Source organism: Methylothermaceae bacteria B42 (genome assembly GCA_001566965.1).
Lineage (GTDB): Bacteria > Pseudomonadota > Gammaproteobacteria > Methylococcales > Methylothermaceae > Methylohalobius.
In genome coordinates, this window is the sequence record LSNW01000006.1 from 57,672 (window position 1) to 115,342 (window position 57,671).

The following is a 57,671-nucleotide window of genomic DNA, read 5'->3' on the forward strand; positions in this document are numbered from 1 at the left end:
GACCCGTTCCGGCGCATGGCTCAAGACTGCCCGGGCAGAATGCAGGCCATATAAAACCTGCCGGCTCATGCCGCAGTCGCTTTTTTACGGCTGCTCCGCTTCCTGCGCCGGGATTTCGTCTGGGCCTTGCCGGGCTTGGGCGGGGCCAGCGGCGAAATCAATTCCAGATCAATTTTTCGTTCATCCAGATCCACCCGCGCCACTTTCACGGTAACCACGTCCCCTACCCGGTAGGTGATATGGGTCCGTTCACCCTTCAAACAATGCCTGACCGGATCGTAATGGTAGAAGTCCTGGCCCAGTGTAGCAATGTGAACCAGACCCTCCACATAGATTTCCTTGAGCTCCACAAAAAATCCGAAGGAAGTCACCGCAGAAATGACTCCTTCGAACTCCTCCCCCACCTTGTCTTGCATGTATTCACACTTGAGCCAGGCGATGACATCCCAGGTGGCTTCGTCAGCGCGCCGTTCGGTCATGGAGCAGTGTTCACCGATGGCCTTCAACTCGATTTCCGAGTAATCGAAATCCTCAGGCTTACCGCCGCGCAGCACATGACGTATCGCCCGATGCACCAACAGATCGGGGTATCGGCGGATCGGGGAGGTGAAATGGGTGTAGGCATCCAAGGCCAAGCCGAAATGGCCTTTTTTCTCCGGACTGTAGATGGCCTGAGGCAAAGTTCGAAGCATCAGGGTTTGGATCAAATGGGCATCGGGACGTCCCTGGGCTTTTTTCAAGACCGCCATAAAATCACCTGGAGCCGGCTTATCACCACCTGACAGCTTTAATCCCAGTTCAGACAAAAATTGCCGCACATCCGCCACTTTTTCCGGGTCCGGACCTTCATGCACCCGGCGCAAATAGGGAATTTTCTTGCGATCCAAAAACCGGGCGGCGGCGGCATTGGCGGAAATCATGCACTCTTCAATCAACTTGTGGGCATCATTGCGTTCCACCCGCACAATTTTCTCAATCTTGCGGCCTTCGCCAAAAATGATTTTATATTCATCGGTATCAAAATCCATGGCGCCGCGCTTTTCTCTCTGCGCCCTAAGCGCCTGATAAGCCTTGTAGAGGTTTTCCAGGTGCGGCAACAGTGCCTGGTATTTTTTGCGCACCGACTTCTTTTTATCCACTAGCATGGCGGCCACTTCGGTATAGGTCAGCCGCGCATGGGAACGCATGACACCTTCAAAGAATTTGGACCGGATCACCCGCCCCTCCCGATTGATCATCATCTCACAGACCATGCACAACCGATCTTCGTGGGGGTTGAGAGAGCACAGGCCTGTGGAGAGCACTTCGGGCAACATGGGAATCACTTGCTGGGGAAAATAGACCGAGTTGCCCCGCTTCAAGGCTTCTTCGTCAATGGCCATTTCAGGCTGGACGTAGTGGGACACATCGGCAATGGCCACCAAAACCCGCCATCCCTTGGGTGTTGGCTGGCAAAATACCGCATCGTCAAAGTCTCGGGCATCTTCGCCGTCTATTGTGACCAAAGGCAGTTGACGCAGGTCTACCCGGCCTTGCTTGGCTTTTTCCGGTACTTTTTTACCAAACTGCCTGGCTTCTTCCAGGACTGCTTCAGGCCATTCACAGGGAATATCGAAGGCATGAATTGCCACTTCGATCTCCATGCCAGGGGCCATGTGTTCCCCCAGCACCTCGATGATCCGGCCGATGGGGCGCTGGCGTTTGGAAGGTTGTTCGAGGATTTCCGCGACGACTATTTGGCCGGGCTTGGCGCCATTAATGTGTTCTTGAGGAATCAGAATATCTTGGGTAATCCGTTTATTGTCGGGAATGACATAGGCCACCCCGCCTTCCACAAACAAACGGCCCACCACCCGCTGGGTATTGCGTTCCAGCACTTCTACAATGCTGGCTTCTTTGCGTCCCCGGCGATCAATGCCGCGGACGCAAACCACTACTTTGTCACCGTGGATTACCGAACGCATTTCCCGGGGTGATAAAAACAGGTCTTCTTCTCCTACTTCTGGCTTCAAAAAGCCAAAACCGTCAGGGTGTCCTATTACCCGGCCGGTAATTAAATCCCGCAGGTTAATCAGGCAATACCTGCCCTTCCGATTGCGTAGGAGTTGCCCGTCGCGTTCCATGGCTTTCAGACGCCGCTCCAGGGATTCACGATCAATTTCATCGTGGACTCCAAGGGTCTCCGCAATTTCTTCAAAAGATAGAGGGATGCCTTTTTCTTCGAGTACCGAAAGAATTAACTCCCGGCTGGGGATGGGACGCTCGTATTTGCGCGCCTCTCTTTTGGCTTGAGGATCTGGAATTTTGAACTGGCGTGGTTTGGCGGAATGAGAAGCCGAAGCTTGTTTGGTCTTTATATGCTTCTCACTTTTGTTTTTCTTGGATTTTTTCTTTTTTTCGTTTTTGCTATTTTTTGAGGGCCTGGCCATATCACTTATTGGGTAAATTATCTAGGTTGACATACTAACACGGAAAAGATATATTTTTTGGCTTGGCCGAGGTGGCGGAACTGGTAGACGCGCATGGTTCAGGTCCATGTGGGGGAAACCCCGTGGAGGTTCAAGTCCTCTCCTCGGCACCACTATAAAATTCTCTTTTTGAAAGTTAAATCCCTTTGGCTTTGCTTTGGCAAACCTGCCATAAAAACCCTCTGCCAACCGGAAAGAGAATTAATCAGCAGATAAATAATGTGCCTGTTTTCCCTTCACAAGACACTGTTAACCCGTCTCTAGGGCCGACCATCCGCCTACGGAAGGGATGCCGACCCACCTCAGTAGCATCCAGCAAAACCTCTTGTCTTTTTACCCGAAAGGATGTTCCAAAACAATGGTTTGGTTGCGATCCGGGCCGGTGGAAAGGATCACCACGGGAACTTGCAACAGCGATTCAATCCGCCGGATATACCGTAAGGCATTTTGGGGCAAATGATCCATCTGGGTAATCCCGACGGTGGATTCCTGCCACCCGGGAAGGGTTTCAATCACCGGCTGGCAACGGGCATAATCTCCCGCGCCCATGGGCGTTCCTTCTATCCGTTCACCATCCAGCTCATAAGCAACGCAGATGCCAATTTCCTTCAGCCCATCCAACACATCCAACTTGGTCAAACAAATTCCCGACAGGCTGTTCAGGCTGGCGGATTTGCACATCGCCACTGCGTCAAACCATCCGCAGCGACGGGGACGGCCGGTAGTCGCGCCAAATTCATGGCCCCTTTCCGCTAGATGGCGGCCCACCTCATCGTGCAATTCCGTGGGAAAAGGCCCGTTGCCAACCCGGGTGGAATAAGCCTTGGTGATTCCCAACACATAATCAAAATCCAGCGGCCCCAGGCCGGAACCGCAAGTCGCCCCACCCGCCGTGGTATTGGAGGAGGTGACATAAGGATAAGTGCCATGATCGATATCGAGCAAAGCACCCTGCGCGCCTTCGAACAAAAGATCCGCCCCTTCTTGCCGCAAGGTTTGCAGGCGCGCGGAAAGATCGCACACCAATGGAGTCAAAACTTCTCCCCAAGCCGTCAATTCATCCAGAGCCTTGTCATAGTCAATGGCAGGCGCCTGAAAATAATATTTGAGAATAAAATTGTGGTAATCCAACAATTGTTTCAATTTTTCCGCCAGAATTTTAGAATCGCGCCAATCTTCGGCCCGCAAACTTCTACGGGCGACTTTATCTTCATAGGCGGGACCAATGCCACGCCCAGTGGTGCCGATGGCTTGCTCGCCGCGGGCATTTTCCCGGGCTTGATCCAAAGCCACGTGAACTGGCAACAACAGAGGGCAAGCGGCGCTGATTTTCAGCCGGCTTCTGATATCCACACCCGCCTGTTCCAAGCATTCGATTTCTTCCAGGAGGGCGGAAGGGGACAGCACCACGCCGTTGCCAATCAAGCATTCGACGCCTGAATGCAAAGCGCCAGAAGGAATCAGGTGCAACACCGTTTTCCGCCCATCGATAACCAACGTATGGCCAGCGTTGTGCCCGCCCTGGAAACGGACCACGGCATTGGCGCGATCGGTCAACCAATCGACAATCTTTCCTTTGCCCTCATCTCCCCACTGCGTACCGATGACAATGACAGTTTTGCTCATTTACCAATATTCACATTAAAGTTCAGTAATTTCTTTCACGCCTATAAAAGCTTGGCACCTTGACTGCGCTAAGTTTATGGGCAAAATTATTTACTGATGTTACGCACTTGCCCGGAATGCCCTCTCCCACAGGGAGAGGGGAGGCAGCACTTGGTTTTACGCCGCTCCCATCGTTATAGATGAAGGCTAGAAAACAGTCCATTCCCTTCCTCGCCGGCACGGCAGGGTCAGGGAATCCACCCTTGCCCTCTCCCCCGCAAGCGGGGGAGGGCTGGGGAGGGGGAGGATAACACGGAATGAACGTGCGTAACATCAGTTATTTAGATACCACTTCCCAGCCATTTTCCCCCGGCACCAATTGATAATGACAGTCAATGTTGTCGGCTTCGCAATTAGGAAGTGCTTGAATCACTTGCCACCCCTGTTGTCGAAGCTGATGCACCTTATCCAGTAAATCAGGGTCGTCTATCGGCGGCGCAAGGACGCGTTTGGACTCTGGCATTTCAAGCGCCGAACTGTACCGTAACAAAAGTTTTAGGTCCGTACTGAAACCTACCGCAGGCCGGGCTCTGCCAAAGGCTTTTCCAATAGCGTCATAGCGTCCGCCACGGGCGATTTCCTTGCCAAATCCAGGCACTAACGCAGCGAAAACAAGGCCGGTGTGATAATGATATCCGCGCAGTTCAGCCAAATCGAAATGAACGGGAAGGCTTGGAAGCCGATTTCTCAAATTCAGGGCTGTCGTTTCGAGCATAGCGATGGCATGACTCACAGTATCGCTGGCATGGGCAAGGGTTTTTCGCGCCTGGGTCAAAACCTCGAATGAACCATTCAGGTCTACCAAAGCAACCAACATTTCCTTGATTGCAGAGGGGCAATCGTAATCCTGCAAAAATTCCACCAAGTCCGGCTTGGATTTGCGCTGTAAAATTGCGAACAAGCTTTCTTCGTCTTGGCAATCCAAACCAGCTTGGCCGGCAAGGCTGCGATAGATTCCAACGTGTCCCAAATCCAAATGAACATTCAGCACGCCGGCTTGGGCCAAAGTTTCCAGCATTAAACGAATCACTTCCAAATCCGCCTCGATATCCGAGCAACCATAAAGCTCCGCCCCAATTTGCATAGGACTACGGGAGGTATCCAAAGCATCGCCATAGGCATGGAGCACCGGCCCTGCATAACAAAGCCGCGTCGGCCCTTCTCGCTTCAGATTATGGGCATCGATGCGGGCCACCTGAGGCGTCATATCGGCCCGAAGCCCAAGCAACCGGCCACTGGCAGGATCGCTCAGTTTAAAGGTTTGCATCTCCAGATCATGGCCCGCGCCAATCAAGAGCGAATCTAAGAATTCGATCAAGGGTGGGATGACCTGCTCATAACCCCATGACGCAAACGCGTCGAGCAACCGCCTGCGAAGTAGCTCTATCCGCTGGGCCTCACTGGGCAACAACTCTTCGATGCCATCTGGCAAGAGCCAACGTTCCACCGGCAAATGATGAATAGCCATAGGCTTTGATTATCTCAGACGCAGATCTAACTGCCTAACAAACAAACATAAAAGACACAGAGGAATGGGCCGGGGGATCCCGGCCCTGACCCGTTACTTCTGTACCGGTTTGGCGTGTTTGAAGTACTTGAAGAAGTCTGAGGTAGGCTCAAGAATAATCATGTCGCCTTCCTGGGAAAAAGTCTTCTGATAAGCACTCAGACTCCGGTAGAAGGAATAGAACTCACGGTTCTTATCGAAAGCCTTGGCATAAATATCCGCCGCCACGGCATCCCCTTCACCTCGAGTCTTTTCCGCATCGCGTAACGCTTCCGCCACAATGACTTCTCTCTGGCGATCTGCATCCGCGCGAATTCGTTCCGCCGCTTCCATACCTTGAGATCGGAATTCCCGCGCTACCCGGGCCCGTTCTGATTCCATCCGCCGGTACACCGAACTGGAAACCTGGGGCGGCAGATCAATCCGTTTGATGCGGATATCAATGATGTTAATCCCCAATCGGTCCGCAATGGGCTTGGTAGCCTTTAGCAGGATCTGACGGATAGCTTCGCGGTCAGTCGCCACTAATTGACGAATGGTGCGTTTCCCAAACTCGCTGCGTAGTTCATCCTTGATGATCTGGTCCAAGCGAATGTTCGCCTGCCTGGGATCGCCTCCCACTGTAATGTAAAAGGTCTTGACGTTATTCACCCGCCATTTGACGAAAGAATCCACAATTACGTTTTTCTTTTCCGAAGTCAAGAAACGTTCAGGCTTGGAATCCAGGGTCAATATCCGGGCGTCGAACTTTTTAATACTGTTCCACACCGGCACCGGCACCTTGAAATGCAGGCCAGGCTCGTAATCGTAGCGCACAATTTCTCCGAAACGGAACTTAATTGCTTTTTCCGTTTCATGGACGGTGAACACCGATCCGTAACCCAACAGCATTAGTAGGACCAGCAGTCCCAAGCTAAATTTACTCTGTGCCATTAACGTCCCCTCCCTTCACGGCCACGCACGCTGCGGCGCAGCGTCGGTTGTCGTTGTTGCAACAGCCTGCGCGCGGCTTCCTGACTGGTAACAGGCGCTGACTGGGCTTTCGGTCCCTGCGCTCTGGACTGAAATTTATCCAGTGGCAGATAAAGCAGATTGTTGCCACCTTTGACATCCACCATAACCGTGTCTGTTTTACCCAGCACCGATTCCAAGGCATCCAGGTACATCCGAATGCGGTTGACTTCTGGCGCCTGTTCGTACTCGGCCAGAATTTGCACGAAACGGCTGGCTTCCCCTTGCGCCTTGGCAACAATCTTCTGTTTGTAACCTTGGGCTTCCTCCAGGATTCTCGCCGCTTGCCCGCGGGCTTTTGGAATAACCTCGTTTGCATAAGCCTGGGCTTCGTTGATAAAGCGTTGCTTATCTTCCCGGGCTTTAATAGCGTCTTCAAAAGCACCCTGGACTTCCTCAGGCGGCTGCGCGTCCACGAGATTCACGGTAGCAATGGCAATACCTGATTGATAAGTGTTTATGATTTCCTGAATCAACTTTTTGACTTCGGCGGCAATCTCACTGCGCCCTTCGGTCAGGACAAAATCCATGGTGTGACGGCCAACGACCTCACGCAACGCACTTTCAGTGACCTCCCGCAAAGTCTTTTCAGGCCCCTTGATATTAAATAAAAAGTCCCTGGCATTGCTGATGGTGTATTGCACCGCCAGTCTGACATCAACAATGTTCTCGTCCCCGGTCAACATTAATGCCTCTTGCGGTACAGACCCCAAAGCTTGCTGCCGGCCACCGGAACGATAACCCAGCTCCAAAAATCTTTGGTGCTCCACATCGACAATTTCCACCGCTTCTATAGGAAACGGCAAGTGCCAGTGCAGGCCGGGCATAGTGGTTTCGGTATATTTCCCAAACCGGGTCACGACGCCTCGATTACCTTCCTGGACGATATACATCCCTGACGCCAGCCAGAGAAGTAAAACCACGCCAACCAACAACCATATCAACCACGCTGAATCAGAAGGCGCACCTTTGCCACCGCCAAAGATCCCCCCAATCTTTTCCTGAAGTGATCGAATCACCTCTTCAAGATCCGGTGGCCCACCTGATTGGTCTTGGCCACTCCAAGGATCTTTTTTTCCCCCACCCGGTTCGTTCCAGGACATGCCTACGCTCCTACAATAAATATGAATTGTTAATCCGGCAATGAAATGTTGATTACACTAGCCTTTAGTTTTATTTCACTGCACGCTAAAACTTAAGGAATCACTGAATTATTCAGCATTTCCTTAAAATATCATCTTAGCCTCTCAGCCAACTTCAAATACGCTATGCTCCTGTCTGCTTAACACTATAGAGCATCAAAAAATATTGCGGAACCCGCTGGCAATCCATTGTCATGATTTTTAGCCGCGTTATCCGTTGGGATCATGGGCATTTGCAATTGGAACCCGCCCCAACACTTTGTCAATTAGGGCGCTATTTTAGCGGGAACCACAAAAAAATGCTTGTTTGTAATTTCATCAGAAAAAACAAACATCCCTTTGATGGATACTAAATGCTGTATCCCATTAAATATTCTCAAATACGATCCACTAGCCAATTAGGGCTGACATTCAATCGAATCGAGCAATAATTGATGTTTGCGCGGCAATTCCACCTCCATATCCCAGCCACCATCATCGCCCACCTCATCACGCAAAACGTTGCCAAACCTGAAAAGCTGAGCCCGGAGACGGCCTTGGGCAGGCACCAGATGTAACTTGGCGCGGATCTTGTCTGCCGCGACGACTTCCGTCAGCGCTTGCAGTAACAACTCAATGCCCTCGCCGGTTTTAGCAGACAACCACACCCGACTTGGACGGCCCGTCTCATCATAGTCAATGCGGGAAGGCCGCTGCATTTGATCAATTTTATTGAATACTTCTATCACCCGGTTCTGGTCGATGCCCAACTCTTTAAGAACACCATTAACTGCGTCGATATTTTCCTGGCGCCGCTCTGCACTGGCATCAATCACGTGCAAAACCACTTCCGCTTCGCAAGTTTCTTGAAGTGTGGAACGGAAAGCCGCCACCAGCTCATGGGGCAAATGGCGAATAAAACCCACGGTGTCCGCCAAAATGGCGGCATTACCGCCGCCAAGTTCTATACGGCGCAAGGTGGAATCCAAGGTAGCGAACAGTTGATCTGCCGCATAGACTCGCGACTGCGTCATGCGGTTGAACAATGTGGATTTGCCGGCGTTGGTATATCCCACTAAGGCAACGGTTGGCAGTTCAGCCTTTTTCCGGGCGTTTCTGCCCTGTTCGCGCTGTTTGGCCACTTTACGCAGGCGCTGTTGAATTTGACGAATCCGTTGACCAATCAAACGGCGGTCCGTTTCCAACTGAGTTTCCCCGGGCCCCCGTAACCCGATACCCCCTTTTTGCCGCTCCAAGTGAGTCCACCCCCGCACCAACCGGGTGGCCAAGTGCCGTAATTGCGCCAGTTCTACTTGAAGCTTGCCTTCGTAGGATCTTGCTCTTTGAGCGAAGATATCAAGAATTAGCCCAGTCCGATCCACCACCCGAACAGCAAGCTCTTTCTCGAGGTTACGTTCCTGGCTAGGCGTCAATGCATGATTGAATAAAACCAGCTGGGCGTCATATTCGGAAACAGCCCGTTTTAATTCTTCCAGTTTCCCTTTGCCAATAAAATTACGGGGATCAGGCTGACGGCGGCTGCCTTGAATAACTGCTACTGGCTCGGCGCCGGCAGATTGCGCTAACGCTTCTAGCTCGTTTAGATCTTCGGCATCAAATGTGGTGGCAAGATGAACCAAAACAGCGCGCTCACCCGCGCCGGGCCGTTCAAAAAATTGCATGGATAAATGGGAAAAACAGGCTCATTCGTTCTTTTCGCCTTCTTCCCCGGCATGGGGAATACGTACAGGACGGGCCGGTACAATGGTAGAAATGGCGTGTTTATACACCATCTGATTGACGGAATTTTTGAGCATGATAACGTATTGATCAAAGGAATCAATTTTGCCCTGGAGCTTGATTCCATTCACCAAATATATGGATACAGGAATATGTTCTTTTCTAAGCGTATTTAAAAATGGATCTTGTAAGTTCTGGCCCTTAGACATCCTCTTTCTCCTTGTTCTTATCTATCGCTGCGGAAGCGGTACCACTGGAGCACGGGAATAGTTGGTATTAAAACAGATTCTGTCAAAATTCGCCAATCACCCGTATCATAAACACAACATATTTGAATAAATTTAGAGCCGTTTCAGTTAAGCAGGTTCATTTTTTATGAAACAAATCAAAACCGCGGATTTATGTGACCGCTTCGCCGATACTGAACACTTTCAAATTGCCGAGCCCATGCTTCAAATCTTTGGCGGCAACCGAGCATTCGGCGGCCGAATCGCCACCCTCAAAACCTTTGAAGACAACGTGTTAGTCCAGGAGGCCTTAAAAGAGCCTGGGAACAACAAGGTTTTAGTCATTGACGGCGGCGGCTCTCACCGTTGCGCCCTGCTCGGGGATAATCTCGCCCAATTGGCGATTGACAATGGTTGGGCAGGTATTGTGATTTATGGATGCATCCGCGATTCGGCGGCAATCAATCAGATGCCCATTGGCATCCGCGCTTTACATACCCATCCCTTGAAAAGCCATAAACGTGGACTCGGCGAGCGGGACGTGCTAATCACCTTTGCCGGGGTCAATTTTCGCAGCGGCCATTTTCTCTATGCCGATGAAGACGGTATTATTGTCTCTCAACACCCACTCCTTTGAAAATTATTGCGGAAATATATATGCAAATTTTACTTGCCAATCCTAGAGGTTTCTGTGCTGGTGTCGACAGGGCCATTGAAATCGTTGAACGGGCCATAGACGCCTTTGGAGCCCCTGTTTATGTCCGGCACGAGGTTGTCCACAATCGCTATGTAGTAGAAAACCTGCGCCGCCGGGGTGCGATCTTTATTGAAGATCTGGCCGATGTCCCTGAAGGCGCAACGTTGATTTTCAGTGCCCACGGTGTTTCCAAAAAAGTACAAGAAGAAGCCAAAGGTCGCAATCTTAAAGTATTCGATGCTACCTGTCCTTTGGTGACCAAAGTGCATATCGAAGTCCATCGCCACGCCAAGGCCGGCCATGAAATAATTTTCATCGGTCACGCCGGCCACCCTGAGGTGGAAGGCACCATGGGGCAATATCAAACCGATAATCCTAACGGCGGCATCTACTTGGTGGAAAAACCGGAAGATGTGGACAAGCTTCAAGTTCATGATGAAAACAACTTGGCTTATGTCACCCAAACCACGCTTTCTATGGATGATACCCAGGCTATTGTCGACGCTTTAAAACGGCGTTTTCCCAATATCATGGGGCCAAAGAAGGAAGACATTTGTTATGCCACCCAAAACAGGCAGGATGCGGTCAAAAAGCTGGCCCGAAACTGCGATGTCATGCTAGTGGTGGGTTCCCCCAATAGCTCCAATTCCAACCGCCTGCGGGAAATTGCCGAAAAACTGGGTAAATCAGCCTATCTTCTGGATGACGCCAGCCAGTTACAAAAGGATTGGCTGGAAAACGCCAAAACCGTCGGTGTGACAGCGGGCGCTTCAGCCCCGGAAATTTTGGTGCAACAGGTCATTGCCAAGCTTCGCGAGTGGGGCGGTCAGATGGTAGAAGAAACCCCAGGCGTGGAAGAAAAGGTGGTCTTCTCGGTGCCCAAAGGGCTGCAAAAAACTGCTTGAACGATTTGAATTTCACCGCAGAGTCACAGAGGGCGCAGAAATTTTTAAAAACAAAGTGATTTTTTGGGATGGTCCGTGATTTCGGTTCCCTACGGTATAGACTATGGGTTTAAACCACACTATTATAAAAATCTCTGCGACTCTACGGTGAATGACTCTTCCCTACGGACTTGCCAACTTTCCACTTCCGCGCCTTCCAACTTGCGGCGCAGCCAACGCATGAAATATCCGCGGGGCATTTCCCGGCCAGTGACTAAATAGAACAACATATAGATATTATTGAGACTGGCATCCAACAAGCGAAATGCCAACTCCGTCCCACACAACAGCAATTGATCCCTTTCCTCTAAAATAACGTTATCGTCAGGTAAAAAAATCAATTTCTGTCCTTTTCTCAGAACGAATGGGACGATGGGCAAACGACTTGTCCGGTCACGGGGATCGCGCAGAATATCGCCGAGTTTAATTTCCGCGCCCTGCCCCCAAGCAGTCGCCAGCGCCGAAACATTCTCAGGCACGAGATTGAGGGTAAATAAATGGGGTTTGGCTTTCCCAAAAACTGCCTTCAAGCGCTGGAACAATGTCTCCATGAATTGAGGATTGTCCTGATAGGTTTGAAGCAAAAACAGAAAGAATGGACGCAGCAAAGGCGCTTGCAGCATGAATAAAATTCTACGCGCGGTCACCAGGGAAGGCTGCATGATAATATCGGCATTGGCGGCGCTAAAGGCAATTTCGTTATGGTGACGGTTTTGCCGCACTATCATGAAAATATCAGGATGCAGGCCTCTGGCATTGATCAAAATGCTCAAATTGTGGCCATCATCATCATTGGCCGCCACAATCCCTACCGCCCGGTCTATCCCCGCTGCTTTTAAGGTTTTGGCAGTCGCGCGGCCGCGGATATATATTTCTATGTCCTCTTCCGGCGGATGAGGGTCAATAATGGCAGTAGAAATTCCAATGCTGCTTAATATCTTGTATAACTCTTTGCCCATCCGCCCATATCCGCAGATGATCCAGTGTCCTTCTGATTTAGGGGGCAAATGCAATCTCTTTTCCAAAGAAACCCCCTTGGCCCGGGACAGCCACTCATTGAGCACATAGAGCCAGGGATTGCCAATCGCCGCCCCCAATCCCTTGGCAAACACCTTGAAGGGATCGACGAAATGGGTGTCTTTTCCCAAGGTTGCCAAGGTTTCTTCATGGAATGCGGAAGCGGACATGGCGATAATACGAACATCTGGATTCAACAACCGAGAAACCGCCGCAATTTTTAAATTGACTTCCTCGTCATGGGTCAAGGCTATCACCCCCATGCACAAGGGAGATTCCACCCCCGCTTCAATCAAAAACCTCGGTACACTGGCGTCGCAGCAAAGCCCAGGCATGGGGACGGTATAATCGCGAAGTTGCAACGCCTTGATCCGGTTTTCATCTTTATCAAGAACCACCGCGGGAATCCCAGCATCGCTCAAACCGCGGGCCAACAGGCTACCAGTATCCCCAAAGCCACAGAGGATATAATATTTACCAGGCAAACGATTCACTGCCCGGGTAAATCGCATTTCATCTACCGCCAATTGGAAAAAACGATTCTGTAGCAACCGTATAATGGCGCCAATGGCGTACAACCAGACAATGACCGTGACAAACAGACAAATAATGGCCCAGATCCTTTGGGCATCGCTGAATTCTTCCGGTATTTCCCCAAAGCCTGTGGTGGTGGCGGTGTACATGACAAAATAAAAAGCATGGAAAAGGCTCATGGGCTGGCCGGTCTTTCCTGGCACCAGCGCCATGCCAATAATTGCCAGGGCGTAGACGCAAATCAACACCAACAAAGGCGTGCGCATTTCACGCAGGATGATATAGGTGACCGGATTGCTTTGGGGGACAGTTGGCACAGTCTAACGCCTCAGCATCAAGGTCTCGGCAACTACCATAATGACGGAAACGATATTGGCCACCAGAGCGCCGCCACTCAAGGAAACGATGCTCGCGGTCACATCCGGCGTCAGCCCGGTTTTCGTCACATGAACCACTACGGTCCAATAAATGGAAGCGGCAATCAGTTCCATGTCAGCCACCAAGCTGGTGGAAAGCAAAATGGCGCCGATCTGGGTGCGATCCCCCAATTTGAGACCTGTGGCAATCAGGTTCACAACCACTAAAATGAACAATTCAAAAACATTGTGGTATTGCGGGTTGTCTAATTCCCCCAGGAAAAAACCAAAATTCAGCGTCAGCGCCAATACGATAAAAAAGCCGAAAATGACCTTCTCAAGATTCATGCACCACCTCGACAAACAAAAATCCACTCACAACCGGCCCCGATATTCTGGCATTATTACTTCAACTTTGTCACATTCATCACCATGAACGAACCGTTAGCAAAAATGCGTCTCGACAAATGGCTTTGGGCCGCCCGCTTTTTCAAGACCCGGGCCATGGCGACAGAAGCCATCAAAGGCGGCAAGGTCCACGTGGATGGGCAGCGCGTCAAACCCAGCAAGGAAATCGCGCCCGGCAGCCGAATTGAAATCACCAAGGAACCTTACAGTTGGGAAATCACCGTCGTCGCCCTCAACACCCAACGCCGCCCCGCCAAGGAAGCCGCGTTATTATATGAAGAAAGCCCGGAAAGTCATGCCCGAAGACAGGAGGAAGTCGCCCGCCGGCGAGCGGAAAAAAGCGCCATGGACCACCCACAACGGCGGCCAGACAAAAAACAACGGCGCCAAATCCACCGCTTCAAACGGATTGTGGATTAATGGTTTCTGTCTTTACCTCCCTAACGCCTGAGCGTGACGTTTATTCAGTCTCCCGTCTCAACCGGGAAGTGAAATGGTTGTTGGCTGACAGCTTCCCCAAATTGTGGGTGGAAGGGGAAATCTCCAACCTGTCCCGTCCCGCATCCGGCCATCTTTACTTTACCTTGAAGGATTCAAAGGCCCAGGTGCGCTGCGCCATGTTCCGGCGCCAACAATCGCAATTGGATATTACCCCGGAAAACGGCATGCAGGTGCAAGTGCTGGCCCAGGTCAGCCTCTACGAAATCCGAGGCGATTTCCAGTTGCAGGTTGAGGTTATGGAAGAAGCCGGCGCTGGCGCCCTTCGGCGCGCCTTTCAAGCCCTCAAAAAAAAGCTGGCAAAGGAAGGGCTGTTTGATTCCGAACGCAAACTTCCCATCCCCCCCTGGCCGGAAAAAATCGGCATCATCACCTCCCCCACCGGCGCCGCCATCCGCGATGTCTTAACCGTCCTCCAGCGCCGATTTCCTGGTCTCGAAGTCATTATTTACCCCTGTTCGGTTCAAGGCGAAGGCGCCAAACAGGAAATCAGCGCCGCGATTAAAATCGCCAACCAGCGCCGCGAGTGCGATGTTCTATTGTTGGTGCGTGGCGGTGGTTCCCTGGAAGACCTTTGGCCCTTTAACGAAGAACAAGTCGCCCGGGCGGTTCATGCCAGCCAAATCCCTATCGTCACTGGCATTGGCCATGAAATTGACTTCACCATCGCCGACTTTACCGCCGACTGCCGCGCCCCTACCCCATCTGCCGCGGCGGAAACCGTCAGTCCCGATAGCCAGGCGCTGGCGCAACAGTTGGCGGCATTGGAAAAACGCCTGATTCAGCTACAACAGCAACGCTTGAAACAAGTCCGGCAACAATACCGTTGGCTGCTTACCCGCTTGAATCAAACCCATCCCGCCAGACGTCTGCTAGACTGGATGCAAAGGCTGGATGAACTGGAAATAAGATTGCGTCAATCTATCCACACGTTGTTAACCACGCGCGGGCAGCGGCTCGACCTTCATTGGGCCAAATTGCTAGGGCACCATCCAAGCCGGCGTATCCATATCGAAAATAACCGCTTGCAGCAATCCACCCATCGTTTAAAAGACTCATTGAGCCGGCACCTGCAATTGAAACACGCCCGCCTGGCGGAACTTGGCCGGGCTTTGGACGCGGTCAGCCCGCTGGCCACCCTTTCCAGGGGTTATGCCATTGTCACTGACCCCAAAACAGGCCACGTCATTACCCAAGCATCGCAAACCAGGGAAGGGAAAAAGGTTCACACCCGTCTGGCCCAGGGTAGTTTATTATGTGAAGTCAAAGAGGTAATTGAGAATGACTAAATGCTCCATGAAGCCCTATTATTTGCTGGCATTATCGCTATTCTTCTTCACTGCCAAGCTCCACGCCCAACCCTTGCCGGTTCACAGCCCCGTTCCCGGCGGGGTGGCAATCTTGAATCTGGGCGATGGCAGCCTGGAAAAACCTGTGGTTACTTTCAACGACAGGCCGGTTTTAGTGCTAAAAAATGAAGGACAATGGACTGCTCTGGTGGGTATACCGCTTAAAACCAAGCCGGGTCAGTATAAAGTCAATGTCCGCCGGAGCGGAGAAAAACGTACCCTTGAACTTACTGTCTCCGCCAAGGAATATCCGGCCCAATACATCAAGCTGCCCAAGGGGAAAGAGCGTTACGTCAGTCCTCCACCGGAGGACCTGGCCAGAATCAAGCGGGAACGGAAAATTCTCGGCAAAATCCTCAGCCAATGGCGCCCAACCGATCAAGTGGATACGGATTTCCATCTCCCCGTTCACGGCCGCATAGGCAGTCCTTTCGGCCTGCGCCGCTTTTTCAACGACCAACCCCGCAATCCCCATAGCGGTTTGGACTTGGTAGCGCCAGCGGGAACTCCCATTAAAGCCCCCGCTGACGGCATTGTCATCGATCGTGGCGACTTCTTTTTCACTGGCAATGCGGTTTTCCTGGACCACGGCCAAGGTCTCATCAGCGGCTATTTCCATATGCAAGACATCGCTGTCAAGCCAGGACAAAAAGTCAAACGCGGCGACATTCTTGGCACGGTGGGCGCCACGGGCAGAGTCACTGGCCCCCATCTACATATGAATGTTTATCTCAACCGTACCAAGGTGGACCCAGAATTATTTCTGCGGCGGTATTTACAGGCCAAAAAATAAGGCACAGACTCATTGCCGATGCAGTTTCAACCGCACTGGCCCAGCATCAATTTCCTGCGCACTCTCCGGTTTTTCAGATAGTACTGGCACTGGACTGAAAATCGAGGCATTCTCTTCTCCTTCCACTGCCAGAATTCCCCACGCTCCCCGGTCGATGCGACTTAGGGCGTGATCCACTAGGACGTAATTGCCAGGTACGTCGAGATGCAATTCCACCACGCTAGCACCACCGGCAGGAATCAGCGTGGTCTGGACGTTGCGCGCCACCGGCAATGTGGCGGCCTCAGGCCACACCTTACTGAAAATTTCACCAATGACGTGGAAGGAGGAAATCCGAGACACCCCACCGTTCCCCAGATAAATCCGGATCTTCTCACCGACCCTGGCCTTCAGTGGATGATCCACCAGCGCCTTGACCCTGCCATTAAAGATTATGTATTCAGGCCGCTCGTCAAACATTTTTTGGCCGTCGAAAGGCTGGAAACCCTTGGCACCAATGGTTCCCTTGGTGTAAAGCTCCCCCTGCATCACATAAAACTCCCGGTCCATCGGTTCCAGCCCTTGTTTCGGTTCCACCAAGATCATCCCGTACATGCCATTGGCGATGTGCGTCGGTGCATTGCCAGCAGCGCAGTGATAAACGTAGAGACCAGGATTGAGCGCCTTGAATTGAAAGGCTTTGGTTTCTCCCGGCTTGACCTTGGTCAAGACGGCTCCACCACCAGGACCGGTCACCGCATGCAGATCAATGTTATGCTCGTGGCTGCTGGTCCTGTCATTGTGCAGGGTTAGCTTGACTGTATCCCCCACCCGCACCCGGATAAAAGGGCCGGGGACGGTGTCATTGTAAGTCCAATAATGAAACCGAATACCCGGAGCGATTTCTGAAATGACTTCCCGTGCCACCAGATTGACTTCGACGGTCTTGGGGGGGCGCGGTTGAATTGGTGGTGGCAGATCATCAGGGCGCTTGGCGATGTCCAACACCTTTTTGTAATCCTCGGGATGAATGGTTTTATGCAAATGAAAACTATCGCCGGGACCAAAGGTCGTCACACCTTCGCTCTTGTGAGCTTCTTCTTTCATCTCATGGCCAGTACCTGCCAATAACAAACTATTCGCAGAAACCGTGAGAATAGCCCCTGCCAGAACCGCCGCTGCTTGCCTCTTCAAACTTTGTTTGTTCATTGTTGTTCTCCTCTTTGTAGCCGCTTTTCAACATACCACTTATGGAGAAAAAATTGCAGATCAAACAATCCAGGATTGATTTGGATCAAATAAAAAAGGCGGCGCCGGGACGGCGCCGCCATACGGAGGTCTTTCGGCAAACCTATCAATCGTCGAAGCTTTTCGCCAAGCTGTGACAGAGATCGCAAGAGACGATGTCGCCCGCTTTCAAAGTCGCTTTGACCCTGCCTTTGCGGTCTTTCAACACACGATCCACCGGCGTTTTCGCCAACCGGGTGCCACGGTGATCAGCGCCGTGACAGGCGGCACAAGGATCGCCGTTTTTGCGTTTTTCGGCAAAATCGTCGTGTTTCCTGATCCAATCGGGATCGTTGACCGGGTGCATGCCGTGAGGACCATCCAAGGTGCCCTTGGGGAAGCTGCCAGGTTCGTGGCAAGTAGTACACTCGGTAATGGTGCCCCGGTGACCCTGCAATTGCATTGCCGTCACATTGTCGTTGGCGTCAGGATTGCGGTTGGGCCAGATGGCGTGGGGACTGCCGTGGCAGCTTTCGCAACCCAGACCGGCATGATTGTCATGGCTCTCGCGGTACAAAGTACCGTTGTTTTCCGCGAAGCGCATGGTCTTCGGCGTCAGCGGCGTGGCAGCCGGATCGTTAGGATCATAGGCGATGGTTCCCACCGGATCGCTGCCCACACCGGTGTGGCAAGCACCGCATTTGGGTTCATCCGCCCACGGCTCCCTGGGCAGGCCGTTTTTCATGGGGAACTCGCCGCCCACGGCCAACAGGTCGCCATGGCAGTCGTCACACTTGCGCCCAGCGGTAAACATGGCGCCTCGGAAACATTGAGTGATCTTGCCCGGATGACATAGAAAGCAGTTTTGCTCCATGCTCACTTTAGGACCGAAGGGAATCAACGGCTTCGTACCTGCCCGGTTCTGTGGATTAATCAGCATGGGTTCGCCGTTGGCGTCGCGCATCAATTTACCATTGTCATCAATTTGCAGGCGGCCATGAAAACCGTGCATGACCCGGGACATATTGTCCAGGCCATTCACCCCTTGCGGCCCGCCCACGGTGGCCAAGGCATTGGAGCGGTGACAACTGGCGCATAACACCGGATTGTCATCGGCCAGGAAATTGGTGCCGTGTTTAAAGTCGTGCAAGGCCAGAATATTTTTCTTCGCCGCCACTTCCACGTCCACCCGGTCGGCGCTGGCCGGGGCCACGAAATTGGGCGCCCCCGCTACTCCTTGGCGGGCAGCCGGATCGGCACCCACCTTACCCAAGGTATGGCAGTCGCGGCAATCGACTTCGGTGGAAACCGGCACGACCACATCCGTCGTCGCCAAGACATTGTCAGTGCCTTTTTCCACCATTTGCACCCGCATCAATGGATAGGAATTGAAACGGCCCTTATCATCCACCGGAGTCATGGGAATGCCCTGGGCGGTGAACCAGCCTTTGTTGGTCAAGTACATGCCAAATAGCTGGGGTTCGTTGGCCACATAAGGGTCAAGCAGACCTGGCATATACCGGCCATGGTCGGGGTTGTCCAGGGTTTGCAAGCCTTCATCCGGCATTGGATTGAGCCCTGGAAACAGCTGAGATACCACCGATCCCTTGCCATTCAGATCGTCCCAGAAGTCGGTCTTGCTGATTTGCGCCTGGTCCGCGCTCGCTCCCACCGGGAAGTTCTGGCTGGTGGAGTTGATGGAATCCGGCCCAACCGGATCGTTGGGGTTGGAAGCCGCCGAATATCGCAGTTCAACGCTGCTGTCATCTAGAACCTTCGGACGGTTGGCACCGGTGGTGCCTTTTTCAATAGCGTGGGCGTTAACCGTGTTGAACAGCGGCAAGATGCTGAAGGGATAGGAGCGCAAATCGCCGCAATGCATTCCCAGATCGTTAAAAGGTAATACCGTGTGTTTACCGTCTCCGGCGACAGGATCGCCGGGCGCGGGTTGCTGAGGCACCATGGAAGCGTTGCCACCACCACCGGTGCCGCCACTGCCACCGCCATCGCCGACGATTACCGTCACTGTGCTGTCACAGCGGGCGCCCTTGTCATCGGTGACATAGAAATGCACCAGAAAAGTTCCAACCTTGACATCGAAAAACAACGGCCCGGGATCAGCCACCAACGGCCGGCTATCGGTACCGCCATTGGTTTCCCATTCGTAGGTTAAAGGGCCGCCTTCCGGATCGCTGGCGGTGCCTTTAAAATCGACAGCATCACCCAATTGAATAGAGACTGAATTGGTATTTGGTTTCAGAATCGAACAAACCGGGGGCTGATTGGATCCAGGCGGCGGTTTAATGCCGCTGCAATCGCCTGGGGCATTCCTCACCTTTTCCACTTGGCTATAGTTATCCGCCACCACCCGGACACGGCAAGGAATTGGGTTTGGATGGGCAACCAAGAATTTGAAATACCCTGCCTTTTTGCGTACGTTGGTGTCGGAAAGCAGCTGGTTGGTTATGTCGTCATAGAGCTCGAATTTTTCCGGCCGATCGCCTCGATAAGTGCCTTTGACAAACAGCCGGTCCTTGCTTTTTTGGAACTCGGCTTCCTGGATACTCAACTGAAATGGCACCGGGGGCGGCGTTTGTTGGCCACCACAATCGGAGGGGGCATGTTCCACCTTGCGCCGGGCTTTGAGTTCGCCTATCTGTACTTCCACTTCACAGGGAACTTCGCTGCCTTGCAGCCCGCCCACTTTCAATTTGAGCGAATCATCCTCGCTGGCGCGGCGTTTGAGTAATTGATGGCTCGCAGCATCATAGAGTAGCGCCTGGTAGCGGCCTAATCCTTTGACTTTAATCTTGACTTCCAGGCGTTGTTTTTCTTGTTTGTATTTGGCCTCTTTAATACGAAGTGATGCGTTGTGTTTGTTTTTATCCTCGTCCTCGTCATCTTCATCAGCCCATGCCGGCATTGCCAACAGGGTCGCCAATGCGAGAATCGTCAGGAGCTTCTGCCATAGCTTCCATGGCATGGGAGGGGGTAAATCCAGTTTAGCTGTGCTCATTTCTCTTCCTCTTGTTTTCTTTTCCGGTTTCCCTAGGCAAATACTGCCACTAGCCTATAAAGCAAGATACATACCACCCCCTTCTTCGCCAAAGGTTTCCCGGGGAAACGAAAAAAATCCCAAGCCCAATGTGTCTCCATCCAACGACAGCAAATCCCGTGATGCTATTGAATAGCCCGGATTTACGGGAAAGTTAACCGTCGCTGAATGACGACCAGGAAACTGCATTGGCAATTTAAGAATATGCCAATGTCCTTTATGGGCAACGTCTCCCACTGTTTTTAAGCAAAACCGACACTTAGGAATTTACATGGAAAAATCAGCTATTCCACCTAATTTGGCTGTTAGTCACTAAATTGTCTTTCAAAACTTACCTTTCACGGCGTGAGCTTGCATAACACACTGGTGCAAAGTATGAAAAACACCGGAAAGGGGTGTGGCATGATAAATGCTTATCATGCTTAGGAGGGATTCGAAATGGGTCATGGATGACTCACTTCAAACTCAGATTCCTTAGGGCTGCCTGTCATCTTCCATGGAAGGCTACCCCAAATTTTAAGGAAGAAAGGTCAATGCTTGACAGGCAGCCCTAAAGGCTCTGCTGCCATAAAAACCCAAAAACGTATCAGAAGGAAGGCTAGATATCGTCAGTTAGTTAATTGATAATTCAGGAAAAATCCAATTTTCACCACCATAAAACACGATAAGGAGCATTTTTAATGATAAAAACAATGGCAATCAGTGTTTTACTTTTTTTCAACATTCAATCCGTTTTCGCCGCGTTGATAGACAAAGGCAATGGCCTGCTTTATGAAGACGTTCTGAATGTGACATTTATCGCTGACCCACAAGGACTTGACAGGAGCAATATTCTTTCATTCGTTCGTCACGCGGGGGATGGAAAGGCATTCCTGTCTGTGCCAACGGGCGGTCCAAATGAACAAGGCGCGGCCCAATTTGTGGCCACCCTCAACTACAAGGGCATCACCGGATGGCGCCTGCCGCATGCTTCAGGCGCCGGCTTTCGTCTTGGGTTTCCAGATCCAAACATTTCCGATGCCGATTTGAAAAAATCTGAATTGGCTTATGTATATTACAGGGATTTTGGCAACCCGCCAGCCGCAATACCCTCACCGACGACTCCCGGCCAGAATGTACCCAACCCCGCGTATGATTTCAATAACTTGCGCACAGGCCCGTTCATATCTTTGCAAAAGGGCTATTACTGGATGGATGCGGCCTTCGATACTACCACCAACCCCGCTGTCTCGGTGGATGTTAACAGTAATGCCGTCACCGGCATAAATGTGCAGGATTGGGTATTCAATTTTGGGCAAGGCAGCCAGAGCAACTTTTTCGTCAACCGGGGCAACAACTTCAGCGGATTTGGCAATGCCCTCGAGAGGGCTTATATCCTGCCCGTCCATGATGGGGATGTCGCGGCGCAATTGAGCGCTGTCCCACTCCCTCCGGCGGTTTTTTTACTTTTTTCCGGAATCGCAATGGCCGTCCCTGCCCTTGGGAAACACCATAAAATCCGCTGACCTCAACCCTTGCCTACCCCTCTGAAGCTTATTCAGAAGGGGTAGCTTCTCTCCCCAAACCTGTCCCCATTGAAAACACACAAAGACGACGGCATATGGCTACCGCCTAAAACTTGACCGAGTTCACAAAATTGAAAGAAATTTTCCTAGATCCAGGGCAGGAAACAAAGATTGTCTCTGGGTGATTCTGTGGCGCTGTCCTTTTTTGCCAACATGGTTTGCGATGTTTCCGTCCCTATAACCCAATTTATACAAGTATTAACTTGGGATCTCAGTAAGTGAGAAACCGAATCTTTGCTTCAAAACAACATTAATTCCATAGCTTGTGAAGCTGTTTTGAGGGCAATTGCCCCTCTTGAATTCCCCCTGTTTCTTCCTATGCTCAATCCATGGATGGCAGATTGATTTTCCAACGAAGGTATTAGTTTTCCTTGGGTTCTGCCACGGGGTTTTTTCCTGTAATTAGCCCTAGAACTTACGCAAGTTTTTTAGGTTCAAATAGTAAAAAGGCGTCCAAAATTTAGGACGCGAGGTGGTTGGCAATGAGCGTATTCTTTGCTCTATTCATGTTGTTTTGTTTATCCGGGACAGTCATTGCGCAAGCCCCCTTAGAGGATACCGAATGCCGGTATTGTTTAACGTCAAAATCAAGCCGATATGCCGGGTTGGGCAAGTTCGACTCTTATCTGAAGCGGCAGGAAAGCGCGGAGCAAACCCGGAAAAAAAACTTGAACCTTCTGGGTCGGATCCTGGGGGCGGGTAACTTTCTGGAAAACAAACAGTGGATATTGTCTTACGACTTCAATAAGAAATTGAAGCTGCGGGATAATAAGCTGTTGTTTCGCTTCTTCGATAACAAAGTGGGCGGCGCGCTCAAACTTTCTCCCTCTAAAATACAGCTCAAGTTCCAAACTCAAGAGAATCAAGCGATCAAGCTGGACGCAAAGCGGCGTAAGATCTTCATCCGCTTTCAGATCGATTTTTGAGCGTTTTGTGGCAACACAATTTCAAGCATTTTGCCCATTATTATCCCTTATCGCCCTCTTCCATATGGGATACGATGGGACAGCAAGCACTATCGGACTGACATTGGTTCAAAAGACTATCCAATTCCGACCGCAACACAGCAAGCTCGTGCATACGGTTGTCAATTTCACTTAACTTTTGACGAACCAACCGCTGTATTTCTCCCTTGGCCTGAAGTGGTTCCGTTCGTAGTTTGAGCAGTTCAGCAATTTCCGCCAAGGTAAAATCCATCTTCTTGGCCCGTTGAATAAAACGAAAACGGACTAAATCGTCCTGATCGTACCGCCGCCTGCCGCCTGAATCCCGGGAAACCGGGGGGAGCAAACCGATTTTTTCATAGTAACGCAAAGTGTCAACGGTGACTCCCAATAGAGCAGCGACTTGACCGATAGGATACCCTTTGCTCATCCTTTTTTTGCCATTTCTGAATTCTCTGATTGCCATGATCGACCACAAACACTTCGCCTGAAGCAGCCACGGCCACCGCCATGGCGCGGTCGAATTGACCCGGGGCTTGTCCATATTCGCCAAAAGCGGTGAGGAACCGGCCGCCAGCGGTAAATTTTTGCACCCGGTGGTTATAAAAATCCGCCACGTAAACACAACCATCGCTATCCAAGGTGACACCAGTCACAGTGGCGAACCAACCCGGGAAGGGCCCGAAAATATTGACAGCAAAAGGACCGCCCCATTTCCTTCGAAAGGCTCCTTCTGCTGAAAACACTTGGATCCTGTCATTGTAACCGTCTGCGACAAACAATGTGCCGTCCCGCGCCACCGCCACAGCGGTGGGATAATTAAACTGTCCAGCCCAGATGCCGATCTTGCCGGTTTTCCCCCATTGGCGGACGAACTCTCCATCTTGATGCAACCGCTGGATCCGCTGATTGTAGAAATCAGCCACATATATGTCCCCATCCGGTCCTACAGCGACCCCCGCTGGAGAATCGAACTCACCAGCGCCCTGCCCCGACCGGCCAATTGCCCGTTGAAGTTTTCCATCAACGCCAAACAACCAGAGCTTGTCATGCCAGAAATCGGCGACATACAAAACCCCGTTTTGGTAGGCTAGATTCATTGGCCGCCCCAAAATGCCCTGGCCAAAAGCACGTTTGAAGCGGCCTTCAAAATCGAACACCTGAATTCTTCCATTGCGGGAATCGCTGACGAAAACCTCATTGCCGGATAGCGCGATACCGGTGGGATCTTGAAACAAAGCGGGGCCCTTGCCCGCCCCTCCCCAAGCAAGGACGAAGCGATATCCTGGTTCTTTGGGGGAAGGCATCCAGATCAGCCAGGCCAATAAAAGCCCAATCGAGAAAATGACCAGCCATGCCCGTCCCATACGCATCCATCCGCCCATGTCACCCCCCCTATCAAAATGCAATGCGAAAACCGGTCCGGACAATCCAATCTTGTTCCAGGGCCTGGCCATTTAAGTTCTGCAACACTGGCAGTTGGACCACGCCTTCCAGCACCCAGCGGCGTGTCACATATTGAAAGCCGGGGGTGATAAACCAGCGCCAGCCACCGGAATCAGGCTCCCTGTGGCCTGAAATTTTGTTTTTCCATTGGTGGCTGGCGTTGGTTTCCAGTACGCCGTATAGAAATCCGGGCAACCCGCCTTTCAATTGCCGGGGCCACAATCTATATTGCCAAGAGGCGTCCAAACTAACCCTATCGCCCGCTTTAAAATGATTCGCTTTGCTATTGAAGCGGTAACTCAATTGTGCGTCGATCTGATAAGCCAAGGTCTGGCGCGAGATGACAACGCCGGCCGTGCCATCCCAAGAGCCGGAACCTGGTTGCAGATCAGGCGGGAGACGGCCCTGGCTGTCGCGCGCATCCTCTTGACCGGTTGGCGCTTCAACCCCCAAAAAGGGCGCGATGCGGAAGGTGCCGCCCGGACGATCACGTTGATACAAGGTGTAACGGCTGAAAAGGAGCAGATCGCCGATACCGCCCGCGGACCGCCGTTCCCTGCCGGTACTAGTGTCCCGCGAAAGGGTCTTTTCCCCCACCACCGGAAGAACGCCGAACACCGTCCAGCGGGGAGAGACGCCGTAACCTAGCACCGACACGGAAGCCCAGCCACTCACTTTTCTCTTGACAGGCCCCGGATCGTTCGCCGCCCGGTTGACCACGAACAACTGCCGGAAAACGAATTCTCCTTGCGCCACCGGCAAAGCGGTATTGAATGTTACCGGGGCCGCACCAAGCCCTTCGCCAAATAGGCACAGGACAATTCCATAAAGAACCCGCCAAAAAAGTGCGAGGCAGGTTCCAATTCTAAGGGACCTTTTCATTTTCCGGCGCTAGCCGCAGCGAACGCAACGTGAATCCGGCTTCCTTGACCTTGGCGCCTAGCTGATCCTTGGTTAAACGGTCAGGATCACGGGTAACTACCACGACTTGTCCCTTTTCAATATCAACGCGCACAGCCTGAACGCCTTTCAAAGTACGCAACCGCTTTTCGATCCCATAGGCACAAAAGGGACATCCCAAGCCATCCACACTCAGGATATATTCAGCGGCATGGGGTACGCTAGAGTAGCCAACGACCACGGCCAACAGTGTAATCAACAAGCCCAATTTCATGACATCTACCTTTAAGTTCAAACCCATGATTTTCACTCTAACACCTGAAGTTGACTCCAGGTCAAGGAAATGTCATGTTCATTGTCCACTTCCATGACCATCCGCGCCCAACCGACATGAAGCGACGGAAAGTTGGATTGAGGGTAAAATTGGGGCTTTGAAGGATAGACTCCACATGCAAAACGAAGACGACATTACTGCTTTTTTATTCGCCAACGTCGGCGCGCCGTTTATTATCGGATTGGCGGTGGGTTATTTCGCCAAGAAAGCCATCAAGATGGCGCTTTTTCTCGGCGGACTGGGAATCGTGCTGCTGTTTGTCAGCGAGTATTATGGCTTTGCTGAGATTAGCGATGCCGGGCTCAAGACAGTCACCAGCGCGATTACGGAACACGCCCGGGAATTTGGCGGTTTTTTGGTGGACCGGTTATCACAAATTACCGGCAAGGGTCTCAGCGCGGTGGCGGGGTTTTATGCGGGTTTCAAATTGGGGTAAATAAAATTCACGGCGTCCAAATTTAGCTCACGAATGGTGCGCCGAGCGCACCCTAATCTTTAATAAATATTTGGCATTTCAAGACGTCATTATCATCGTCAGGTACGGTGCATTTCATGCACCAAGCATTTATGGTGCGCTAAGCGCACCCTACAAAGTTTGTTCTTGAACAAATGCCCGCAGTTGCTCAATTTCGCCGGTAGTCAATTCATAAACCCGCCCTTTTCTAAGTCCATCCGGCAAGACTACCGGCCCATACCGGACTCGAATCAACCGGCTCACGGTAACGCCTTGGGATTCCCACAGGCGCCGCACAATACGGTTACGGCCTTCTTTCAGTACTACTTTATACCAACGATTAGCACCATCGCCACCCGCGGATTCAATGGCCACGAAACGAGCCACGCCGTCTTCCAGCATAACCCCTTGCTGTAATTGCTCCAACATATCGCCGGTGACAGGGCCAAAAATCCGGACCGCGTATTCCCGCTCCAACTCGCTGGAAGGATGCATCAGTTGGTTGGCCAATTCGCCGTGATTGGTGAGGAGCAGTAATCCTTCGGTATTGATATCCAGGCGGCCCACGGAAATCCAGCGCCCCTTCTCCAATTTCGGCAAGCGTTTGAAAATCGTGGGACGGCCCTCCGGATCACGGCGGCTGACCACTTCTCCGGTAGGCTTGTGATAGGCCAACACGCGAATCGCCGCGCCCAGGCGCTTGTTCAAATGCACTATCCGGCCATTGACCTTGACCACATCTTCGCTGCGCCAGCGGTCTCCCAGCTGGGCCTGGCGGCCGTTGACCTGAATTTTTCCATCCCGGATCCAGCCTTCAATTTGCCGGCGCGAACCCAAACCGGCGTGAGCCAAGACCTTTTGCAAGCGTTCACCTTCCGGCAGCGGTACGCCAGGATTAGATTCAGTGGGTGGTTTGGGACGGGGTCTGGTTTTCCAGATCGGTTTGTTCATCTTGTTCCAATTGTATGGGAGGCAGTTGCGCCAGGGTTTGCAGGTTGAAGTCGTCCAGAAAGCGTTTGGTGGTGGCGTACAGGGCAGGACGGCCGGGAACCTCCTTGTGCCCCACCACACGTATCCACTCCCGCTCCTGGAGGGTACGGATGATATTGCTGCTGACCGCCACCCCTCTGATGGCTTCAATATCGCCCCTTGTCACGGGTTGACGGTAGGCAATGATGGCAATGGTCTCAAGCAAGGCCCGGGAATAACGCCCCACTTTTTCCGGAAACAACCGGCTGACCCAGGGTGCCAGGTGCTTGCGCACTTGAAAGCGGTAACCGCTGGCCACCTGCACCAATTCCAACGGCCGCCCCTGGTATTCCTCTGCCAACTCATCCAAGATTTTTTCCAGGGTTTGACGATCGGCGCCTTCATCCTCCAATAGGGATAATAATTGCGGTAGAGTCAAAGGTTCAGGAGAGGCGAACAACAGCGCTTCAACAATGTCTTTGAGATTCATTTAGGATTCAGTTGCGGGAAGTTGGATTCGAAGGGGTAACAAAGGTTCCGCTTGCAATACTTCCACCAAACCTTCCTTGCACAATTCCAGCAGCGCAAGAAAGGTGACCACCGCCCCGGCCCGGCCTTCGCTCTGGCTAAACAAAGACTCGAAAGCTACCGTCCTGTTTTCCTGCAGACCGGCCAAGATCCGGCTCATACGCTCGCGCACCGACAAACGCTCCCGCGCCACGGTATGGTGCTGTAATTGGCTGACACGCTGTAGTACTTGACGGAAAGCCTCTGCCAACGCCTCCACCGTTACCTGGGGCAGCTTGGGTGGACGGCGGGGAAGATCCAAGTCCACATAAACGGGAAACTGATCCCGGTGCAACCGCGGCATTTCATCCATTACCGCCGCCGCCTGTTTGAATTTTTCGTACTCTTTAAGCCGGCGCACCAATTCCGCCCGCGGGTCCTCCTCCTCACTTTCGTTTTCCTTAGGCTTAGGCAACAAAAGCCGGGATTTGATTTCCGCCAACAGCGCCGCCATCAGCAAATATTCCGCCGCCAGCTCTATCTTGAGGTTTTCCATCAAGGCAATGTATTCGAGATATTGCTCGGTCACCTCGGCAATGGACACCAGCATGATATCGAGATTGCGTTTGCGAATCAGATACAGCAGCAAATCCAGCGGCCCTTCAAAGGTTTCTTCCAGAATAACCCGCAAGGCATCGGGGGGGATGTAAAGATTCTCGGGCAATTCCGTAAAAGGGCTGCCGTGAAGGCGGGCCACTGGCGCGGATAGGTTCTCGGTTTGTGCCACCGGCAGTATTTTGATTTCCGCAGAGGAAGGCTGGCTCATGACAATCCGGCCAAACCAAAAAAGAAGCCTTGCAAGACCAAAATCGCCGGCCCTAAAATCTTGCCCAACATGCCAGTGATCAATAGCAGCAATAAAATCGGCATGCCATAAGGCTCCAGCATGGCGACCTTGGCCGCCCAGCGATTCGGCAAAATACCCACCAGCACCCGGCCACCATCCAGCGGAGGAACAGGCAGCAGATTGAGGACCATCAATATCAGGTTAAAAAAGATTCCCGCAGCCGCCATATAAAGCAACGGCACGCTGACATAAGGGATGGCCAGCCATGCCGCCAATTTGGCCAGCAAGGCCCACCCCAAGGCCATGAGTAAATTGGCGCCCGGTCCCGCCAGGGCCACAATCGCCATGTCCCGCTTGGGGTTTCTGAGTTTGCCGAAGTCCACCGGCACCGGTTTTGCCCAGCCGAAGATAAATCCTCCCAGCAACATCATGACCAACGGCACAACGATGGTGCCGATGGGATCAATATGTTTGATGGGGTTAATGGAAAGCCGGCCCAGCCTTTTGGCCGTGCTGTCTCCCAAGCGCCAGGCCACCCAGCCGTGAGCCACTTCGTGCAAGGTGATGGCAAACAATATCGGCAATATAAACACCGATATTTTTTGCGCCAAGGTCAATTCATCCATTCAAACTTCCTATGCCAACAAGGTTTCCAGTTTTTCTCGCCCTTTTCCCCAACGAACCACCTGCGGAATTTCTTCGGTCAGTAAAATGACGGTGGTGGGTTGATAGGGAATAGGACCACTATCAATCACGAGATCGACGACTTTTTCCAAACGCTCCCGGATTTCTTCCGCGTCTTCCAAGGCCCGTTCCTGTCCCGGAAGAATTAGCGTGGTGCTGAATAATGGCGCGCCCAATTCCGCCAATAATGCCTGGCAAACGGTATTGTCGGGCACGCGGATCCCCACAGTCCTGCGGCTGGGATGTTGCAATCTTCTCGGCACCTCCTTGGTAGCGCGGAGTACAAAGGTGTACGGGCCGGGCGTCAGCGCTTTGATGAGCCGGTGCGCTTCGTTGGTAAGACGAACGAATTGGGATACTTGGGACAGATCACTGCAAAGCAGGGTAAAGTTGTGCTTGTCTCCTAGCTGGCGAATCTGGCGGATCCGCTCCAAGGCGCGCTTGTCGTCAATCCTGCACGCCAATGCATAGGAAGAATCGGTGGGCAGCACTACCACGCCACCTTTTTCCAGAATTTCCACTGCTCTTTTGATCAAGCGGGGTTGAGGATTATCCGGGTGGATTTGAAAATATTGGGCCATAAATTCCGTCATTGATACACATAATCCGGCGCCTTGCGTTGTATTCCATGTCAAGAAAACAACTTAGCGCTCTTCTAGTAAAGCCAACTGGGCATTAAGGATTTGAATCCGGTCAGAGATATAGCGTAACACTTCTTTATGAAAGTGAATATAGATGGCTGGCTGGCCCAGGGCCAAAGATTCCAACTCGGCGTGGGAAATGGCATAGGCACTGCCATCGGTATCCGCCCGCAGCAAGGTATCCAAATACTGATGTTCGGGATCCAGAAGCGCCCGCCAACCCACCACCGAGCCTGCCGCCAAACTGGTCAAACAGATGACATGACTGTCCGAATGCCGCCAAAGTCCCAACCTGCCGCTGCGAATGAAATACAGGTGATCGATAGGCTGGTTTTGGCCAAATAAAATCTCGCCCCGTTTAAACGAACGTTCGTGCAAAAACCTCTGAATTTCTTCGATTTCGTGGTCTTCTAGATCAGCAAAAGAAGCAAAGTCCCGTAGTGTCAAAGGATGTTCTCTGCCTTCGTAATTGGGTATCAGGTGGCTTAATATTTCATCTTCTATATTTTCCAAGGCCCAGTAAAAAGCGGTGAAAACCCGCTTTGCTCCCACCATTTGCAGGACACCCAGTTCTTGCAGCACCTGGAATATGGAGAAATCCTCTCCCCGATCTTCCAAGCCGCTGAAATAGACCCTTTTTCCTCTATCTTGCAACCTTTCCACGATTAAAAATAATACCTTGACCGCACTTAAATCGATTTCACTGACCCGGGAAAAGTCGAAGATAAAATTCTCCGCAGACTCAGCATCTTGCTCCACCTCGGTAATTAATGCATCGGCAGTGCCGAAAAACAGCGCCCCCCGCAGTTCATAAAGCAGGGTTTTAGCTCCTTCCCGCATCAAAATAGCCACTTCCTGCTGGCTACGACGGCGGCGGGAAAAAACCTCGTTGCCCCGCAACTTGCGCTGAACCACCGGCTGTTTGATTTGCTGAACCACAAACAAGATTGTGGCTATGATGACGCCGATACCCACCGCAATCATCAAATCGACGGTAACGGTAATCAAGGTCACTGTTGCCATGACCGCAAATTCGCTGCGGGCATGGCGGCGCTTGATCAAGCGCAGAGAGTAATAGTCCACCATGGTCACGGCAGTGACAAACAGAATCCCCGACAGCGCCGCCATGGGAATCCACGCTGCGTAATTCCCCAAAAACGCCACCACCACGCCGATGATGAGCGCATGCAGCATCCCCGACAAGCGGGTTCTCCCGCCGGCGCGGACGTTGACGACAGTGCGCACCGTCGCCCCCGCCCCGGGCAAGCCACCCCCCAGCCCACTGACCATGTTGCCGATGCCTTGACCAATCAATTCCCGGTTGGAATCGTGGCGTTGGTGAGTTATTTGGTCTGCAATCAATGAAGTTAATAATGAATCAATGGATCCCAGGATGGCCAAGGCCACGCCCCCTTCGATCGCCATCCGCAGATCGAAAAACTCAATATGTTCAAAGGCTTCTGGATGAAATATGGGGGTCAACTCTCGCATTTGCTGGATACTGGCAAAAGGATTAGGCATTTTGCCTATCACCAGCGGATTATTCTCCACCGTATCGGGCGCCAGCCCCGTCTCTGCCATCAATAAATAAACCACAATGCCGCCAATCAAGGCCGCCAATGCCGCCGGCACCTTGGGCAACCAGCGCACGCACGACAACATAACGGCAACACTGGTGATCCCCACGATGACGGGTGTTACCGCCTGATGCCAATCAAAGGACGCCCAGGCACCGGTAATGCCCAAAAACGGCTTGATCTGACCGAGGAAAATAATGATGGCGATCCCGTTCATAAAACCGGCCACCACAGGATAAGGCATGAACTTTACCAGCTTGCCGCCTCCCAGAAGCCCAAATACTACCTGCAAGGCGCCGCCGATACACACCGCCAACCCTAAAAACAAAATGATGACCGGGATGTTCTCGCCATGTTCGGCCACCAAATCTGCGATAAATGTCGATGCCACCACGGTCATGGGACCTGTAGGACCTGTGACCTGGGCGGGCGTGCCGCCAAATAGCGCTGCCAAAAATCCCGTATACAACGCCCCCATCAACCCCGCCAGAGCGCCACGGGCGGTGTATTCCGGCCCCAATACCGAAAAGGCCGCGACCCCGAATGCCAGGGCCAAAGGCAAGGCGACGATAGCGGCAGTAACGCCGCCGTATAAATCGCCCTTCCAGGTGGTTTTCCATGTTTGGCCCATTGAAACTCCAGTCTGTTTTAGCTTGAATTCTTGAGTGTGACTACCCTGTCGCGCAAATAAACGGGTTGGGCTTGTTCAGGCGGCAAGGTGTTCCCCTCACGAAGCGGTTTAACCGCCAACCTGGCAACCACACCGGCCCGGGGCAATATTTCCGGCCGGAGGGCGACCAATTGCACCCCTTTCACCCGCCGGCGTAATTGCGCTTGGTACGCTTCCCAGCCTGCCCCTATCGCCAACGCACTGGCAGAATCAGGAAGCGGCACAGGCGCTTCATCGGGAGAAATCACTATTTCCGGCGCTTCGAGTTCAATCTCAAGTGTCTCCTTGCCGTCTACTGCAGTAGAGATATTGGAAACTTTTCGATACACCCCCCAATAAACCTCTGCCATCCGGGCATCCAGAGCCACCAAAGCATAATCGGCTTGTTTTTCCGTCAGTCCTTGCCAAGCCATGGCCGCCAATGTAGAAACCGGCACCACTGGCAAATCTGAGCCAAACGCGATTCCCTGGGTAACTCCCGCCGCAATTCTAAGGCCGGTAAAAGAACCCGGGCCCCGGCCAAAGGCCACCGCATCCAACTGGCCGGGGGGCAGTTGGGCCTGTGCCAGCAATTCATCCACCATGGGAAGAATCAGACGGGAATGCTGACGGGGCGCCTGCTCAAAACGCTCCAGTACTTTGCCATCCATGAAAAGAGCGGCAGAACAGGCTTCGGTGGCGGTTTCAATGGCTAGAATTTTCATTTGTTCCTATTTTGGAAAGCATGGGTTGTTAAAAAACTTCCGCACCTGCTCTAATTCCCGGCACCGCTGCATTGGCGGCAGACTAGCCAAAAACACCCTGCCATAGCTTTTGTTCATCAATCGGGGATCGCATAGCATCAGCACGCCCCGGTCTTCCATCCCCCGGATCAGCCTTCCCGCCCCTTGTTTCAGCGCAATCACCGCGGACGGCAATTGATATTCCAGGAAGGGATTGTGCCCACGGCGGCGCAAGCTGGCAAGCCGGGCCTGAAAAACCGGATCGCCCAATGCGGCGAAAGGCAGCTTGTCGATAATGACGCAAGAAAGCGCGGAACCGCGCACATCCACCCCCTCCCAAAAGCTCGCCGTTCCCATCAATACCGCATTGCCCAGTTTCCGGAAGCGGTCGAGCAATACCGCTTTAGGCGCCGACCCTTGAATCAATAACGGAAAAGGCAACGAATCAGACAGCAAGGCGGCTGCTTCCTGCAATGCCCGATGACTGGTAAACAGGAAGAATGCCCGCCCGCCGCTGGCTTCCAGCACCGGCCGGGCTGCCGCCACCACCCGGGCAGTGTAATGGGAAGCCGAGGGATCCGGCAACCCTGGCGGCAAATACAGGAGAGCCTGGTTGGCATAATCAAAAGGGCTTTCCCATACTTTGGCTTTCACCGACGGTTCTGCCAGACCCAGTTGGTTGAGAAAATGATCGAATTTACCCGCCACGCTCAATGTGGCGGAAGTAAAAATCCATGCGGCTTCGGAGGCCTTGCGATACCCCGCGAAAGAAGCGGATACTTCCAAAGGCGTGGCATGCAGGGCAAAGCTGCGCTTTCCCACTTCAAACCAACGCACCCAATCGGGCTTGTCCCCCGCCAACCATGTCGCCAAACGTTCTTTTAACGTTTGCGCCCGCTGAAAGCATACCTCCAATCCCTCACTGGCCCCCGCCAAGGGCGCCAAGGCCTCCACTGTGCGAGTCAATGACTCCTGCAGGGTAGCCAGTGTAAATACACCTTCCAAATCGGCCCCCACGCCCCGCCTCGGTACTTGTCCCAGTTGATTTTGTACTTGATTCAAGGCCAGATGTAATTCCTGTAACGCCTGAGTGGCCGCAGGGGTTACCATCCCCGCCTGTTGCTGCTCCACGGCGCAATCACGAATCAGTTCCTGAAGTTGCCGGGAGGTCATGTTATCGCCCAAAAACCTGGTTGCGGTTTCGGCAAATTGATGGGCCTCATCCACAATCACCGCCTGGGTCCTCGGCAACAATTCACCCAGGCCATCCTCCCGCAGCGCCCAATCGGCGCATAACAAATGATGATTGATCACCAGCAAATCGGCCTTGTGGGCGCGCTGGCGGGCCTTAAGGAGAAAACAATCGGAAATAAAGGGACAATTTTGCCCTAGGCAGCTGTCCTCCGTCGATGTCACCGCGCCCCAACCCCACCAATGTTCAGGCAAACCGTCGAATTCAGCAATATCCCCAACCCGGGTCATGGCCATCCACTGGCGAACCTTGGCCAGGTCCGCCCGGTCTTGATCATCGCGCAACAGATCCGCTTCCAAGGTTTGCTGCATCCGGTAATGGCACATATAATTGCTTCGGCCTTTGAGTTGGGCCAGCTGGAACGGTCTGCCAAGGGCTTTGCGCAGCAACGGTAAATCCTTGAGAAACAGCTGATCCTGCAAATTCCGGCTACCGGTAGAGACGATGATCTGTTGGCCAGAAAGCAACGCAGGCACTAAATAGGCGAAGGTTTTGCCCGTGCCGGTCCCGGCCTCGGCAACCAAAATACCGCCTTCGGCAATCACCCGGGCAACGGCACGGGCCATCTCCACCTGGGCTTGACGGGGTTGATAATTGCCGATGGCTTTCGAAAGCGCGCCGGTAGTGGAAAAAAAAGCGGCTATTTCTTGCATGTAAAATACATCAAATCTATAGTATTAGTGAAACCTTAAAACTTCCAAATATCCTTCCCCTATGGACGATACGCCAGCAAAAACCATTACCAAGGCAGTGGCCAATTCCCCCACGGCTCTGCATAAAAAAACCATTAAATCGAAATCCTTGCCCCCCGACTACCCCTACAAGGAACGAATGAAGCGCAAGGAGTATGAGAAACTCAAGCAAGAACTGCAAATCGAATTATTGAAACTGCAAAACTGGGTCAAGGACAGCGGCGAAAGAATCCTTATGTTGTTCGAAGGCCGCGATGCTGCCGGCAAGGGAGGCACCATCAAGCGTTTCATGGAACACCTCAACCCCCGTGGCGCGCAAGTCGTCGCCTTGGTAAAGCCCACCGAGTACGAGCGGGGACAATGGTATTTTCAACGTTATATCCAGCACCTGCCCAGCGCCGGAGAGATGATCTTCTTCGACCGCTCCTGGTACAACCGGGCTGGGGTGGAACGGGTCATGGGATTTTGCAGCGACGCGGAATATCTGGAATTCATGCGTCAGGCCCCGGAACTGGAGCGCATGCTGGTCAATAGCGGCATCCGCTTGTTCAAATTTTGGTTCTCGGTGAGCCGCCCCGAGCAATTCCGCCGCTTCCAGGCCCGCCGCACCGATCCTCTAAAACAATGGAAATTAAGTCCCATTGATTTGGCATCCCTGGACAAATGGGACGACTATACCAAGGCTAAGGAAGCGATGTTCTTCTACACCGACACCGCCGATGCCCCCTGGACTGTGATCAAGTCCGACGACAAAAAACGCGCCCGCATCAATTGCATGCGTTATGTTCTCTATCATACCCCCTACCCCAACAAAAACCCCGAGGTCGTCATTCCCCCCGATGAAAAACTGGTCGGCCGCCCCCACGAAATTTACGAAAAGGGCGAAAAACCCATCAGCCTGCGTCCCTCGGATTAATAGGATTTTGGAGTATCCATGAACGAATTCACCCATGCGCAAAAAGTCGTCGAGCAATTCAAAACCCTGCTTTCCCGGGAAGAAATCCAAGGTTTGGAAGAAGAACACATGGATGAACTTATCCTTCTGATAGAAGCCGCCATCGACGCCGCCGTACTCGAAGCCCTGGAAAAAACCGCCGACAAACTGGAGCAACTGGCAATGGAAACCCGGCGGTTGGCGGAGAAGGGCGCTTAACCTGGTTTCCCATCCACCCGCGGTTGCCACAACATTGGCGCGTACCACCACAAAAAACCAAGGTAAGCTACAATCCATGTTATGCCTGCCAGCCGGTACCAAACCACGGTATATTCTGAAAAAAACAGGGGCATTGCCGTGCGAAAAACCGCAGCGGTCATTAACAGCAAAAAGAGCGCGCCCACTGCCTTGGGTGGTTGATGGATATTGCGGCCGGTATGGCCCAGGCTGACGCGGCAGATCATCCCTAAAATCATGCCACCCAATCCACCGACGGCAAAGGCATGAACGGCAAGACTCGTCATGCCTGCGCCATACAACGCGAACCCGATAATCAACCAACCATAGGCCACGAACAAAATCCATAACAAGGGTTTGCGCCAAATGCCCGGCGTATGCCATCCGGCAAGACGAATGCCATGTAAAACGGCCAAAGTCATTGCCAGTAACCGATCCACCACAATTTCTGGAAAAACTATTACCAACACAGCAAAGAGTGAATAAATCGGCATAAGCCAGCGATCCAGCCACGGGTATTGTTTTATGGTCACGGGATATCCCACGCCCCTTTCAGTAAAGAACGGAATTACCCGCCGGCCAAGAATGAAAATCAAACCGAGAACGGCATACAAGCCGATGAGAATGCCGGTACGTTGCCCTGCTCTCCAGACTTCGAATTCGCCCAGGGCAAATATCAATTGTCCCAAGACCACAAACCCAAGACAGGTCAAAATTCCCCACTGACGCCGTTGCTTGACTTGAACAATCGGCCAGGACACGGCGGCCCATAAAGCCAGTAAAAAAACCAGATCCAAGAATGCCGCCCACGGGAGAGTAGCCTTGCTCAAAGCCAACAGTCTAGCACTTAACCATATCCCAACCAGTCCCGCCAACGGCAATCCATAAAGGGTCTGTATCCCGGTCCAATTCCTGACCGCGGTCAGCAAAAAACCGGCGACGATGGCCACGGCGAAACCATACACCATTTCATGGGCATGCCACATTAGAGCAGTGGGGAAAAAGGGTCCAACCCACAGCGCCATGGAAAAGACGGCAAATGCCGCGCCCACTAAAAAGAAAGGGCGAAATCCAAGATTGAATAAAGCGGTATTCATGTTTGCTTCCATCGTTGAACGCAATTTACTATTTCATCACATCTACTCAACCATACCTAAATCGCAACCCATGAATTTCATTGAAAATTTCATTGGCCCGTGCAATATTGAAGCAATACCACATGCCATACAGGATTGCCGATGGATCAAATACTACTCATCCTTAACTGCGGCAGTTCTTCCATCAAATTTGAGTTCTTTACTTGCGAAGGGCTTTCGCCCTTGGCAGAAGGGATTCTGGAGGAGATTGGCAGCGGGGAAAGCCGGCTGCTCTTCACCCACGCTGGGCAACCCAAGCAAGAGCAAATCGTTGCCGCCCACAATCATCATGATGGATTGACCATTCTTACCCGGCTCTTTGAAATGGAAGGATGGCTCTCGGAAAACCGCCATCTAAAGGCAATTGGCCATAGGGTCGTTCACGGGGGAGAAAGATTCCACGAACCTGTATTTGTAAACGATGCGGTCATCCAGGCCATTGAAGACACCATTCCACTCGCGCCGCTGCATAACCCCGCCAATTTAGAAGGCATCCGAATAGCCGGTCAACTTTGGCCCTGCATCCCTCAAGTAGCCGTCTTCGACACCGCCTTCCACCAAACCTTGCCCGAACACGCCTTCCGCTATGCCATTCCGGAGGAATGGTATAAGAAATATGGCGTGCGCCGTTACGGTTTTCACGGTATCTCCCATGCCTATGTTGCCAAACGGGCAGCGGAATATTTAAATCAGCCTCTGGAAAATCTCAATCTCATCTCTTTACATTTGGGCAACGGTGCCAGCGCGGCGGCCATCACCGCAGGCCATAGTATCGATACTTCGATGGGGTTGACGCCATTGGAAGGGTTGGTGATGGGTACTCGGCCCGGTGATCTCGACCCTGGCATCCTCCCCTATCTCATCCGTCAGGGCTTCGATCCTGAAACATTGGATCAGTACCTTAATCATCGGTGCGGCCTCAAAGCCCTGGCAGGCTTCCAAGACATGCGCCAGATACATCAGGCAATTCAAAATGGCGACCCAAGAGCCCGATTAGCCCTGGAAGTCTATTGCTACCGGATAAGAAAATACATCGGCGCTTATTATGCTGTCCTCGGCCAAGTGGATGCGCTGATCTTTACCGGTGGCATTGGAGAACACGATACAGAAGTCCGCCGACGTTGCTGTGAGGGACTAGAAAAATTAGGGCTAATAGTGGATGCTGATAAAAATCAGGGTGCTCCTGAAGATGTCATGGAAATTCAATCCAACCATGGCACAATAAAGATTCTAGTTATCGCCACCCATGAAGCCCTGGAGATCGCCAACAACGTCTTGGCATTATTAAGGAGGCACCCCAATGGCTGATTCCCCTGACCCCGTCCTCAATCCCGAGGAACTGGAACAAATCCTCGCTTATTGGCGCGCCGCCAACTTTTTGTCCGCCGCCCAAATCTATTTGTTGGACAACCCATTGCTCCGAGAGCCGCTAAAACTGGAGCATGTCAAACCCCGGCTGTTGGGTCATTGGGGTACCTGTCCCGGACTCAATTTGATTTATGTCCACATGAACCGGGCAATCCGCCGCTATGATCTCAATGCCATTTTCATTGCCGGCCCAGGTCACGGCGCCCCCGCGGTTTTGGCTAATGTCTATTTGGAAGGGACCTACAGCGAGTTCTATCCGGCCATCACCCAGGACGAAGAAGGGTTGCGCAAATTTTTTCGGCAATTCTCCTTTCCGGGCGGCGTGCCCAGTCACTGCGCGCCGCAAACGCCCGGCTCGATCCACGAAGGGGGAGAATTGGGCTATTCCCTCAGTCACGCTTTTGGGGCGGTCTTCGACAACCCAGACTTGCTGGCCTGTTGCGTCATTGGCGACGGCGAGGCGGAAACCGGACCCCTGGCCACGGCCTGGCACGGTAACAAATTCCTCAATCCCGCCAGCGACGGCGCGGTGCTGCCAATTTTGCATCTCAATGGCTATAAAATCGCCAATCCCACGGTACTGGCGCGCATTCCTGAAGGAGAGCTGGAACAATTACTCAGAGGCTACGGTTGGTCTCCCTACTTTGTGGCCGGATCAGATCCTGCCCAAGTGCATCAAGATTTTGCCGCAACTCTCGACAAGGTTATCCAAGACATTAAAGCGATTCAGCAGTCTGCCCGTAACAATGGCAGTATATCCCGCCCTGTCTGGCCGATGATTGTGCTGCGGACCCCCAAGGGTTGGACCGGTCCCAAAGAAGTCGACGGCCTGCCGGTGGAAGGCACTTGGCGTTCCCACCAAGTCCCCCTTGCTGATGTTCACCATCACCCTGAGAGGCTTGCCCAATTGGAAGCCTGGCTCAAAAGTTACCGTCCGGAAACATTATTCGACCCCAACGGCGCCTTAATTCCTGATCTGAAATCACTGCCTCCCAAGGGATTTCGACGCATGGGGGCCAATCCCCATACCAACGGCGGGTTATTGCTCAAAGACCTCAGGCTGCCGGAATTTGACGATTACGCGGTTGATGTCCCTGATCCAGGGGCAATCAAGGCGGAAGCCACCCGGGTGATGGGCCGGTTTTTACGGGATGTTATCCGCCGCAACCAAGATCTTCGCAACTTCCGCCTGATGGGCCCGGATGAAATTACTTCCAACCGCCTCAATGCGGTCTTTGAAGTGACTGAGCGAGTCTGGCTGGGAGAATCCCATTCTGGCGACGATCATTTGTCACCCCAAGGCCGGGTGATGGAGATTCTCAGCGAACACACCTGTCAAGGCTGGCTCGAAGGCTATCTTTTGACCGGACGGCACGGCTTTTTTGCTACCTATGAAGCATTCGTCCACATCGTCGATTCCATGTTCAACCAGCACGCAAAATGGCTCAAGGAGGCCAAGGAAGTTTCATGGCGCCAGCCCGTCGCTTCCTTGAATTACTTGCTGACTTCCCACGTCTGGCGTCAGGATCACAACGGATTTAGCCATCAAGATCCGGGGTTTATCGACTTGGTCGTGAACAAAAAGTCCGAGCTGATCCGGGTTTATTTTCCACCTGATGCCAATACGCTGCTGTACGTCACTGATCTGTGCCTGAGAAGCCGTAATTGCATCAATGTGATTATTGCCGGTAAACAGCTAGAGCCCCAATGGCTGAATATGGACGCTGCCATCAAGCATTGCACGGCGGGCATTGGCATTTGGGAATGGGCCAGCAATGACCAGGGCTCGCAACCTGATGTGGTCATGGCTTGCGCGGGAGACGTTCCCACCATAGAGACCCTGGCAGCGGTGGATTTCATGCGTCAACATCTGCCGGATTTAAAGGTCCGAGTGATCAATGTGGTAGATCTGATGACATTGCAACCGCCGGAGGAACACCCTCATGGCCTTAGTGACAAAGATTTCGACATCCTCTTTACTACCGACAAGCCGATTGTGTTTGCTTTCCACGGTTACCCCTGGCTGCTCCATCGACTCAGCTACCGCCGCACCAATCATAAAAACCTGCATGTCAGAGGCTATAAGGAAGAAGGCACCACTACCACGCCTTTCGATATGGCGGTCCGCAATGACCTTGACCGCTATCATCTCGTGATGGATGTAATCGACCGGGTGCCGAAACTGGGCTCTCAAGCGGCCCATGTCAAACAATTGCTACGCGATAAATTGATTGAGCACCATCGCTATATCACCCTTTATGGCGAAGATATGCCGGAGATACGCAACTGGCAATGGACGCTACCCAGCCAAAATAACCCCCCTTCTTAATATTTTTGGAGACAGCCAAGCCATGCACAAAGACGCCATCGACCTGGAAAGTCTGATCCAACAGGCCAAACCTCATCCCCCACTTCCCATGGCAGTGGTGGACGCAGGGGAGACTTATGTCCTGGAAGGCGCCTGGGAAGCCGCCGAACATGGTTTGATCGAGCCGGTACTCATTGGAGATAAAACTGAAATCCAGCAAGTTATCTCTGAAATCGGCCATTCCGGCCTTGGCCAATTTCCCATCGTCGAAGCCCATTCGGAACAAGAAGCCGCGGAGAAAGGGGTCCAACTTGTCCTCGAAGGCCGGGTCCGGGGATTGATGAAAGGCTGGATTCACACTGATGTCCTGATGCATCCAGTATTGGCCCATTTACGCACCAGCCGCTGGGTCAGCCATGTGTTCCTGGGCGAAATGCCCAACTATCACAAGTTGCTCTATGTGACCGATGCCGCCATCAATATCGCCCCGGACTTGATGCAAAAGGCGGCCATAGTTCAAAACGCTGTCGATTTGGCGCACCTGCTGGGCGTCGCAATTCCCAAAGTGGCGGCCTTGTCCGCGGTCGAGGTGGTCAAACCGCAGATTCCTTCCACCGTGGACGCCGCTTGCCTGAGTAAAATGGCACAGAGAAAGCAGATCAAGCACGCCATCGTCGATGGCCCTCTGGCCTTTGATAACGCCATTTCCCGCAAGGCCGCGGAAATCAAGCAAATCGATAGCGAAGTTTCCGGCGATGTGGATGTATTGCTTACCCCCGATCTTAATGCCGGCAATATTCTTGCCAAGGATCTAGCCTATTTAGCCAATGCCACCCTTGCCGGCATTGTGCTCGGCACCAAGGTCCCCATCGTGTTGCCTTCCCGTTCCGATCCCCCCAAAAGCCGGCTGGCTTCCTGCGCCATTGCCGTGCTTTTGGATCAAATGGGCTTTTGAGTTTCAATATCAACCGGGATAAATCACCAAATGGCGCAGCGGATCGCTGCCAACGCTTTCCGCCACCAGATGATAGCGATTGACAATATGGTGCTGGATTTTGCGTACTTCCCGGGGCTGGGGGGCCAATTCCACGGCGACGGCTTCCTCCAATACCTTCTGCACTGCTTCCTCGGTTTCCTTGACGGCGGCGTCGATATCCTCGCTGGCCACTTCTTCCGGTTGGGTAAATACATTGTGGAGCAGGCGACGGATTTGCGCGGTGGAGTTTTTCTTGACCGAATGCAACGGCAACCCGGTGGCATTGAGGATGCGCCGCAAGCGGGCGTCGTCGGTGCGGGAGCGCAGCGCCAGGATCATATCCGCCCGTTCGGGATTGGCCACGGTGCGAGCGTCGAAGCGGAAACTGCGGATCACCCGTTCCACCATGTCGCGGCTGATGGCATAGGGATAGATACGGACTTCCCCTTTTAAGGCTTCTGGCGAGAGCGTTTTGTCGGTTTGGCCGTTTGCGGAAACAGGGTCTGCTTCCACCCGGGTTTCTCCTTCAGGCGTGCGGCGCAATCCGCCAGCCTCTTCTCCCCGCAAAATGGCATCCACCGCCGCAGCGGTATCGGTGTGGACGATCAGCTCATCCCGGGCCACCAATTCCACCACTTGCTCAAACGTAGGCGGCGCCTTGCGTTCGCTGACGGTTTTCTGGGTACCGCGAAAACGGGCTTCGTCATCTCCCAGAGTGACGGTTTGCACGCCTCCCACCAGGTCCGACAAAGTGGGGTTTTGCACCAGATTTTCCAAGGTATTGCCGTGGGCGGTGCCAATCAACTGAACCCCCCGCTCGGCAATGGTGCGGGCGGCGATGGCTTCGGCTTCGGTGCCGATTTCATCAATAATGATGACTTCGGGCATGTGATTCTCCACCGCTTCGATCATCACCGCATGCTGCCGATTCGGGTGACTGACCTGCATGCGCCGGGCATTACCGATGGCGGGATGGGGGATATCGCCATCACCGCCGATTTCGTTGGAGGTATCGATGACTACCACCCGTTTGTCCAGATCATCGGCCAGCACTCTTGCCACTTCCCGTAGCTTGGTGGTTTTCCCTACGCCGGGACGGCCCAACAGCAATAAACTGCGGCCCGATTCCACCAGATCCCGAATCATATCGATGGTACCCGTCACCGCCCGGCCAACCCGGAGGGTCAAGCCAATGATTTCTTGCTTGCGGTTGCGGATTGCGGAAATACGATGCAGGGTCCCTTCAATGCCAGCCCGGTTGTCGGCGCCGAATTCCCCCATTTGGGAAACCACGTGATGAATATCTTCGCGGGTGATTGGCAGCTCGCTCAAAATCACTGACCGGTCTTCGTACCGGGCCTGGGGCAGACGGCCCAAGTCCATGACGATTTCAAGCAGTCCTTTGCGGGATTCTCCGCTGAAAACTTCCTTCAGGGGAACTGGCAGCACATCGAGCAGCAGAAGCAAATCATCTACGGCTGGGGTCATGGGAGTCATATTGGATTGTGTTAGGATGGAATTGAGTTGTGAATGCATTATTTCAAGGGATTGTGGCTGTGTAAATACTGATGTCCATAAGACGGATTCCAATAGAGAGGAGTTCAAACCGGCTTTGAATTTTCTGAATTTTGATATTGTGTTGGGGGAGAAGAAACATGCATTGGACCATGCAACTAAGCCTTGGCGCCGCTGCGGCAGCAGCTTTGTATGCGCTTATCTGCGCGGTTTGGGTACTGCGTCAGCCTACCGGCGGCGAAGCGTTGAGAACGCCTTATCTGGCCATTCGTGAAGGCGCTTCGGCATTCATGCGGGTTCAATATGGCACCATCGCCGTTGTGGGCCTGGGGATTTTTATCCTTTTATGGTCTATCCCCAAATTTGGTCCCTTGACCGCCTGCGGCTTTGCCATTGGCGGGCTGTGCTCGGCGTTTTCAGGCATGATTGGTATGGCGGTGGCAGTACAAGCCAATGTACGGACCGCCGCCGCAGCCCAAACCAGCTTGGCCAAAGCACTGCAAATTGCTTACCGCAGCGGCTCGGTCACGGGCTTTTTGCTTGGCGGCTTGGCGCTGGCGGCAGTCAGCGGCTTTTATTTTTTGCTGACCGCCCTCAACCCCCAGTCCCCCAATCTCTCGCCATTGGCGGGGCTGGGGTTCGGCGCTTCACTGATCAGTATTTTCGGCCGCTTGGGCGGCGGTATTTTCACCAAAGCCGCGGACGTGGGCGCTGATCTCGCCGGCAAAGTGGAACAAAACATTCCTGAAGACGATCCCCGTAATCCCGCAGTGATTGCCGATAATGTAGGAGACAACGTCGGCGACTGCGCCGGCATGGCCGCCGATGTTTTCGAAAGCTATACGGTCACCCTAGTGGCAACGCTTCTCATTGCCGCCTGGCAGTCGCCGCATCAACCCCTGCTGCAATATTTTCCCTTAGCAATAGGTGGCGCGGCTCTAACGGCAGGATTGATTGGCGGCCAGTGTTTGTGGCTCTCCAAAAACAGACAGGTCGGGTTAGCCTTGCTGAGAACCGTAATTTGCTGTTTGATGCTTGCCGCCGCAGGCTACTACGTCATCCTTAAGCTCACGCATATGGATGCGTCATTGTTTTTTGCTGCGCTTGTCGGCTTGGGAGTTGGCTTGGGCCTGGTCATCAACACCGCCTTTTTCACGGGCTTACGATTTTCTCCGGTGCAACGGATTGCCCGAGCATCCTGTCAGGGCCACGCCACCAACATCATTACCGGCCTGGCGGTGGGAATGAAATCCACGGCACTGCCGGCACTGCTGGTCGCTCTCGGCATTATTACCGCTCACCAACTGGCAGGTATCTACGGCATCGCTATCGCAACCACTGCTCTACTGGCGCTAACACCCAGTGTTATCAGCATCGATGCTTATGGCCCCGTGGCCGATAATGCCGGGGGCATCGTAGAGATGGCGGGATTGTCTGAGGAAGTGAGAGACGCCACCGATGCCCTGGATGCCGCGGGCAATATGACCAAAGCCTTGACGAAAGCCTTCGCCATCGGTTCAGCGGGGCTTTCCGCGCTTGCGCTATTTGCCGCCTACCGTTTGGAATTTGGGACTGCGGGGAAATTGTTGAATTTTTCCTTGGAGGACCCATTCGTACTGGGCGGCATTTTCTGCGGCGCCCTACTGCCGTTTTTGTTCAGCGGCATGGCCCTGGATGCCGTGGGCAAAGCGGCGGGCCGGATTGTGGAGGAAGTCCGGCGACAATTTCAGGAAAATCCCGCCATTCTGGCCGGAACCGCCCTCCCGGATTACGCCCGGGCGGTTGCCATGCTTACCCGCTCCTCCATTCTCAGTATGATCTTGCCCGGTTCCTTACCGGTTGCGGCGCCGATCTTGGCCGCCCTGGCCGTCCCGTGGACACCGCCCGGCAGCATGGCGCTGTTGGTGGGCGGGATGTTAATGGGGGCTATTGCCACTGGGTTATTATTGGCCCTGGCGATGGGTACCGGCGGCGGCGCTTGGGATAACGCCAAAAAATACATCGAGGCCGGCCACTACGGCGGCAAGGGTTCTCCCGCCCACCACGCCGCTGTAACAGGGGACACAGTAGGCGACCCTTACAAAGATACCGCCGGCCCCGCCATCAATCCGATGACAAAGGTATTGAGCCTAACGGCATTGCTACTGGTGCCATTTCTAAGCTGATCGGTGACAATTACTCTTTGGAAGTTGAATTTGTCAAAATCATGATGGCAAATCCTAAGCAAGTATTTCCCCTCCCGACAAAGTCTGATTTTCTTCCCCCTGCATCTTAGCCGGATGTTTGAGGGTCGTCATCATGGCCGACAGTGCCCGGTCCATAAGCGGGACTTTGCCTTCAATCACCTTGGCGCGGCCATTGCGCAGTTCCGCCGCCAATCCGTGCAGGGTATGCTCGGCCACCTTCATTCCCCGGCGATTGACAAACACGCGAATTCCGGTAACCTTGCTTTTCCACGACAACTTGGCCCGGATGCTTTTTCCCTTGGGGTCGATCAGTTCCAGCCAGTCACCCATTTCTAGCGATTTGGCCCTCTCAAAAAATTCATCCCCTTGTTCTTCATCCTCGTTGGTCATAAGAATGATTTCTTCTTCCAGATCTTCCTCCTTGATGTCGGTTAAATCCCCCACTTCCAAATCATCCACTTCCGGCAAATTGGCGGCAATGGCTTTTAATTCCCGATCCAATGCCGGATCCAATACATCGCCGTGGTTATTACCCTTGAGACAACTATGATGATGAAGCTTCAACTCTTTGAAAAAAATAGCAATTTGTTTTGGGTCAAAGGAGATATTTTCCAATTCCCGATGAACGGCGCGGAGCATCCCTGGAATACATTTGATAATGCGCTTTCTTTCCTTCTCATTGGCGGGAGGAACTAAGCTATGGATCAATGTATCGGTCAACTGGAGCTTTTGCCGCCAGGCTTTGGGCTCTTTGTCCTTACGCAAACAGGCTAGCAGCAACACGTCCTTCCAGGTGGCATTCAAAAAGCGTTTGATCCTTGGTGGAATTTCCTTATCTTGCAGGCGCTTGCCCAATTCCGAAGCCACCTCGTGCTTGGCCAGCAAAAGATGCTCCTTGCTTTGGGTGGCCTGGCGGGCCCGGCTTTCCATTATAGTGCTGCGGCGGCCTTCTTGCTCCATGAACTGAGAAAACTCTTGTAACAAATCACTAAAAAAATCCACATTTTGATCGAATTCGTTGAGAATCCGCTCCACAACGGAATTGATCTGCTGATAAACAGGATTGTGCGTAAGGTCTTCGTCTCCGGACAAGCCAATTCCCGCGTGAGCCAGCTGATTCAATAGTTGGCGGGCAGGATGACTTTTCTTGGCAAAAAACGCCTTATCGAGAATCGCCACTTTAACAATGGGAATTTGCAGTCGGCCGAGTATGACTTTTACCGGATCAGGTAAATTGCGATCTTCGAGGATGAAATCAAAAATCATTCCAATCATATCGATGATATCTTCATCCATCTGAGCCAGAGTCCGACGCTCACGGCTGTTTTGACTGAGGCGCTCGGCAATCACCAGTTTGAGATTGGCGTCCTCGCCGTTTTTCAAAGCCTCGGTGAATCTGGCGCTAAACTCAGGATCTTGCAAAGCAGATAATGCACCCACCACCTCTTTGCTATCGCTGACAATGACCCCGGGTTGGCCAGCACTGGCGGCAAGAGGTGTAAGACCTGTTTCGCTGCGCCAGGCGGACAGCAAGGTTTGCATGGCCTGTAAGGCCTGGGTATATGCCACATTGTCGGGATTGAAGGCTTCTTTGTTGCCTTCACGCTCCCTATCGGCCAAAGCAGAAGCGCTTTTTTTAATCTTTTTCGCAATTTCTGGCAGGACACCGTGTTTGACCAGAGAGGCATTCAATTCGTCATAAACAACGCCCAAGCTGCCAATGACTTCCCGCTCAAAGAGTTTGAACAAAAGTAATTTGACTTTGAGCTCTAATGTCAAAGGACGCAGCACGTCAGCAAAAGCATGCCCCAAGCGGTAAGGGCCTACCGGATTCTCTTCGTTTCCCACTTCGCTCCGCCCCAAAAGCTTGGCAAATCGTTTGTTGAGAACGTATAGATCCCGATGGTAAAGATTGACCCCCTTATTAATGAGAGTGTTGATGGCCAGATCCTCTTCCAGATCCTCATTTTCAACCAGGGAGAAGTCCTCCTCATCTAAAGCCAGGGGCTTTTCCGAAGCGGCGGCTACCGGACGGATTTTGGGATTCCAGAAGTCATCGAAGACCCTCAACACCGCGTTCATATAGCCGCGCTCAATCGCCTCCCGTTCCTTGCGGATATAGCGCATGGCTTCGAAATACAGCTCTTGCATTGTGCTACTGACGGCCTTATCCGAAAATGTGAACAACTCATCGTCCACTTTTTCGAAGAAACGGACTACGATAGGTTTGAATTCCTTGGTTAATTTCAGGCGGCATTCGCCAATGATGAGCCCTTTATTAGCAGGTGGATTTTGGGTTGATGTTGAATTTTCAGCCGTATGGATGTTGACAACTTTACTTTCGGAAATCATAACTCTCGCTCCAGGAAGCCTTGCGCTTGCCATCGTTTCAAAAACGTTGACTTTAATCTTAATCCATGTAAGAGAAGTCTTGCCGTGAACCGGGTCGCAAATCCTGACAAATCTCGTATTGAAGTGACAAAATGAGAAACAAACTGACCATTACCCAAGGCTGGCTCGATAATATAAGGCAAGTCAGGTCACCGAACTGTGACTTACGTCCCAGCAATGAAATCTCACTTTTGGTACTTCATTGCATCAGCCTGCCGCCACAGCAATTTGGCGGAGCCTATATCGAGCGCCTGTTTACAAACTCGTTGTCTCCCGATGAACATCCTTATTTTCGGGAAATTTATCATCTACGGGTATCCGCCCACCTTTTAATCGATCGGCAAGGTACCCTGACCCAATTTGTGCCGTTTCACATGCGGGCCTGGCACGCGGGCGTCTCTTGCTTTCAGGGCCGGGAGTGCTGCAATGACTTTTCCATCGGCATCGAGCTGGAAGGCACCGAAACCACCCCTTACACCGACGGGCAATACCAAAGCTTGACTCAGGTAACTCAAACCTTGATCGAACATTATCCGGGCCTTAGCCCGCAAACCATTACCGGCCACAGCGATATCGCCCCGCAGCGCAAAACTGACCCCGGCTCCGCCTTTGACTGGGTAAGATACTTGCAATCCTTACAATAACCGGAGCACGGCAGTTGTCCTTATCACTCCTTGTCAAAGCCATACTTACCCATGTCCTGGAACGGCTAACCCTCCCCCCAGGCGGACCCATTGTTTTGCTGATGCTGGGATTGATTCTCTGGCGCTGGAAGGCAATCAGCACCGTCACCTGGATAGCCATGGCCCTGCTTTATCTGTCCACCATCCCCGCCACCACCAGAATGTTATGGGCTTTAATGGCTATTCCGCCGCCGCTTGACCCAGACACAATTGAGGCACAGGCCATTGTCATCCTTGGCGCCACCCGTTATTCCCGCGCGCCTGAGTATGGCGGCCGGGATACCATGTCGGGGCTGGGACTGGAACGCCTGCGTTACGGGGCCTGGTTGCAGAAAAAAACCGGTTTCCCCATTCTGGTTTCGGGACGGGGGTTCCGCGCGCCGGGAGAACGCTCGGAAGCGCAGATCATGCAAGGGATTTTAGAGGAAGAATTCGGCGCCAAGGTCGCCTGGCGGGAAGAAAACAGCGTCAATACTTATGAAAACGCCCGCTACAGCGCCAGGATTTTGAAAAACAACGGCATTCAGCACATCCTGCTTGTCACCCACGCCTACCACATGCCCCGGGCGAAGGAAGCCTTCCAGGCAACGGGATTGGAAGTCACTCCCGCCGCCACAGTGTACTTTTGCACCTACCCGGAGGAATTTGCAATCTTCAACTGGCTGCCGGAAAACCGGGCGCTATACCGCAACCGGTTGCTGTTACATGAAATGGTGGGACGATGGTGGTACCGAATGAGGTATTATTCAGCCCAGACTTGATGCCAAATTCGAATATTGGCTGGCTGCCGAGGCATTTCGAGCCTGGAGAAAACCGGCAAATTCATCGGCAACCACCGGCTTGCTGAAATAATATCCCTGAAAAACATCACAACCGTATTCTTTCAGCAAGGCAAGCTGAGACGCATCCTCGACCCCTTCGGCAATCACCTCGTACCCCAAGGTATGTGCCATATCGATAATGGATTTGACCAACGCGGCATCCGAGGGATCACTGGTGATATTTTTCACAAATGCACGGTCGATTTTCAGCACGTCAATGGGAAAATGGCGAAGCCGGGACAAGGAGGAATGACCCGTTCCAAAATCGTCGATAGCGATTTTAAATCCGGATTCCGATAAGGCGCGAAGACGGTCTATAGCGTGATCCGAATAGGTAGCCATGTCAGATTCGGTAATTTCCAGCTCTATGGAACAAGGCTCCACACCGCTCTCCCGGCAGGCCCGGGTAAATTCTTCTACCACGCTTTCCGACAAAATCTGATGGGGTGACACATTCACCGCCAGCCGGTATCCACACTCATCCCCGCTCAACCCAGCTTGACGCCAGCGGCGGATTTGCGATAAAGCCTCTTGAAACACCCAGCGGCCGATTTCCATAATCATGCCCCGTTCCTCGGCAATTTGGATAAAAATATCCGGCGGGATAACACCATGTTCTTTGTTGTTCCAGCGCAGCAATACCTCGGCACCAATCAGCTGGTCCTGGTGGTTTAACTGGGGTTGAAAAACCAGGTAAAGCTCATTGTTCGGAATCGCCCGCGCCAAAGCCAATCCCAAATCCCTGCGAAAGGCAACTTGGTTTTCCAGCGTCTGAGAATAAAATTCAAACCCACCTGAAGATTGTGTGCTGCAGTTGCCTAACGCAATGGAGGAACGTTCAAGAAGCGTCTCTGCATCTACTGTCTGGCCGTTGCCCCAAGCGACACCCATCATGTTTTCAAGCTTCAATTCATGTTGTTCAAAGAGAAAAGCAGGCGCCAATCTTGCCTTCACATCAGAAACCAGGCGCTTTGCGAAAGATTCCACGGTTTCGGTTTCACTCTCAAAAAGCACTCCGATCACAAATTTGCTCATGCCAGTGCGGGCTTTCACGCCCCCGGTAACGGCGCCACTAATCCGCAAGGCCGTTTCCTGTAGGATTGCATCACTCACCCGTCTCCCCAACCCGGAATTGATCTCATGAAAATAGGGTAGATCCAGGCTCAACACGATTACCTGGCTATCATTGTGCTTGGATTGAGTGAGTAACTCAGACACCTTTTCATGCAACAAGGCTTCATTGCCCAACCCAGTAAGCGCATCATAGTAAGCAAGGAAATGAATTTTTTCTTCCGCGACTTTGATGGGCATCAAATCAATATAAAAAGCCACAAAACGGCTTACTTCATTTTGCGAATCCCGTAAAGCCAGTATCGTCAACCACTCAGGGTGAATGAGGCCATTTTTTCGCCGATTCCAAATCTCTCCCTGCCAAAACCCTTCTTCACGAAGCTGACGCGCCATTTCTTCATAGAATTCAGGTCCATGCCTGCCGGAACGCAAAAGGCTGGGAGTTTTACCAATGACTTCGTGAAGACGGTAGCCCGTGTTTTGTTCAAAAGCCTGATTGATCCAAAGTATTTTCATATTTTGATCAGTGATCAAAATATTCAAAGGACTGCGCGATAGAATCAAATCGCTCAGGCGTTTTTCTTCCTGGGTTTGGACCGAGTGGATTATCAGCGCCATGATACTGGCGAAGTTATGAAGAACGGCAACCTCCTCTTCACTTTCCAGATGCCCCACATCTACGTAGAGCACCAACACCCCCAATAAGCTCTCCCCCCATTTGAGGGGCACCACATAATGACCGTGGTCCTGCATTCCATCAAAACTGATTTCGTGACGGTGGTCGACACAAGACACATGCAGAAGTTTTCCCGACCGCGCCACCCGCCCGCATAAACAATGGCCATAATTCACGATGGCGCAAGAATTTTGTATCGCGGGGGACAAGTTGATATGGGTAATCATTTCTAACCGCTGATGCACTGGATCAGCAATAAAAACTCCCCCCGCATCGGTACCCAGCCATGGAAGTTCAAGAATTGTCTCTAAGATACTGCGGAGAATCTGGCTCAAATCCGAATGATCGGAAGCATCCATTCGGGCAATGGCTTTACTGAGCTGCTTTTCCATTGTCGATGCTGGATAAATTAGCTATGAAATGATTCAGCGGAGTCGCTCCCTCCCCTAATCCAGGATTAAGCATGGGCAAAATTTTCCGTCGTCTATACAATTACTTATAAAATATAGACGTTAATCTGAATTAAGCTAAAAAAGGCAACTACTCGACCCTGCCGGAAGAAGGTCCCAGGGTGGTCTGTGGAGAAAGTGTCTTCCCGATTCTTATTCCGGTTCATCCAACAACTCAGGCCGGCTGGCCTGTTGTTCGCCGTCAATTTCAATCACATAATCAAAACCATCTTCCCCGAAACGCTCCTGTAATCTTTGCAGCACATAGCGGACGGTTTTCATATCGTCGTTGGGGCCTTGAATGTAGCATGGCTTGCCTTCGCGCCCGTATTCAAATTCGGTCTCGCAACTGGCGGCATCGGCATCGCCAAATAGTTTTTCCGCCCGCCAGTAGTCATCGGCAGGTTCAAATCCCAGGCTTTCGGCATAGGCCTGCGCGCCTTGTAAAAGTTTTCTGGCGCAGCAGGGATCGACTTCCCTGATGGCCTGGTCTTCATCGGTTTTGGTCAGTAAAGGTTTGAGTTTGGAAATGTAATCGGCCTTTTTCATGACGGTAAAAAAAGCTTCCTTGACTCCCAGACAATAAATATCCACCACAAAGGCGCTGACTGCCACTTCGGCATAGGGGGTCTCCCGGGCCAATAAGACGCTGCCCATCCCCACCTTTTGCAAACTGTCACCCATTAAACATTCCATAATGGGGTATTCCAGATACTTCTCCGGCCGCAGGCCCTTGACTTGCCCCTTGTTCCTGGAAGTCACTTTCTGCTTGCGCTTTTGCGCCTTGCGTTGCAGTTTTTTTTGTCGTTTTTTCGCGTCAACCGCCATGTTTACCCTCTTCTCCAATCAAATGTTCGCGCCGCCTGAAACCATCCCAAAGTAGCAGGATAACCCCTATGGTTATGGCCGAATCGGCGACGTTAAAAGCAGGCCAGTGCCAATTTTGAATATAAAAATCCAGAAAATCAATGACATAACCGTAAGCCGCGCGGTCAATGAAATTTCCCAGCGCGCCCCCCAATACCAGGGACAATCCCGCGGCGGTGAGGACTTCGTCATCCTTCAAACGCCACATCCAAACCAGGATAGCCATGCTGGCCACCACCGCCAGTCCCAAAAAAAACCACCGCTGCCAACCCCCCGCACCGGCCAGAAAACTGAATGCCGCTCCGGTGTTTCGAACATAGGTCAGGTTAAAAAACGGCCACACGGGAATGGATTCGTGTAGCCGTAATGTGGATACCACCCACCACTTGGTGAGCTGGTCGAGCACAATCACAGCCACGGACAAACCCAACCATTTTACGTGCCTACATTTCATGGGGTTTCACCGCAGAGACGCAGAGGGCGCAGAGTTTTTAATGTGATATCTGCAAAGGTATTCATTTTGAAAAGTATTTTAGTTTATTTGATGCAACAAAGGGCGTTCCGGTTTTCCTTCCGAGGGACGCCATGAACCCATCCATGGGGGCTTGATGGCGGCCATCCAGGCCGCCAACACCCTCGGAAGGAAAACCGGAACGCCCCGGTTAGGCAGCTTTTCTGCTGCAATGCTCCATAAAATGATGGAATCAATTTCTGCGCTCTCTGCGTCTCTGCGGTGAATATAAAGAATCAAGCATACCGCCGGACTTCCCCAGGCCCTTCCACATTTTCCACGCAACGTCCACATAATTGCGGGTGTTGTGGATTCGAGCCCACATCCGCCCGCCGATGCCAGCAGCGGACGCACTTTTCATGGCTGGAAGGTTCTACCAGAATTTTCAGCCCTTCCAATTCCAGTGCTGACTCGGCACCTGAAGGGACCTGTTCCAGTGGCATCAGCTTGGCTTCGGAGGTAATCAGGACGAAGCGTAATTCGTCTTCCAGTCTCTGAAGCAGATCATAGAGAGAACTCCCGCAGTACAAGGTGACTTCCGCATCCAGGGAAGATCCAATCCCCCCCCGCTCGCGCAGTTTTTCCAATTCCCGCGAGACTTCTTCCCGCACCGCCATCACCTGTTCCCAAAACTTGCGGTTCATCGAGCTGGTTTCTGGCAATGGTTGCAGGCCCCGATACCATTCGGTCAAAAATACGGATTCGGCCCGCTCCCCTGGCATGAATTCCCAAATCTCATCGGCGGTAAAACTCAAAATCGGCGCCAGCCAGCGCACCAAACCTTCTGCGATATGGTACATGGCGGTCTGGGCGGAACGGCGCGCCAGGCTGTCAGTCTGGCAGGTGTATTGGCGATCCTTGATCACATCCAGATAAAAGCTGCCCATATCCACGGCGCAGAAATGATGCACCTTTTGATAAACCTGGTGGAATTGAAATTTTTCGTAGGCTTCAATCACTTCCTGTTGCAACAGCCAGGCCCGATCCACCGCCCATTGATCCAGGGGCAACATATTTTCATGGGGAATGGCATGACTGGCCGGATCGAAGCCGGTCATATTGGCCAAAAGATAGCGGGCGGTATTGCGCAAACGCCGGTATACGTCCGACGTGCGCTTGAGGATTTCATCGGAGACCGCCATTTCCCCCCGGTAGTCGGTGGCCGACACCCAAAGCCGGAGTACATCGGCGCCCAACCGGTCCATGACCTGTTGGGGCGCGACCACGTTACCGCGGGACTTGGACATCTTGTAGCCCTTTTCGTCCACGGTGAACCCGTGAGTCAGTACCGCCCGATAGGGGGCGCAGTCGTTCATCGCCACTGAGGTCAACAGGGATGATTGGAACCAGCCCCGGTGCTGGTCGGAACCTTCCAAATACAAATCAGCGGGAAAGTCCAGTTCTTCGCGGCGACGCAGCACACACTCGTGGGTGACGCCGGAATCGAACCAAACGTCGAGAATATCGTTGATCTTGTCGTACTGCTCTGCTTCCTCGCCCAGAATTTCCGCCGGATCTAATTCGAACCAGGCATCGATGCCTTGTTCGTCCATGCGCTGGGCGACCTGTTCGATAATTTCCACCGTCTTCGGGTGCAGCTCGCCAGTTTCCTTGTGCACGAATACTGCAATCGGCACCCCCCAATTACGCTGGCGGGAAATACACCAATCGGGACGGTTTTCCACCATGGCCTCGATGCGGGCTTGCCCCCAATCGGGAATCCACTGGACTTTCTCGATTTCCTCCAGGGCGCGCTGGCGCAGGCCCTTGTCATCCATGGAAATGAACCACTGGGGGGTGGCGCGGAAGATGATCGGCGTCTTATGACGCCAGCAATGGGGGTAGCTGTGCTCGATGACTTCTTCGTGAATCAGCGCCCCATGTTCCTTGAGCACTTCAATCACATGGTCGTTGGCGGTGAACACGTGTTCGCCGGCAAAATATTCAGTGCTCGGCAGAAAACAGCCGTTGCTGTCCACCGGATTTTCCACTGGCAAGCCATATTGCTGGCCCACCACGTAGTCATCCTGACCGTGACCTGGCGCGGTATGAACGGCGCCGGTGCCTGCTTCCAGGGTCACATGCTCTCCCAAAATAATGGGCACCTGGCGCTGATAAAAAGGATGTTGAAGCCTCACCCCTTCCAGATCCTTGCCCCGGCAGTAGGCAATTACCCGGTAATTCTCGATGCCATAGCGATCCATGACATCTTTCAGCAGACCTTCGGCAATCAACAGCCGTTCGGGGCCTTGCTCTGTCCGGCACTGAACGAGCGCATATTCCAGTTCCGGGTGCAACGCAACCGCCTGGTTGGCGGGCAGGGTCCAGGGAGTGGTGGTCCAGATCACCACCGATACAGGCCCTTCACCTTCGTGATCGGGCACATGATGACAACGGGACAGAAAATCCTGCTCGTCCACTACTTTGAAACGCACGTCAATGGCGGGCGAGCGTTTGTTTTCGTATTCCACCTCGGCTTCCGCCAAGGCAGAACCGCAATCGGTGCACCAGTACACCGGTTTGGCACCGCGGCTCAAGTGGCCATTGGCGACAATCTTGCCGAATGACCGCAGAATATCCGCCTCAAACCTGGGTGCCATGGTGAGATAGGGGTGCTCCCAGTCGGCCACGCCCCCCAAGCGGATAAAATCCTTGCGTTGCAATTCCACCTGGGACTGGGCGTACTGGCGGCATGCCTTGCGGAATTCCGTGGGAGTCACTTTAACCCCTGCCTTGCCCACTTTCTTTTCCACCATCAATTCAATGGGTAAACCGTGGCAATCCCAGCCCGGTACGTAAGGCGCATCGAAACCGCTCAAGGCCTTGGCTTTGACAATAAAGTCCTTGAGAATCTTGTTGACCGCGTGGCCAATGTGAATCATGCCATTGGCGTAGGGTGGGCCATCGTGGAGGACAAATTTGGGCCTGCCGGCAAAGACTTCCCGGATTTTTTGATAGAGGCCCATGGCCTGCCAGCGTTTTAACCTTTCCGGCTCGCGCTTGGCCAAGTTGCCGCGCATGGGAAAATCGGTTTTGGGTAAATTCAGGGTTTGTTTGTAATCCATTGGTTTTCCTGAGATTGCAATAAATTCCGGGCCTTGGCCACGTCGTTTTCAATTTGTTTTCGCAGCGCCTCCAGGGAAGGAAAGCGCATTTCCTCCCGGATTTTATGGTGAAAGAACACTTCCACCATCCGGCCGTAGATGTCACCATCGAAATCAAACAAATGCACTTCTAAAAGCACCTTTTGATTACCTTCCACCGTCGGCCGGATGCCTACATTGGCCACCCCAGGCCAAGGCTTATCATTCACGCCACTGACGGTCACGGCAAATACGCCGGAAATCGGGCTTTTCTTCCGCGACAGATTAATATTGGCGGTGGGAAATCCCAAATCCCGGCCCCGCTGGGCCCCGGAAACCACTCTGCCACAGAACGAATAAGGTCGCCCCAGCAGGGTTTCCGCCAGCCTCAAATCCCCCTGCTCCAGCGCCCGGCGGATGGCCGTGCTGCTGACACGAATGCCATTGAGTTCAAAGGTTGGCGTTGATACCACATCGAAGCCGTTGCGCGCCCCCACCTGCTGCAGAAGATGAAAATCGCCTTCCCTTCCCCGGCCAAAATGAAAATCATCCCCCACCACCAGATGCTTGACGCCCAATTTGTCCAACAACACCTGGTTGATGAATTCCAGCGCCGACAACGAGGCCAGCGACCGGTCAAATTTCAGCGGCATCACCCAGTCCACCGGCAATTCCTTGAGCCGCGCCAGCTTTTCCCGCAACCGGGTCAGCCGCGCAGGTGCCTTGTCTCCAAGAAAATATTCCAGGGGCTGGGGCTCGAATAATACCACGGTTACTGGCAGCCCCAAGCGTTTGCCCTTACTGGCCAAGGCTTCGATCACATGGCGATGGCCAAGATGCACACCGTCAAAATTGCCGATGGTGGCAACTGTACCGTTCAATTGAGGGTAACGCCGGGGCTTGATTAAACGCATACTGCCCATTTCATTCATGAAACGGGCATTTTAGCAAAATGAATAGCTTACTGACGCGGAACTGTTAGATCAATTTCCATGCCGTTATTAAATTTTACTTTCACCCCATCAGCGCGGTCAGGAAAAATCAGGGAAAGGGAACGATCATCCCCTATTATGCGGCAGCCTATGGTTTCTCCAGCTTGCAAGGGAAGAACCTGGGTTTGATTTTCCTCCCCCCTAAGGGAAGGTTTGAGCACCATTAGAAATTTATCTCGCTCCTGAGGTTGCGGAGGGGTGATTTCCACCCGCCAACGGCCAGGCTCTGGTGGATTTTTTGGGGATTTCCTGACAGTTTCCCAAACAGCGCCGTTCTCATCGTAATTGATCCCATCCACCCAAAATTCATAGCCTTCACCACCTATGGGCTCCAAACGAGCTTTTTTGGGAAACAACACCTCCACGGCCATTTGCCCTCCCCGCCGAAATTGCTTTGGATTGGCCATGACATCGACAGTAAAGCCCGAAGCGGTTAAAAGAGGCATTTGGATGGTATGAACCAAAGAACGCTTGATAAAAGAAGCATTGGTTGAAGTAATGTCATCATAGATAACGACAACATCTGCCCGGCGATCATAAAGGAAAGTTCTCCAGTAACGCTTGACCCGGCAGGTCCGGTTATAAAAATCACCCCGCCCACAATTGGCATTAGTATAGGCGGGCGTCAGTTCCGCCACCGCAACCACCAAATCATTGCCCGCATAAT

Annotated in this window: 50 protein-coding genes and 1 tRNA gene (2 of these 51 cut by a window edge); 17 read left to right on the forward strand and 34 right to left on the reverse strand. The window is 52.6% G+C overall.

What is annotated here, in order from left to right; all coding sequences use genetic code 11:
• Together AXA67_04005 and AXA67_04010 are read right to left on the reverse strand one after the other, a co-directional pair.
• Nucleotides 1-69, reverse strand: the 5' portion of a protein-coding gene (locus tag AXA67_04005) for a 23S rRNA methyltransferase (GenBank protein ID KXJ41767.1). It extends 705 nt beyond the left edge of the window; only the first 69 of its 774 coding nucleotides appear in the window; it begins with the start codon at nt 67-69; the stop codon falls past the left edge of the window.
• Nucleotides 66-2,357 (reverse strand): ribonuclease R, encoded by a 2,292-nt coding sequence (locus tag AXA67_04010; protein ID KXJ41815.1) that lies wholly within the window; start codon nt 2,355-2,357, stop codon nt 66-68. The genes AXA67_04005 and AXA67_04010 overlap by 4 nt, the downstream gene beginning before the upstream one ends.
• Before the next feature lie 137 nt (nt 2,358-2,494).
• Here AXA67_04010 and AXA67_04015 point away from each other — a divergent pair.
• A tRNA-Leu gene (locus AXA67_04015) sits at nt 2,495-2,581 on the forward strand.
• Nucleotides 2,582-2,801: 220 nt separating this feature from the next.
• On the opposite strand, the gene AXA67_04020 is transcribed toward AXA67_04015, so the two are convergent.
• From AXA67_04020 to AXA67_04045, 6 genes are all read right to left on the reverse strand, one after another.
• Nucleotides 2,802-4,094 (reverse strand): adenylosuccinate synthetase, encoded by a 1,293-nt coding sequence (locus tag AXA67_04020; GenBank protein KXJ41768.1) that lies wholly within the window; start codon nt 4,092-4,094, stop codon nt 2,802-2,804.
• Nucleotides 4,095-4,410: 316 nt separating this feature from the next.
• Nucleotides 4,411-5,601, reverse strand: coding sequence for an ATP phosphoribosyltransferase regulatory subunit (gene hisZ, locus AXA67_04025; protein ID KXJ41769.1), 1,191 nt, complete (start codon nt 5,599-5,601; stop codon nt 4,411-4,413).
• A gap of 93 nt (nt 5,602-5,694) precedes the next feature.
• Entirely contained in the window at nt 5,695-6,573 is an 879-nt protein-coding gene (locus AXA67_04030; GenBank protein ID KXJ41770.1) for a protease modulator HflC, read from the reverse strand.
• The gene (locus tag AXA67_04035; protein ID KXJ41771.1) at nt 6,573-7,754 is read right to left on the reverse strand and encodes an HflK protein; all 1,182 of its coding nucleotides are present in this window, start codon (nt 7,752-7,754) and stop codon (nt 6,573-6,575) included. The genes AXA67_04030 and AXA67_04035 overlap by 1 nt, the downstream gene beginning before the upstream one ends.
• 437 nt (nt 7,755-8,191) lie before the next feature.
• Nucleotides 8,192-9,454, reverse strand: coding sequence for a GTPase HflX (locus AXA67_04040; protein ID KXJ41772.1), 1,263 nt, complete (start codon nt 9,452-9,454; stop codon nt 8,192-8,194).
• Between the two features lie 21 nt (nt 9,455-9,475).
• Nucleotides 9,476-9,721: an RNA chaperone Hfq gene (locus tag AXA67_04045; GenBank protein ID KXJ41773.1), complete on the reverse strand. Its 246-nt coding sequence runs from the start codon at nt 9,719-9,721 to the stop codon at nt 9,476-9,478.
• Between the two features lie 166 nt (nt 9,722-9,887).
• On the opposite strand from AXA67_04045, the gene AXA67_04050 reads away from it, so the two are divergent.
• Both AXA67_04050 and ispH read left to right on the forward strand, forming a co-directional pair.
• Nucleotides 9,888-10,376, forward strand: a complete 489-nt coding sequence (locus AXA67_04050) for a ribonuclease (GenBank protein KXJ41774.1) — start codon at nt 9,888-9,890, stop codon at nt 10,374-10,376.
• A gap of 20 nt (nt 10,377-10,396) precedes the next feature.
• Nucleotides 10,397-11,341, forward strand: a complete 945-nt coding sequence (gene ispH, locus AXA67_04055) for a 4-hydroxy-3-methylbut-2-enyl diphosphate reductase (protein KXJ41816.1) — start codon at nt 10,397-10,399, stop codon at nt 11,339-11,341.
• 122 nt (nt 11,342-11,463) lie between these two features.
• Here the strand turns inward: ispH and AXA67_04060 are convergent, their stop codons facing one another.
• Nucleotides 11,464-13,248: a hypothetical protein gene (locus tag AXA67_04060; protein KXJ41775.1), complete on the reverse strand. Its 1,785-nt coding sequence runs from the start codon at nt 13,246-13,248 to the stop codon at nt 11,464-11,466.
• A gap of 3 nt (nt 13,249-13,251) precedes the next feature.
• Nucleotides 13,252-13,635, reverse strand: a complete 384-nt coding sequence (locus AXA67_04065) for a hypothetical protein (GenBank protein KXJ41776.1) — start codon at nt 13,633-13,635, stop codon at nt 13,252-13,254.
• Nucleotides 13,636-13,719: 84 nt separating this feature from the next.
• Between AXA67_04065 and AXA67_04070 the strand changes: the two genes are divergently transcribed.
• The 3 genes from AXA67_04070 to AXA67_04080 are packed head-to-tail and all read left to right on the forward strand — an operon-like array spanning nt 13,720 to nt 16,335.
• The gene (locus AXA67_04070) at nt 13,720-14,115 is read left to right on the forward strand and encodes an RNA-binding protein (protein KXJ41777.1); all 396 of its coding nucleotides are present in this window, start codon (nt 13,720-13,722) and stop codon (nt 14,113-14,115) included.
• Nucleotides 14,115-15,482: an exodeoxyribonuclease VII large subunit gene (locus AXA67_04075; protein ID KXJ41778.1), complete on the forward strand. Its 1,368-nt coding sequence runs from the start codon at nt 14,115-14,117 to the stop codon at nt 15,480-15,482. Before AXA67_04070 ends, AXA67_04075 begins: the two co-directional genes overlap by 1 nt.
• A gap of 7 nt (nt 15,483-15,489) precedes the next feature.
• Nucleotides 15,490-16,335 carry a hypothetical protein gene (locus AXA67_04080; GenBank protein KXJ41817.1) on the forward strand — a complete coding sequence of 282 codons (846 nt, stop codon included), beginning with the start codon at nt 15,490-15,492 and terminating at the stop codon, nt 16,333-16,335.
• Nucleotides 16,336-16,344: 9 nt separating this feature from the next.
• On the opposite strand, the gene AXA67_04085 is transcribed toward AXA67_04080, so the two are convergent.
• Both AXA67_04085 and AXA67_04090 read right to left on the reverse strand, forming a co-directional pair.
• Nucleotides 16,345-17,523 carry a hypothetical protein gene (locus tag AXA67_04085; GenBank protein ID KXJ41779.1) on the reverse strand — a complete coding sequence of 393 codons (1,179 nt, stop codon included), beginning with the start codon at nt 17,521-17,523 and terminating at the stop codon, nt 16,345-16,347.
• A 145-nt stretch (nt 17,524-17,668) separates the two neighbouring features.
• Entirely contained in the window at nt 17,669-20,557 is a 2,889-nt protein-coding gene (locus tag AXA67_04090; GenBank protein ID KXJ41780.1) for a hypothetical protein, read from the reverse strand.
• Nucleotides 20,558-21,276: 719 nt separating this feature from the next.
• On the opposite strand from AXA67_04090, the gene AXA67_04095 reads away from it, so the two are divergent.
• On the forward strand, nt 21,277-22,101 hold the full coding sequence (locus AXA67_04095) for a hypothetical protein (protein ID KXJ41781.1): 825 nt from the start codon (nt 21,277-21,279) through the stop codon (nt 22,099-22,101).
• A 542-nt stretch (nt 22,102-22,643) separates the two neighbouring features.
• A complete protein-coding gene (locus AXA67_04100; protein ID KXJ41782.1) occupies nt 22,644-23,087 on the forward strand; it encodes a hypothetical protein in 444 nt (147 codons plus the stop codon).
• 40 nt (nt 23,088-23,127) lie between these two features.
• On the opposite strand, the gene AXA67_04105 is transcribed toward AXA67_04100, so the two are convergent.
• The 4 genes from AXA67_04105 to AXA67_04120 are packed head-to-tail and all read right to left on the reverse strand — an operon-like array spanning nt 23,128 to nt 25,725.
• On the reverse strand, nt 23,128-23,535 hold the full coding sequence (locus AXA67_04105) for a hypothetical protein (GenBank protein KXJ41783.1): 408 nt from the start codon (nt 23,533-23,535) through the stop codon (nt 23,128-23,130).
• Entirely contained in the window at nt 23,480-24,478 is a 999-nt protein-coding gene (locus AXA67_04110; protein ID KXJ41818.1) for a hypothetical protein, read from the reverse strand. Before AXA67_04110 ends, AXA67_04105 begins: the two co-directional genes overlap by 56 nt.
• Nucleotides 24,479-24,503: 25 nt before the next feature.
• Nucleotides 24,504-25,373, reverse strand: coding sequence for a hypothetical protein (locus AXA67_04115; protein ID KXJ41819.1), 870 nt, complete (start codon nt 25,371-25,373; stop codon nt 24,504-24,506).
• A 43-nt stretch (nt 25,374-25,416) separates the two neighbouring features.
• On the reverse strand, nt 25,417-25,725 hold the full coding sequence (locus AXA67_04120; protein ID KXJ41820.1) for a hypothetical protein: 309 nt from the start codon (nt 25,723-25,725) through the stop codon (nt 25,417-25,419).
• A 175-nt stretch (nt 25,726-25,900) separates the two neighbouring features.
• Here AXA67_04120 and AXA67_04125 point away from each other — a divergent pair, with 175 nt between their 5' ends.
• Nucleotides 25,901-26,221: a hypothetical protein gene (locus AXA67_04125; GenBank protein ID KXJ41784.1), complete on the forward strand. Its 321-nt coding sequence runs from the start codon at nt 25,901-25,903 to the stop codon at nt 26,219-26,221.
• A gap of 150 nt (nt 26,222-26,371) precedes the next feature.
• Here AXA67_04125 and AXA67_04130 read toward each other — a convergent pair whose 3' ends face one another.
• The 8 genes from AXA67_04130 to AXA67_04165 all read right to left on the reverse strand — a co-directional run bounded on the left by AXA67_04130 (nt 26,372) and on the right by AXA67_04165 (nt 34,761).
• A complete protein-coding gene (locus tag AXA67_04130) occupies nt 26,372-27,121 on the reverse strand; it encodes a pseudouridine synthase (protein ID KXJ41821.1) in 750 nt (249 codons plus the stop codon).
• Between the two features lie 19 nt (nt 27,122-27,140).
• Nucleotides 27,141-27,698, reverse strand: a complete 558-nt coding sequence (locus tag AXA67_04135; GenBank protein KXJ41785.1) for a segregation and condensation protein B — start codon at nt 27,696-27,698, stop codon at nt 27,141-27,143.
• Nucleotides 27,699-28,511: a segregation and condensation protein A gene (locus AXA67_04140; GenBank protein KXJ41822.1), complete on the reverse strand. Its 813-nt coding sequence runs from the start codon at nt 28,509-28,511 to the stop codon at nt 27,699-27,701.
• 26 nt (nt 28,512-28,537) lie between these two features.
• Nucleotides 28,538-29,188, reverse strand: coding sequence for a peptidase (locus AXA67_04145; protein ID KXJ41786.1), 651 nt, complete (start codon nt 29,186-29,188; stop codon nt 28,538-28,540).
• A 9-nt stretch (nt 29,189-29,197) separates the two neighbouring features.
• Nucleotides 29,198-29,827, reverse strand: coding sequence for a hypothetical protein (locus tag AXA67_04150; GenBank protein ID KXJ41823.1), 630 nt, complete (start codon nt 29,825-29,827; stop codon nt 29,198-29,200).
• 63 nt (nt 29,828-29,890) lie between these two features.
• Nucleotides 29,891-32,095, reverse strand: coding sequence for a hypothetical protein (locus tag AXA67_04155; protein KXJ41787.1), 2,205 nt, complete (start codon nt 32,093-32,095; stop codon nt 29,891-29,893).
• Between the two features lie 17 nt (nt 32,096-32,112).
• Nucleotides 32,113-32,838: a hypothetical protein gene (locus tag AXA67_04160; protein KXJ41788.1), complete on the reverse strand. Its 726-nt coding sequence runs from the start codon at nt 32,836-32,838 to the stop codon at nt 32,113-32,115.
• A 6-nt stretch (nt 32,839-32,844) separates the two neighbouring features.
• On the reverse strand, nt 32,845-34,761 hold the full coding sequence (locus AXA67_04165; protein KXJ41789.1) for a helicase: 1,917 nt from the start codon (nt 34,759-34,761) through the stop codon (nt 32,845-32,847).
• Between the two features lie 61 nt (nt 34,762-34,822).
• On the opposite strand from AXA67_04165, the gene AXA67_04170 reads away from it, so the two are divergent.
• Both AXA67_04170 and AXA67_04175 read left to right on the forward strand, forming a co-directional pair.
• On the forward strand, nt 34,823-35,716 hold the full coding sequence (locus AXA67_04170; protein KXJ41790.1) for a polyphosphate kinase: 894 nt from the start codon (nt 34,823-34,825) through the stop codon (nt 35,714-35,716).
• 18 nt (nt 35,717-35,734) lie between these two features.
• Nucleotides 35,735-35,953: a hypothetical protein gene (locus tag AXA67_04175; GenBank protein ID KXJ41791.1), complete on the forward strand. Its 219-nt coding sequence runs from the start codon at nt 35,735-35,737 to the stop codon at nt 35,951-35,953.
• Here AXA67_04175 and AXA67_04180 read toward each other — a convergent pair.
• Nucleotides 35,950-37,068, reverse strand: a complete 1,119-nt coding sequence (locus AXA67_04180) for a hypothetical protein (protein ID KXJ41792.1) — start codon at nt 37,066-37,068, stop codon at nt 35,950-35,952. The genes AXA67_04175 and AXA67_04180 overlap by 4 nt on opposite strands.
• 141 nt (nt 37,069-37,209) lie before the next feature.
• On the opposite strand from AXA67_04180, the gene AXA67_04185 reads away from it, so the two are divergent.
• From AXA67_04185 to AXA67_04195, 3 genes are read left to right on the forward strand one after another with little or no spacing between them, the layout of a single operon-like run.
• Nucleotides 37,210-38,415, forward strand: a complete 1,206-nt coding sequence (locus tag AXA67_04185; GenBank protein ID KXJ41793.1) for an acetate kinase — start codon at nt 37,210-37,212, stop codon at nt 38,413-38,415.
• Nucleotides 38,408-40,804 (forward strand): phosphoketolase, encoded by a 2,397-nt coding sequence (locus AXA67_04190; protein ID KXJ41794.1) that lies wholly within the window; start codon nt 38,408-38,410, stop codon nt 40,802-40,804. Before AXA67_04185 ends, AXA67_04190 begins: the two co-directional genes overlap by 8 nt.
• 22 nt (nt 40,805-40,826) lie before the next feature.
• On the forward strand, nt 40,827-41,738 hold the full coding sequence (locus AXA67_04195; GenBank protein ID KXJ41795.1) for a phosphate acetyltransferase: 912 nt from the start codon (nt 40,827-40,829) through the stop codon (nt 41,736-41,738).
• Between the two features lie 9 nt (nt 41,739-41,747).
• Here the strand turns inward: AXA67_04195 and AXA67_04200 are convergent, their stop codons facing one another.
• Nucleotides 41,748-43,247, reverse strand: a complete 1,500-nt coding sequence (locus tag AXA67_04200) for a single-stranded DNA-binding protein (GenBank protein ID KXJ41824.1) — start codon at nt 43,245-43,247, stop codon at nt 41,748-41,750.
• A gap of 167 nt (nt 43,248-43,414) precedes the next feature.
• On the opposite strand from AXA67_04200, the gene hppA reads away from it, so the two are divergent.
• Entirely contained in the window at nt 43,415-45,439 is a 2,025-nt protein-coding gene (gene hppA / locus AXA67_04205) for a sodium-translocating pyrophosphatase (GenBank protein KXJ41796.1), read from the forward strand.
• A gap of 54 nt (nt 45,440-45,493) precedes the next feature.
• Here the strand turns inward: hppA and AXA67_04210 are convergent, their stop codons facing one another.
• Nucleotides 45,494-47,812: a hypothetical protein gene (locus tag AXA67_04210; protein KXJ41797.1), complete on the reverse strand. Its 2,319-nt coding sequence runs from the start codon at nt 47,810-47,812 to the stop codon at nt 45,494-45,496.
• A 143-nt stretch (nt 47,813-47,955) separates the two neighbouring features.
• Here AXA67_04210 and AXA67_04215 point away from each other — a divergent pair, with 143 nt between their 5' ends.
• Both AXA67_04215 and AXA67_04220 read left to right on the forward strand, forming a co-directional pair.
• A complete protein-coding gene (locus AXA67_04215; protein ID KXJ41825.1) occupies nt 47,956-48,495 on the forward strand; it encodes an N-acetyl-anhydromuranmyl-L-alanine amidase in 540 nt (179 codons plus the stop codon).
• A gap of 14 nt (nt 48,496-48,509) precedes the next feature.
• A complete protein-coding gene (locus tag AXA67_04220; GenBank protein KXJ41798.1) occupies nt 48,510-49,295 on the forward strand; it encodes a hypothetical protein in 786 nt (261 codons plus the stop codon).
• Here AXA67_04220 and AXA67_04225 read toward each other — a convergent pair.
• The 7 genes from AXA67_04225 to AXA67_04255 form a co-directional block, all read right to left on the reverse strand.
• Nucleotides 49,281-51,494, reverse strand: a complete 2,214-nt coding sequence (locus AXA67_04225) for a hypothetical protein (GenBank protein KXJ41799.1) — start codon at nt 51,492-51,494, stop codon at nt 49,281-49,283. The genes AXA67_04220 and AXA67_04225 overlap by 15 nt on opposite strands.
• A 210-nt stretch (nt 51,495-51,704) precedes the next feature.
• The gene (locus tag AXA67_04230) at nt 51,705-52,379 is read right to left on the reverse strand and encodes a hypothetical protein (GenBank protein KXJ41800.1); all 675 of its coding nucleotides are present in this window, start codon (nt 52,377-52,379) and stop codon (nt 51,705-51,707) included.
• A complete protein-coding gene (locus AXA67_04235) occupies nt 52,369-52,872 on the reverse strand; it encodes a signal peptidase II (protein ID KXJ41801.1) in 504 nt (167 codons plus the stop codon). Before AXA67_04235 ends, AXA67_04230 begins: the two co-directional genes overlap by 11 nt.
• Before the next feature lie 78 nt (nt 52,873-52,950).
• Nucleotides 52,951-53,169 (reverse strand): hypothetical protein, encoded by a 219-nt coding sequence (locus AXA67_04240; GenBank protein ID KXJ41802.1) that lies wholly within the window; start codon nt 53,167-53,169, stop codon nt 52,951-52,953.
• Nucleotides 53,166-55,994 carry an isoleucine--tRNA ligase gene (gene ileS / locus AXA67_04245; protein ID KXJ41803.1) on the reverse strand — a complete coding sequence of 943 codons (2,829 nt, stop codon included), beginning with the start codon at nt 55,992-55,994 and terminating at the stop codon, nt 53,166-53,168. Before ileS ends, AXA67_04240 begins: the two co-directional genes overlap by 4 nt.
• On the reverse strand, nt 55,973-56,944 hold the full coding sequence (locus AXA67_04250; protein ID KXJ41804.1) for a bifunctional riboflavin kinase/FMN adenylyltransferase: 972 nt from the start codon (nt 56,942-56,944) through the stop codon (nt 55,973-55,975). Before AXA67_04250 ends, ileS begins: the two co-directional genes overlap by 22 nt.
• Before the next feature lie 29 nt (nt 56,945-56,973).
• Nucleotides 56,974-57,671: the end of a hypothetical protein gene (locus AXA67_04255; protein ID KXJ41805.1), read on the reverse strand. The gene runs 2,713 nt beyond the window's last position; 698 of the gene's 3,411 nt are visible here — the last part of the coding sequence; the start codon falls outside the window, past its right edge; it ends in the stop codon at nt 56,974-56,976.

What these genes read in the sequence shown, in the direction of transcription:
- AXA67_04020 (KXJ41768.1), bottom strand. Translation starts at nt 4,094, where the DNA reads ATGAGCAAAACTGTCATTGTCATCGGTACGCAGTGGGGAGATGAGGGC.
- hisZ (KXJ41769.1), bottom strand. Translation starts at nt 5,601, where the DNA reads ATGGCTATTCATCATTTGCCGGTGGAACGTTGGCTCTTGCCAGATGGC.
- AXA67_04030 (KXJ41770.1), bottom strand. Translation starts at nt 6,573, where the DNA reads ATGGCACAGAGTAAATTTAGCTTGGGACTGCTGGTCCTACTAATGCTG.
- AXA67_04035 (KXJ41771.1), bottom strand. Translation starts at nt 7,754, where the DNA reads ATGTCCTGGAACGAACCGGGTGGGGGAAAAAAAGATCCTTGGAGTGGC.
- AXA67_04040 (KXJ41772.1), bottom strand. Translation starts at nt 9,454, where the DNA reads ATGCAATTTTTTGAACGGCCCGGCGCGGGTGAGCGCGCTGTTTTGGTT.
- AXA67_04045 (KXJ41773.1), bottom strand. Translation starts at nt 9,721, where the DNA reads ATGTCTAAGGGCCAGAACTTACAAGATCCATTTTTAAATACGCTTAGA.
- AXA67_04050 (KXJ41774.1), top strand. Translation starts at nt 9,888, where the DNA reads ATGAAACAAATCAAAACCGCGGATTTATGTGACCGCTTCGCCGATACT.
- ispH (KXJ41816.1), top strand. Translation starts at nt 10,397, where the DNA reads ATGCAAATTTTACTTGCCAATCCTAGAGGTTTCTGTGCTGGTGTCGAC.
- AXA67_04065 (KXJ41776.1), bottom strand. Translation starts at nt 13,635, where the DNA reads ATGAATCTTGAGAAGGTCATTTTCGGCTTTTTTATCGTATTGGCGCTG.
- AXA67_04070 (KXJ41777.1), top strand. Translation starts at nt 13,720, where the DNA reads ATGAACGAACCGTTAGCAAAAATGCGTCTCGACAAATGGCTTTGGGCC.
- AXA67_04075 (KXJ41778.1), top strand. Translation starts at nt 14,115, where the DNA reads ATGGTTTCTGTCTTTACCTCCCTAACGCCTGAGCGTGACGTTTATTCA.
- AXA67_04080 (KXJ41817.1), top strand. Translation starts at nt 15,490, where the DNA reads ATGAAGCCCTATTATTTGCTGGCATTATCGCTATTCTTCTTCACTGCC.
- AXA67_04085 (KXJ41779.1), bottom strand. Translation starts at nt 17,523, where the DNA reads ATGAACAAACAAAGTTTGAAGAGGCAAGCAGCGGCGGTTCTGGCAGGG.
- AXA67_04090 (KXJ41780.1), bottom strand. Translation starts at nt 20,557, where the DNA reads ATGAGCACAGCTAAACTGGATTTACCCCCTCCCATGCCATGGAAGCTA.
- AXA67_04095 (KXJ41781.1), top strand. Translation starts at nt 21,277, where the DNA reads ATGATAAAAACAATGGCAATCAGTGTTTTACTTTTTTTCAACATTCAA.
- AXA67_04100 (KXJ41782.1), top strand. Translation starts at nt 22,644, where the DNA reads ATGAGCGTATTCTTTGCTCTATTCATGTTGTTTTGTTTATCCGGGACA.
- AXA67_04105 (KXJ41783.1), bottom strand. Translation starts at nt 23,535, where the DNA reads ATGAGCAAAGGGTATCCTATCGGTCAAGTCGCTGCTCTATTGGGAGTC.
- AXA67_04110 (KXJ41818.1), bottom strand. Translation starts at nt 24,478, where the DNA reads ATGCGTATGGGACGGGCATGGCTGGTCATTTTCTCGATTGGGCTTTTA.
- AXA67_04120 (KXJ41820.1), bottom strand. Translation starts at nt 25,725, where the DNA reads ATGAAATTGGGCTTGTTGATTACACTGTTGGCCGTGGTCGTTGGCTAC.
- AXA67_04125 (KXJ41784.1), top strand. Translation starts at nt 25,901, where the DNA reads ATGCAAAACGAAGACGACATTACTGCTTTTTTATTCGCCAACGTCGGC.
- AXA67_04135 (KXJ41785.1), bottom strand. Translation starts at nt 27,698, where the DNA reads ATGAATCTCAAAGACATTGTTGAAGCGCTGTTGTTCGCCTCTCCTGAA.
- AXA67_04145 (KXJ41786.1), bottom strand. Translation starts at nt 29,188, where the DNA reads ATGGATGAATTGACCTTGGCGCAAAAAATATCGGTGTTTATATTGCCG.
- AXA67_04150 (KXJ41823.1), bottom strand. Translation starts at nt 29,827, where the DNA reads ATGGCCCAATATTTTCAAATCCACCCGGATAATCCTCAACCCCGCTTG.
- AXA67_04155 (KXJ41787.1), bottom strand. Translation starts at nt 32,095, where the DNA reads ATGGGCCAAACATGGAAAACCACCTGGAAGGGCGATTTATACGGCGGC.
- AXA67_04160 (KXJ41788.1), bottom strand. Translation starts at nt 32,838, where the DNA reads ATGAAAATTCTAGCCATTGAAACCGCCACCGAAGCCTGTTCTGCCGCT.
- AXA67_04165 (KXJ41789.1), bottom strand. Translation starts at nt 34,761, where the DNA reads ATGCAAGAAATAGCCGCTTTTTTTTCCACTACCGGCGCGCTTTCGAAA.
- AXA67_04170 (KXJ41790.1), top strand. Translation starts at nt 34,823, where the DNA reads ATGGACGATACGCCAGCAAAAACCATTACCAAGGCAGTGGCCAATTCC.
- AXA67_04175 (KXJ41791.1), top strand. Translation starts at nt 35,735, where the DNA reads ATGAACGAATTCACCCATGCGCAAAAAGTCGTCGAGCAATTCAAAACC.
- AXA67_04180 (KXJ41792.1), bottom strand. Translation starts at nt 37,068, where the DNA reads ATGAATACCGCTTTATTCAATCTTGGATTTCGCCCTTTCTTTTTAGTG.
- AXA67_04185 (KXJ41793.1), top strand. Translation starts at nt 37,210, where the DNA reads ATGGATCAAATACTACTCATCCTTAACTGCGGCAGTTCTTCCATCAAA.
- AXA67_04190 (KXJ41794.1), top strand. Translation starts at nt 38,408, where the DNA reads ATGGCTGATTCCCCTGACCCCGTCCTCAATCCCGAGGAACTGGAACAA.
- AXA67_04195 (KXJ41795.1), top strand. Translation starts at nt 40,827, where the DNA reads ATGCACAAAGACGCCATCGACCTGGAAAGTCTGATCCAACAGGCCAAA.
- AXA67_04200 (KXJ41824.1), bottom strand. Translation starts at nt 43,247, where the DNA reads ATGACCCCAGCCGTAGATGATTTGCTTCTGCTGCTCGATGTGCTGCCA.
- hppA (KXJ41796.1), top strand. Translation starts at nt 43,415, where the DNA reads ATGCATTGGACCATGCAACTAAGCCTTGGCGCCGCTGCGGCAGCAGCT.
- AXA67_04210 (KXJ41797.1), bottom strand. Translation starts at nt 47,812, where the DNA reads ATGATTTCCGAAAGTAAAGTTGTCAACATCCATACGGCTGAAAATTCA.
- AXA67_04225 (KXJ41799.1), bottom strand. Translation starts at nt 51,494, where the DNA reads ATGGAAAAGCAGCTCAGTAAAGCCATTGCCCGAATGGATGCTTCCGAT.
- AXA67_04230 (KXJ41800.1), bottom strand. Translation starts at nt 52,379, where the DNA reads ATGGCGGTTGACGCGAAAAAACGACAAAAAAAACTGCAACGCAAGGCG.
- AXA67_04235 (KXJ41801.1), bottom strand. Translation starts at nt 52,872, where the DNA reads ATGAAATGTAGGCACGTAAAATGGTTGGGTTTGTCCGTGGCTGTGATT.
- ileS (KXJ41803.1), bottom strand. Translation starts at nt 55,994, where the DNA reads ATGGATTACAAACAAACCCTGAATTTACCCAAAACCGATTTTCCCATG.
- AXA67_04250 (KXJ41804.1), bottom strand. Translation starts at nt 56,944, where the DNA reads ATGAATGAAATGGGCAGTATGCGTTTAATCAAGCCCCGGCGTTACCCT.